The sequence below is a fragment of the Anaerovirgula multivorans genome, from assembly GCF_900188145.1.
Taxonomy (GTDB): domain Bacteria; phylum Bacillota; class Clostridia; order Peptostreptococcales; family Natronincolaceae; genus Anaerovirgula; species Anaerovirgula multivorans.
In genome coordinates, this window is sequence record NZ_FZOJ01000024.1 from 1 (window position 1) to 57,671 (window position 57,671).

58 protein-coding genes and 2 tRNA genes (1 of these 60 running past the window's edge) are annotated in these 57,671 nt (G+C 34.0%); 8 read left to right on the forward strand and 52 right to left on the reverse strand.

Annotated elements, in window-relative coordinates:
* Positions 1-130: 130 nt before the first annotated feature.
* The 15 genes from CHB72_RS18385 to CHB72_RS18450 form a co-directional block, all read right to left on the reverse strand.
* Positions 131-1,387, reverse strand: a complete 1,257-nt coding sequence (locus CHB72_RS18385; RefSeq protein ID WP_089284345.1) for a hypothetical protein — start codon at positions 1,385-1,387, stop codon at positions 131-133.
* Positions 1,388-1,776: 389 nt separating this feature from the next.
* Positions 1,777-2,205 (reverse strand): flavodoxin domain-containing protein, encoded by a 429-nt coding sequence (locus tag CHB72_RS18390; RefSeq protein ID WP_089284346.1) that lies wholly within the window; start codon positions 2,203-2,205, stop codon positions 1,777-1,779.
* A gap of 13 nt (positions 2,206-2,218) precedes the next feature.
* Positions 2,219-2,863, reverse strand: coding sequence for a flavodoxin domain-containing protein (locus CHB72_RS18395; RefSeq protein WP_089284347.1), 645 nt, complete (start codon positions 2,861-2,863; stop codon positions 2,219-2,221).
* Positions 2,864-2,866: 3 nt separating this feature from the next.
* A complete protein-coding gene (locus tag CHB72_RS18400; RefSeq protein WP_089284348.1) occupies positions 2,867-3,436 on the reverse strand; it encodes a TetR/AcrR family transcriptional regulator in 570 nt (189 codons plus the stop codon).
* 152 nt (positions 3,437-3,588) lie between these two features.
* The gene (locus CHB72_RS18405; protein ID WP_089284349.1) at positions 3,589-4,050 is read right to left on the reverse strand and encodes a CDP-alcohol phosphatidyltransferase family protein; all 462 of its coding nucleotides are present in this window, start codon (positions 4,048-4,050) and stop codon (positions 3,589-3,591) included.
* A gap of 299 nt (positions 4,051-4,349) precedes the next feature.
* The gene (locus CHB72_RS18410; RefSeq protein WP_089284350.1) at positions 4,350-4,802 is read right to left on the reverse strand and encodes a phage tail tape measure protein; all 453 of its coding nucleotides are present in this window, start codon (positions 4,800-4,802) and stop codon (positions 4,350-4,352) included.
* Complete coding sequence (locus CHB72_RS26735) at positions 4,802-4,963, reverse strand: hypothetical protein (protein ID WP_176431466.1); 162 nt, start codon at positions 4,961-4,963, stop codon at positions 4,802-4,804. The genes CHB72_RS18410 and CHB72_RS26735 overlap by 1 nt, the downstream gene beginning before the upstream one ends.
* A gap of 562 nt (positions 4,964-5,525) precedes the next feature.
* Positions 5,526-5,610, reverse strand: a tRNA-Leu gene (locus CHB72_RS18415).
* 434 nt (positions 5,611-6,044) lie between these two features.
* On the reverse strand, positions 6,045-7,670 hold the full coding sequence (locus tag CHB72_RS18420) for a peptide ABC transporter substrate-binding protein (RefSeq protein ID WP_089284351.1): 1,626 nt from the start codon (positions 7,668-7,670) through the stop codon (positions 6,045-6,047).
* A gap of 226 nt (positions 7,671-7,896) precedes the next feature.
* The gene (locus CHB72_RS18425) at positions 7,897-8,469 is read right to left on the reverse strand and encodes a lytic transglycosylase domain-containing protein (RefSeq protein WP_089284352.1); all 573 of its coding nucleotides are present in this window, start codon (positions 8,467-8,469) and stop codon (positions 7,897-7,899) included.
* Positions 8,470-8,486: 17 nt separating this feature from the next.
* Positions 8,487-9,086: a dephospho-CoA kinase gene (gene coaE / locus CHB72_RS18430; RefSeq protein WP_089284353.1), complete on the reverse strand. Its 600-nt coding sequence runs from the start codon at positions 9,084-9,086 to the stop codon at positions 8,487-8,489.
* 14 nt (positions 9,087-9,100) lie between these two features.
* A complete protein-coding gene (gene polA, locus CHB72_RS18435; RefSeq protein ID WP_089284354.1) occupies positions 9,101-11,779 on the reverse strand; it encodes a DNA polymerase I in 2,679 nt (892 codons plus the stop codon).
* A gap of 121 nt (positions 11,780-11,900) precedes the next feature.
* Positions 11,901-13,148, reverse strand: a complete 1,248-nt coding sequence (locus tag CHB72_RS18440) for a DUF4349 domain-containing protein (protein ID WP_089284355.1) — start codon at positions 13,146-13,148, stop codon at positions 11,901-11,903.
* A 13-nt stretch (positions 13,149-13,161) separates the two neighbouring features.
* Positions 13,162-13,746, reverse strand: a complete 585-nt coding sequence (locus CHB72_RS18445) for an RNA polymerase sigma factor (RefSeq protein ID WP_278277872.1) — start codon at positions 13,744-13,746, stop codon at positions 13,162-13,164.
* 236 nt (positions 13,747-13,982) lie between these two features.
* A complete protein-coding gene (locus tag CHB72_RS18450) occupies positions 13,983-14,942 on the reverse strand; it encodes a metal-dependent hydrolase (RefSeq protein WP_089284357.1) in 960 nt (319 codons plus the stop codon).
* Positions 14,943-15,095: 153 nt separating this feature from the next.
* On the opposite strand from CHB72_RS18450, the gene CHB72_RS18455 reads away from it, so the two are divergent.
* Positions 15,096-15,182, forward strand: a tRNA-Leu gene (locus tag CHB72_RS18455).
* A 360-nt stretch (positions 15,183-15,542) separates the two neighbouring features.
* On the opposite strand, the gene CHB72_RS18460 is transcribed toward CHB72_RS18455, so the two are convergent.
* The 6 genes from CHB72_RS18460 to CHB72_RS18490 all read right to left on the reverse strand — a co-directional run bounded on the left by CHB72_RS18460 (position 15,543) and on the right by CHB72_RS18490 (position 19,809).
* Positions 15,543-16,253, reverse strand: a complete 711-nt coding sequence (locus CHB72_RS18460; protein ID WP_089284358.1) for a hypothetical protein — start codon at positions 16,251-16,253, stop codon at positions 15,543-15,545.
* 785 nt (positions 16,254-17,038) lie between these two features.
* Positions 17,039-18,064 carry a DUF3829 domain-containing protein gene (locus CHB72_RS18470; RefSeq protein ID WP_089284360.1) on the reverse strand — a complete coding sequence of 342 codons (1,026 nt, stop codon included), beginning with the start codon at positions 18,062-18,064 and terminating at the stop codon, positions 17,039-17,041.
* Between the two features lie 74 nt (positions 18,065-18,138).
* Positions 18,139-18,249 (reverse strand): type II toxin-antitoxin system HicB family antitoxin, encoded by a 111-nt coding sequence (locus tag CHB72_RS28330; protein ID WP_408606581.1) that lies wholly within the window; start codon positions 18,247-18,249, stop codon positions 18,139-18,141.
* A gap of 54 nt (positions 18,250-18,303) precedes the next feature.
* Complete coding sequence (locus tag CHB72_RS18480; RefSeq protein ID WP_089284361.1) at positions 18,304-18,477, reverse strand: type II toxin-antitoxin system HicA family toxin; 174 nt, start codon at positions 18,475-18,477, stop codon at positions 18,304-18,306.
* Between the two features lie 238 nt (positions 18,478-18,715).
* Positions 18,716-19,207 carry a GNAT family N-acetyltransferase gene (locus CHB72_RS18485; protein ID WP_176431468.1) on the reverse strand — a complete coding sequence of 164 codons (492 nt, stop codon included), beginning with the start codon at positions 19,205-19,207 and terminating at the stop codon, positions 18,716-18,718.
* A 56-nt stretch (positions 19,208-19,263) separates the two neighbouring features.
* Entirely contained in the window at positions 19,264-19,809 is a 546-nt protein-coding gene (locus CHB72_RS18490; RefSeq protein ID WP_089284363.1) for a hypothetical protein, read from the reverse strand.
* Positions 19,810-20,335: 526 nt separating this feature from the next.
* On the opposite strand from CHB72_RS18490, the gene trmB reads away from it, so the two are divergent.
* Together trmB and CHB72_RS18500 are read left to right on the forward strand one after the other, a co-directional pair.
* Positions 20,336-20,977, forward strand: coding sequence for a tRNA (guanosine(46)-N7)-methyltransferase TrmB (trmB, locus tag CHB72_RS18495; RefSeq protein WP_089284364.1), 642 nt, complete (start codon positions 20,336-20,338; stop codon positions 20,975-20,977).
* 147 nt (positions 20,978-21,124) lie between these two features.
* Positions 21,125-21,826: a helix-turn-helix domain-containing protein gene (locus CHB72_RS18500; RefSeq protein ID WP_089284365.1), complete on the forward strand. Its 702-nt coding sequence runs from the start codon at positions 21,125-21,127 to the stop codon at positions 21,824-21,826.
* 153 nt (positions 21,827-21,979) lie between these two features.
* On the opposite strand, the gene CHB72_RS18505 is transcribed toward CHB72_RS18500, so the two are convergent.
* The 20 genes from CHB72_RS18505 to CHB72_RS18600 form a co-directional block, all read right to left on the reverse strand.
* Positions 21,980-22,639, reverse strand: coding sequence for a hypothetical protein (locus tag CHB72_RS18505; RefSeq protein ID WP_089284366.1), 660 nt, complete (start codon positions 22,637-22,639; stop codon positions 21,980-21,982).
* 109 nt (positions 22,640-22,748) lie between these two features.
* Positions 22,749-22,940, reverse strand: coding sequence for a hypothetical protein (locus tag CHB72_RS18510; protein WP_242975189.1), 192 nt, complete (start codon positions 22,938-22,940; stop codon positions 22,749-22,751).
* A 21-nt stretch (positions 22,941-22,961) separates the two neighbouring features.
* The gene (locus tag CHB72_RS18515) at positions 22,962-24,716 is read right to left on the reverse strand and encodes a M56 family metallopeptidase (protein WP_089284367.1); all 1,755 of its coding nucleotides are present in this window, start codon (positions 24,714-24,716) and stop codon (positions 22,962-22,964) included.
* 3 nt (positions 24,717-24,719) lie between these two features.
* Entirely contained in the window at positions 24,720-25,088 is a 369-nt protein-coding gene (locus CHB72_RS18520) for a BlaI/MecI/CopY family transcriptional regulator (protein ID WP_089284368.1), read from the reverse strand.
* Positions 25,089-25,506: 418 nt separating this feature from the next.
* A complete protein-coding gene (gudD, locus tag CHB72_RS18525; RefSeq protein ID WP_089284369.1) occupies positions 25,507-26,838 on the reverse strand; it encodes a glucarate dehydratase in 1,332 nt (443 codons plus the stop codon).
* Positions 26,839-26,875: 37 nt separating this feature from the next.
* Positions 26,876-27,778, reverse strand: coding sequence for a 2-hydroxy-3-oxopropionate reductase (gene garR, locus CHB72_RS18530; protein WP_278277873.1), 903 nt, complete (start codon positions 27,776-27,778; stop codon positions 26,876-26,878).
* 10 nt (positions 27,779-27,788) lie between these two features.
* A complete protein-coding gene (locus CHB72_RS18535) occupies positions 27,789-29,045 on the reverse strand; it encodes a glycerate kinase type-2 family protein (protein WP_089284371.1) in 1,257 nt (418 codons plus the stop codon).
* A gap of 32 nt (positions 29,046-29,077) precedes the next feature.
* Positions 29,078-29,977: a 4-hydroxy-tetrahydrodipicolinate synthase gene (gene dapA / locus CHB72_RS18540; protein ID WP_176431470.1), complete on the reverse strand. Its 900-nt coding sequence runs from the start codon at positions 29,975-29,977 to the stop codon at positions 29,078-29,080.
* Between the two features lie 137 nt (positions 29,978-30,114).
* Positions 30,115-31,644 (reverse strand): galactarate dehydratase, encoded by a 1,530-nt coding sequence (garD, locus tag CHB72_RS18545; protein WP_089284372.1) that lies wholly within the window; start codon positions 31,642-31,644, stop codon positions 30,115-30,117.
* A gap of 160 nt (positions 31,645-31,804) precedes the next feature.
* Entirely contained in the window at positions 31,805-32,815 is a 1,011-nt protein-coding gene (locus CHB72_RS18550) for a tripartite tricarboxylate transporter substrate binding protein (RefSeq protein ID WP_207652601.1), read from the reverse strand.
* A gap of 77 nt (positions 32,816-32,892) precedes the next feature.
* The gene (locus CHB72_RS18555; protein ID WP_089284373.1) at positions 32,893-34,233 is read right to left on the reverse strand and encodes an enolase C-terminal domain-like protein; all 1,341 of its coding nucleotides are present in this window, start codon (positions 34,231-34,233) and stop codon (positions 32,893-32,895) included.
* A gap of 64 nt (positions 34,234-34,297) precedes the next feature.
* Complete coding sequence (locus tag CHB72_RS18560; protein ID WP_089284374.1) at positions 34,298-35,815, reverse strand: tripartite tricarboxylate transporter permease; 1,518 nt, start codon at positions 35,813-35,815, stop codon at positions 34,298-34,300.
* A gap of 5 nt (positions 35,816-35,820) precedes the next feature.
* Positions 35,821-36,300 (reverse strand): tripartite tricarboxylate transporter TctB family protein, encoded by a 480-nt coding sequence (locus CHB72_RS18565; protein ID WP_089284375.1) that lies wholly within the window; start codon positions 36,298-36,300, stop codon positions 35,821-35,823.
* Between the two features lie 728 nt (positions 36,301-37,028).
* Positions 37,029-38,168 carry a CdaR family transcriptional regulator gene (locus CHB72_RS18570; protein ID WP_089284376.1) on the reverse strand — a complete coding sequence of 380 codons (1,140 nt, stop codon included), beginning with the start codon at positions 38,166-38,168 and terminating at the stop codon, positions 37,029-37,031.
* Between the two features lie 121 nt (positions 38,169-38,289).
* Positions 38,290-38,490: an FCD domain-containing protein gene (locus CHB72_RS18575; protein WP_089284412.1), complete on the reverse strand. Its 201-nt coding sequence runs from the start codon at positions 38,488-38,490 to the stop codon at positions 38,290-38,292.
* 5 nt (positions 38,491-38,495) lie between these two features.
* The gene (locus tag CHB72_RS18580) at positions 38,496-40,388 is read right to left on the reverse strand and encodes a YgiQ family radical SAM protein (protein ID WP_089284377.1); all 1,893 of its coding nucleotides are present in this window, start codon (positions 40,386-40,388) and stop codon (positions 38,496-38,498) included.
* A gap of 35 nt (positions 40,389-40,423) precedes the next feature.
* The gene (locus CHB72_RS18585; RefSeq protein ID WP_089284378.1) at positions 40,424-40,687 is read right to left on the reverse strand and encodes a hypothetical protein; all 264 of its coding nucleotides are present in this window, start codon (positions 40,685-40,687) and stop codon (positions 40,424-40,426) included.
* A 581-nt stretch (positions 40,688-41,268) separates the two neighbouring features.
* Complete coding sequence (locus tag CHB72_RS18590; RefSeq protein ID WP_089284379.1) at positions 41,269-42,474, reverse strand: NAD(P)/FAD-dependent oxidoreductase; 1,206 nt, start codon at positions 42,472-42,474, stop codon at positions 41,269-41,271.
* Positions 42,475-42,662: 188 nt separating this feature from the next.
* Positions 42,663-43,427 (reverse strand): MerR family transcriptional regulator, encoded by a 765-nt coding sequence (locus CHB72_RS18595; RefSeq protein WP_089284380.1) that lies wholly within the window; start codon positions 43,425-43,427, stop codon positions 42,663-42,665.
* Positions 43,428-43,500: 73 nt separating this feature from the next.
* On the reverse strand, positions 43,501-44,199 hold the full coding sequence (locus tag CHB72_RS18600) for a DUF1287 domain-containing protein (protein ID WP_089284381.1): 699 nt from the start codon (positions 44,197-44,199) through the stop codon (positions 43,501-43,503).
* A 314-nt stretch (positions 44,200-44,513) separates the two neighbouring features.
* Here CHB72_RS18600 and CHB72_RS18605 point away from each other — a divergent pair, with 314 nt between their 5' ends.
* A complete protein-coding gene (locus CHB72_RS18605; protein WP_089284382.1) occupies positions 44,514-45,824 on the forward strand; it encodes a LysM peptidoglycan-binding domain-containing protein in 1,311 nt (436 codons plus the stop codon).
* Between the two features lie 211 nt (positions 45,825-46,035).
* Positions 46,036-46,773 carry a tRNA pseudouridine(38-40) synthase TruA gene (truA, locus tag CHB72_RS18610; RefSeq protein ID WP_089284383.1) on the forward strand — a complete coding sequence of 246 codons (738 nt, stop codon included), beginning with the start codon at positions 46,036-46,038 and terminating at the stop codon, positions 46,771-46,773.
* 129 nt (positions 46,774-46,902) lie between these two features.
* Here the strand turns inward: truA and CHB72_RS18615 are convergent, their stop codons facing one another.
* The 4 genes from CHB72_RS18615 to CHB72_RS18630 all read right to left on the reverse strand — a co-directional run bounded on the left by CHB72_RS18615 (position 46,903) and on the right by CHB72_RS18630 (position 49,894).
* Positions 46,903-47,538, reverse strand: a complete 636-nt coding sequence (locus tag CHB72_RS18615; protein ID WP_089284384.1) for a flavodoxin family protein — start codon at positions 47,536-47,538, stop codon at positions 46,903-46,905.
* A gap of 237 nt (positions 47,539-47,775) precedes the next feature.
* Positions 47,776-47,979, reverse strand: coding sequence for a DUF3006 domain-containing protein (locus CHB72_RS18620; RefSeq protein ID WP_089284385.1), 204 nt, complete (start codon positions 47,977-47,979; stop codon positions 47,776-47,778).
* Positions 47,963-49,180, reverse strand: a complete 1,218-nt coding sequence (locus tag CHB72_RS18625; RefSeq protein ID WP_089284386.1) for an MBL fold metallo-hydrolase — start codon at positions 49,178-49,180, stop codon at positions 47,963-47,965. The genes CHB72_RS18620 and CHB72_RS18625 overlap by 17 nt, the downstream gene beginning before the upstream one ends.
* A gap of 264 nt (positions 49,181-49,444) precedes the next feature.
* Positions 49,445-49,894 carry a hypothetical protein gene (locus tag CHB72_RS18630; RefSeq protein WP_089284387.1) on the reverse strand — a complete coding sequence of 150 codons (450 nt, stop codon included), beginning with the start codon at positions 49,892-49,894 and terminating at the stop codon, positions 49,445-49,447.
* Positions 49,895-50,112: 218 nt separating this feature from the next.
* Here CHB72_RS18630 and CHB72_RS18635 point away from each other — a divergent pair, with 218 nt between their 5' ends.
* A complete protein-coding gene (locus CHB72_RS18635; RefSeq protein WP_089284388.1) occupies positions 50,113-51,042 on the forward strand; it encodes a cation diffusion facilitator family transporter in 930 nt (309 codons plus the stop codon).
* Positions 51,043-51,104: 62 nt separating this feature from the next.
* On the forward strand, positions 51,105-52,007 hold the full coding sequence (locus tag CHB72_RS18640; protein WP_089284389.1) for a selenium metabolism-associated LysR family transcriptional regulator: 903 nt from the start codon (positions 51,105-51,107) through the stop codon (positions 52,005-52,007).
* Between the two features lie 66 nt (positions 52,008-52,073).
* Here CHB72_RS18640 and CHB72_RS18645 read toward each other — a convergent pair whose 3' ends face one another.
* The 6 genes from CHB72_RS18645 to CHB72_RS18670 form a co-directional block, all read right to left on the reverse strand.
* Entirely contained in the window at positions 52,074-52,898 is an 825-nt protein-coding gene (locus tag CHB72_RS18645; protein ID WP_089284390.1) for a DegV family protein, read from the reverse strand.
* Between the two features lie 61 nt (positions 52,899-52,959).
* Complete coding sequence (locus CHB72_RS18650) at positions 52,960-53,604, reverse strand: response regulator (RefSeq protein WP_089284391.1); 645 nt, start codon at positions 53,602-53,604, stop codon at positions 52,960-52,962.
* A gap of 21 nt (positions 53,605-53,625) precedes the next feature.
* A complete protein-coding gene (locus CHB72_RS18655) occupies positions 53,626-54,780 on the reverse strand; it encodes a sensor histidine kinase (protein WP_089284392.1) in 1,155 nt (384 codons plus the stop codon).
* A gap of 234 nt (positions 54,781-55,014) precedes the next feature.
* Positions 55,015-55,488 carry a GIY-YIG nuclease family protein gene (locus tag CHB72_RS18660; RefSeq protein ID WP_089284393.1) on the reverse strand — a complete coding sequence of 158 codons (474 nt, stop codon included), beginning with the start codon at positions 55,486-55,488 and terminating at the stop codon, positions 55,015-55,017.
* Between the two features lie 295 nt (positions 55,489-55,783).
* The gene (locus tag CHB72_RS18665; protein WP_089284394.1) at positions 55,784-55,954 is read right to left on the reverse strand and encodes a DUF896 domain-containing protein; all 171 of its coding nucleotides are present in this window, start codon (positions 55,952-55,954) and stop codon (positions 55,784-55,786) included.
* Between the two features lie 68 nt (positions 55,955-56,022).
* On the reverse strand, positions 56,023-56,922 hold the full coding sequence (locus CHB72_RS18670; protein ID WP_089284395.1) for a hypothetical protein: 900 nt from the start codon (positions 56,920-56,922) through the stop codon (positions 56,023-56,025).
* 196 nt (positions 56,923-57,118) lie between these two features.
* Between CHB72_RS18670 and CHB72_RS18675 the strand changes: the two genes are divergently transcribed.
* A complete protein-coding gene (locus tag CHB72_RS18675; protein ID WP_089284396.1) occupies positions 57,119-57,403 on the forward strand; it encodes a hypothetical protein in 285 nt (94 codons plus the stop codon).
* A gap of 57 nt (positions 57,404-57,460) precedes the next feature.
* On the opposite strand, the gene hutH is transcribed toward CHB72_RS18675, so the two are convergent.
* A protein-coding gene (hutH, locus tag CHB72_RS18680) for a histidine ammonia-lyase (RefSeq protein WP_089284397.1) crosses the window boundary here: on the reverse strand, positions 57,461-57,671 show its 3' portion. It continues 1,313 nt past the right edge of the window; only the last 211 of its 1,524 coding nucleotides appear in the window; its start codon lies off the right edge, out of view; it ends in the stop codon at positions 57,461-57,463.

Consider the following 57,671-nt stretch of genomic DNA (forward strand, 5'->3'; position numbering starts at 1 on the left):
TATCGAGGTCTAGAGTTATTATAAACTCTAAATTCGATAGGCTTGATTATTTTTTGAGGATTTCAACTGAAATTTTCAATTTCCCGATATCCCCTTACTGTATCATTTGCTCAATTTAGATGCAGGAGAATTACATGTGCATATGCTCCCATTCGCTGAGTACAAGTTTTACAAGACGATCTGCAGTATCTTTTTGAAATGGCATGACATGTCCATGAAATTGATAATATTGCAGATAGCTATATAATGTTTCGTAGCCGCCTTTTACCCATTCTTGACTATGGGGAAGGTATCCCGTGCAGCCATTGGTGTATCCGTTCAGAAAAAGGTAAGGTGCATGTGCCTGTTTCGATGCTTCGAGAGAGATTTCACAGAAAATTTCATCTGGAATCCCGCAGAAACAGCCGCCATTCAAATTAAAGAACTGAATTTTTCCTTCTTGAACTTGTTTCGTAACACCGGAGTTCCTTAGCCTTTCACATTCCCTGAGCCATTCTGAACCATCAATGCCACATGACTTTTTTGCATCATCCGCAATTTGTTTTGATTCTTCTTCAGAAGGAACATCGGAGTAGTAGTCAAACTTTTTTGAATACATATGCAGGTTGTCTACCTCAGTCATATTAAAATGTAATTGTTTCGCTGAGTTTAGAAGAATATCGGATATCCGATCCAGGTCGGGTATGTTTCCGCCAAGGATTTTTTCCACTCCCGCCGGTTTAATATTACCTGCTGCCCCTTGAATAAGAATTACCGGACAAAGAAAACAGTCCTGTAACTTTTCGCGAGCAACACCAAAGTAATCGCTAGAAATCTTGTTGTTACAGCTCATTAATATATTTGCATGTGCCGTAATCCGCAAAACAACGACTAATGGACAACCAGTGGCAGAATCAGCTATTTTTAATGCTCCAATCCGATTATCAACCATAGTGCAGCCTTCCCTGCGATTTTCTCCGATTTCAGTATCGGTCATAGCCCAACCGGTTTTGCAAGGCTTAAGTCTTTTCTTTGCTTCAATCACACATTTTTGAATTCGGTCACACATTAAATGAAAATATCTTTCACCATTAACCGGTGATAAAGGTGTGGGTGCGGAATGTGTGTGCGAAAAACAAAGCATGACACAGGAAATGTCGGTTTTCAATTGCTTTGAAACAATAGATCGCAGTTCATCGGAAAGCGTTGTCGTCAGACCAAGACTGTCAATTGCAATCAGGCAATAATTCCTACCGCCAAATTCCAATATAAGTACCTGTGCATACAGTGAATGCAAAACGCCTTGCGATTTACTATCCTCCCTGTAACATCCGATTAGTTCGACCTGAAAGTCAGGCGTAATATCAGCTTGTGCAAAAGCAGCTTTAAAATTATATATATTATTCATTTAGCTTTCTCCTTTAAAGTATTTATATTATGGACAAAGCCTAAATTCAGGGCATTAAATTACTTCATTTATCCTTAGCCCTGTTAGGCTTTACATGAAGTTATTACAATCATAAGTTTCATACCATCACCTCGGATTGACAAATATATTTTAAAACACCTTTTAGCATTTACAATTGTCAGAATAAATTATACATCATTCCAAGCGCTAATTCAAATCCAGCAATTACAGGAAAGAAGCGGGCAAAAGCGAGCTTTCGCCCACCGCAATAAGCGCCATATAACAAAGACACTCAGCTATTAGCTGAGTGCCACAAAATGAGTTTCACCCTGGTCAGACTGTAGGTTTTCGGGCAGTTTGTGGTTGAGGTGACAGGACTTAAAAGCTCTTTATTCTTTTATTTGTGTCGCCACTTCATTGATTTTTTCAACATTAAGCCCCATTAAGGGATTTTCTTTGGGTGGTGAGAAAGGCGCGTAACCACCAAAGGACTCTATACAAATTGCTGAGTCAATAAGCTCAGGCACAAAGCTGGTTTTGATTGTTTTTTGAAGTGTATCTGGATAGGCATTGCATAGAAAATATATCGTCTTCTTTTTCAGTAACACCGATTGATTCTTCCGAATAAAGTTTCTTACAGGTTTGTACAGCTTACCCATTCGAACCCCAGAACCAATTATAATCACATCGTAATCATCTAACGATGGAATTTCATGATTAAGATCGATCAGTGTACTTCCGAAAAGTCCCTTTTGTAAAAGTAAGGAACACTCCTTGGCCGCACCGGACTTTGTAGCATAAGTAATTAAAATATTCATTATAGTATCCTCCTTATTTCATGGTGGCACCGGTAATCACGTCTAATTTGGATTCACTGGCATCATGAATGACAATATAACCGGCATCTTTATGTTCTTCCCAGTTCTGACGGCTTTGTTCAAGAAACCATTTCATGAGTGCGGGGTCTGCTTTCCCAACCTTGAGAGTATCTATTTGATTACTATTGTCAAACCAGTCTGCCATTTGCTTTAATTCTTCCTGTTGATCCAAATTCATGCCCGTCGCAAACAACAAGATTGATTTATTTTCAATGGATTGATTTGAGATATAGCTTTTAAGCTGAGAAGAAATTTTGCCCATATACACAGGTGTACCAAAAGCAATCAAATCAAAGCGGTCTAAATCATAGGTAAGTTCTTTTGACGGGTAATTAATTATTACACGATATTCCTGAGCCTCTAATTGCTGTGCCAATTCCATTATCACATTCGTTGTTGTTTTATTATTAGAAGGCTGGTAAATGATAAGCGCCTGCTTTTTACCCTCTCCCAAGACTATTTCCTCTGTCGTGTGTTCTTGGTTCAATCCGCCCATGACGGAAAAAAGCCATCCTCCAACTGATATTACCGTAATACCCAGAATAATTAAAAATATCATTAAAATCTTAAACCCAAGGCTATGTTTCTTTTTGTCCATATTTCATCCCTCTTTCATACCGAAAATATTGTCTACAAGCTGGTCAATCACAGTATCCCACGTTTTACAATCACTGAAATCACAGCCGAAATAAGTTGTAAATTGCTCCTTGTTCAGGAAAAATATTTGTAGCGGAAATAACAGTTGGAAAGTCAATAGCTTTAATTCCATATCACTTTTCGTTTCTCCAAAGTGTTCTCGAAAGATTGGCAGCAACATTTGACTTATATAAACACTCCCTTGTTTCAGTTCAGATGATATCTTAATTTCTGCCAATGAGGCATTTTGAGAGCAGAATTTATAAAAAATTTTAAGCATTTCTTTAATTCCTTCAGAAGGAATAGCGGAATCTTTCTGACAGATCAGAGTAGCTCCGATGTCAGACATACACTTATCTACAGCCAATCGTATCAAGTTTTCTTTCGATTGGTAGTAATAGTTAATTAATGCGCTGTTGACACCAGCAAGTAACGCTATTTCACGATTTGTCACTTTCGTAAGGTCTTTATTGTCTATTAAAAGTTGCTCAACAACCTCCAGAATTTTTTCTTTTGCTCTTGTTTTTTCATCCATTTTTCGATTCTCCTTTTTTGTTATTTAAACATTGCCTTGATAATTTAAATAAGCTGAATATATTTGGATCGTAATAATCTATTTTTAATAAAATAAGTGTTTCCTCCAGAGCAGATAAAATTGGGATAATAATAATAATGGGTAGCGGCATATTACCCATCACGATTCCCATGGACATGCAAAAAAATCATAACTCCGGTCAATTTATTGCCAACTGTATGGAGCATACCGAATTGATTGAATTTACCCTTTGTAATGAAAAAGTTCAGCAATCTAATAACCGCTACAGTAAGTCCACCTATAAGTATAGTGTCAGGTATTATCAACCCGTATGAACGTATCATACAGGTTAATGAGGTAATTAAAAAGATAAAGTCAGCCAGACTGTCTAATTTGGCTCCAAGAGCAGTTTTAAGTTGGTACCGTCTGGCAATATAGCCATCTAACACATCGCTTAATCCGCAAATAAGATACATTGTTAAAAAAAGAAACCAACTATTATGTATTAACAATAATGCTGAAGATAGTACAATGCGAAGAAGTGAAAAGAAGTTTGGCAGTTTTTTAAATTTATTGTTTTTTTTATACTCGCTTTTTAATTGTGATTTAATCATGATTAAATACTATTATATTTTTTCTTTTATGTCAATACCATATCCGCTCTTCACTCAATACTTTCTTAAATAATCATGTGTTCTAAATTAGTGATTAGTTTTATTTTTCTAAAAGAAAAAGCCTGAAATTATTGAATTCCAAGCTTTTAATGGTACGGATGGGGAGATTTGAACCCCCACGAGTATTTTCCCGCTACCCCATCAAGATAGTGTTTGTTCATTGTAAGTAAGAGGAATTTTCCACTCAATCTTTATATCAAGTGATTCATCAGCTTTTTCATGAATGTATATTTTATTGACTAAAGTACACATCTGGTTATTAGGATCTCTGGCATATATTGCATAACCCAATCTAAGAATTTGGAAATTATAGGCATTAAACCAACACCTACTTGAGTCGCCACACTACCCAACATCCTTTTTACTTGATCCGTTTGGCCTGTAAAAACAACACCTGCATCAATAGCTTCATCAGATAAAACTAATCCTAATTCATGGGCTTGTTTTTTCATTTCTTCAACACTACCCGCAGCCCCATTGAGTAACGGCATAAGTTCACTACCTTGCTTTCCAAATAATTCAGTTGCAAGTCTAGCCTTTTCTGTACCATCTTCCATATTTTGAAGGGCAATTACAGTTTCCTCAAACATTTGCTCTTGTGATTTCAACGCACCTGTTGAATCAGTTGCAGATAAACCAAGTTTTGCAAATGCTTCTGCCCCTTTACCGCTTCCTCTAATAGTTTCATCCATTACTGTAAGTTCTTTATTGCCCAAATCATCATATTTTTTTGAAGAGTTGACACAAATTCAGTTGATGGACTACCATGAATCACATATATTTCTCCGTCAGGAGATCCTTGTATTGTTAGTGGTTCTCTAACTAATACCGATAAATCTAAAATATTACTCATTCTTCATTCCTCCAATTTTTCTTTTTAATTACAGTCGACTTTAATCAAAAACATAAAAGGATAGATTTCTCTATTCTTTACTACTCTACAAATGTTTCAACTATTTCTACCAAGTTTCCATTTTTATCAGATAAAGCAGAAAACTCATAGTTTATATTTCAAATACTAGAAGTGTACTATCAAATATTGATGATGATACAACTTTAAATCAAGGTGATAATAATCTAGTCATATCTATAGAACGAGTTAATGAGAACACTATTAATGTTAATATTCTAGCAGCTATGACGAATGATTGTATTATATCTACAGACGATCTTTATTCGTTTGATGACGATGAAGATGATGTGTATTGAAAATAAATCTAGTACTCTATCTACTAATTTTTTATGATTAATAAAAACAGGACTAAATTTATTTTATATTTTATGTCCTAAATCAGGACTTTCAAAAATTGAATAATAGACCTATATGCCATAGGCTTTAAAAATGTCTTAGAAGTCAATTGTGGACTTGTAGATATGCAATAAAAAACTACCTATTTTTAGGTAGTTGATTTTTTTGGTGCGGTAGAAGGGACTTGAACCCTTACGTCTATTGACATAGCCCCCTCAAGACTACGTGTCTGCCGATTCCACCACTACCGCATTTTAAAGTTGTCTATAAACTTAACAAATGAAACTAACAATAAAGTAACATCATCACAAGATAGTGCGTCTGCTGGTTCCACCACATCTGCATGTTGTTATTGATTTAGTACTATAACATTATAATATGGTTAGGTTGCTATGTCAACTTTTTATAATTACTAATGCGGCGAAACTTAATTCATAAGTGACCAACACGAAAGTTAGATTTGTAACTTTCGTGTTGGTCACTTAGTTTGTTTATCTAGGAGGGGTTTTTACTCCTCTGAATTATAGCTGAGTTTATTTCGAGAATGTAGTGTCTGCTCTCTCACTTAGTTTGTTTATCTATAAGCGGCAGTCTTAGCAATACACCGAAGAATAAATTAGTGTACAACGAATGTTAGTATTCTATCGGCACTGTATCTATATAAAGCTCCTACAAGAACATATTATCACTTAGTATTGATGAACCAATCCTCTATGCCGTTAAATAGATTGTAGTTGTTAGGCTTTATTTCCCCTTTTACTTTATCTCTAACTACGATTGATCCATTTTTAAAGAATAAACTAAAGTAAGGTAGCTCTTCAGCTATATGTTTTTGTAATTGGCTATAGCTCTTTTCTTTTTCAGTTCTACTCGGTGCTCTAAAAGCTTCTTCTAATAACTCATCGATTGTCTCATCATAATAGGAAATAAAATTACTTCCTCCCATTTGTGTGGAATGAAATGCAAAGGATAAATCCGGAATATAGGATAGATCCCATCCTCCTAATATCATGTCAAAACTGCCTTTAGATACGCGATCATTGAATTCTTCCCATTCTAATAATTCAACATCTATTTGGATGCCTATCCGTTCTAACTCCTCTTGAATAAAGAAGGCTGCCTTCTCCCTTAAAACATTATCTTTGTTGGCAATTAAATTAAAGTTCAAGGATGTACCCTCCTCATTTACTCTGGTGGCATGATCTCCTTCAGATAAATATCCACTTTTCTCTAATAGCTCAACAGCTTCATCTACATTGTAGCCATATTGCAAACTATCTTCCTCATAGATTGATGTTAGGGGATATACAGGAACATCTACAACTGTTCCGTGGCCTAAATAAATGTTATTGATCAGCTTATGACGATCTACCCCATAGGCTATGGCTTTTCTTACATTTTTATCTTTAAGGATTGAATTTTTGAAGTTGAACCCAACAAATTCATAATTGCGAGAAACGTACTCATATACCTTGACGTTTTTGTTTTTAGCATATTTTGCCCAATCAATAGAAGTTGGCTGCGCTAGATCAATATCTCCATTTTCAAATACAGATAATTGCGACTCTACATCTGGAACGATAACAGCATCTACTTCTTTAATATAAGGCTTTTGGCCCCAATAATTTTCATTTCTTCCTAACTTAATATTTCTCATAGTTTCATAATCACTTAATTGAAAGGCCCCTGTCCCTATCATAGGAAAATCCATATCTGTTAATCTGCTGACGTTATTACCTTCAAATAAATGTTTTGGTAATATTGGAAAGGTCATCACCTCTAGACCGTTACTAAAGGGTCTAGAAAAGGTTATATTGATCACCCCTTCTTCTACTTCCCTTATATCAGATATCTGTTGTAGGCTTGTCCTAAAAACAGAATTACTACTTACATTTTTAATATTTCCTTTAATCAAATTAGTAGTAAAAATAACATCTTCAGCTGTGAAAGGTTCTCCATCATGCCAGGTAACCCCTTTACGTAAATGAAATTGAATACTTTGACCATCTGCTGCTACATTCCACTTTTCTGCTAGTAAAGGCTGTATATCCATATTTGTATCAAAGGTTACTAATCCTTCATATATCAAGTGATGTAATTGAAACAAGCTATAATTGTTGTTAAATAGAGGGTTTAAAGTATTGAATCTCGTTACCGATACCTTCAAGGTTCCTCCATCAGCTGGTTCATAGTTTTCTATAATGTCTTCAACTTCTTCTTCGTTGTTAGTTGCTTCCTGTGGACTACAAGCAGTCATTAGGATTGCTATAATCACAACCAATGATAGAATAAAATATTTTTTGTTTTTCACAATGTCCCCTCCCTTTTTTGAAACTGACTGTAGTAATCTATATAATTCCAATAATATCTATTATAATATATTTATAGATTCCTTGAAACCTTAAGAATCTTCCATTTAAAAAAGATAATAAATATAGGCCTAAGTGTATTAAAATTTATAAGCCTATATCTATTTATGTTAACCTCACAGAAAAATAAGGCTTTGACACCTTATTTTTCTAACTAAATAGTATTCCTCAGTTGCTATAGAGCCATCTATATACTTTATAATCCCTCAGTACCTTCTGTAGATAGATTTTAGTTTCTTTAAAGGGAATCTCATCTAGTGTTTCTCCATCTCTACTATATTCAGGATTTTCCAACCACCCACTTACATTACCATTCCCTGCATTATAGGCGGCAATGATTAGCTCTAGGTTGTTATCAAATTCCTTATGAAGTATATTAAGATACCAGCAGCCAATTCTAATATTCAAATCAGGTCCATATAACATCTCTTCTCGATAGTTTTCTATAGGCAGCCTTTCTGCAGCCCAGCTGCCGGTTATTGGAGCAATTTGCATCAGCCCCTTCGCTTCTCTACGAGATAGAGCATTAGGATTAAATTTACTTTCATTGCGCATAATGGCTGCCACAAGATAAGGATCTACATTATATTCCTCAGCATATACTTCAATAATATCTCTATAATGGATAGGATAAATAACTTTTAGCAACCATTTTCCATTTTGAAGGGCAACCACCACTGCTGCAACAATAAGAATAGCTGCAATAATACGAAAGAGTTTTTTAGTTAAAATAATCAGCAACAATCATCCCTCCAAAGCTATTCCCTCATAATCATCCCCCATATTTTTTTCACTTGTTTTATTAATTCCTCTAAGTCTCCAGAATTATTGATTAATCTATCGGCAAAAGGAATTTTTTTTTCAGTAGGCATTTGAGATTTTATCCTTTGATTAGCTTCCTCGAAGGATAAACCATCTCGTTCCATTAAACGTTGTATTTGTAAAATTTTCGGCACTACAACAATCCAAACTTCATCTACCTTATTCTTAAGATCTGTTTCAATCAACAATGCAGCATCTAATATTATAACACGATTAGATTGATTTTGTTTATAATAATTTATTTTTTTATCTATAGCTTTAAATATCCTAGGATGGGTGAATTGATTCAATTTTTCTAAATGGCATGGATTACTAAATACAATACTACCCAGTTTTTTCCTATCAAGTTGATCATTTTTTAGAAGTATTTCCTCACCAAAATAGGATACTATATCTACATAGGCTGGTTTTCCCTTTTCCACGACTTCTCTAGCAATTTTATCAGCATCTATGATAACTGCTCCTAGTTCTCGCAGGGTGTTAGAGACTGTAGTTTTTCCACTGGCAATACCTCCAGTTAATCCTATGGTTTTCATTCTATAACGACTCCTTACTTTGTATCATACCATGTATCTCCACTAGCCAAGTCCACTTTTAGCGGTACCTTTAAACCCATAGCCTCCTCCATAGAATCTTTTACAAGGGCAGCTACCTTCTCCACTTCATGATCTGGACATTCTACAATGAGTTCATCATGAACCTGCAAAATCAACTGGGCAGTATAGCCACCAGCTTTAAGGTTTTCATAAACCTTTACCATCGCTATCTTTATAATATCAGCTGCACTTCCTTGGATAGGGGTATTCATAGCTATTCTTTCACCAAAGGAACGTATATTGAAATTTCTTGAGGCAATCTCAGGTAAATATCTCCTACGGTTTAATAAAGTTACAACATAGCCTTTTTCTTTAGCTGTTATTACAATTTCCTCCATATATTTTTGAACAGAAGCATACTTTTCTAAGTAGCTTTCAATATATTTCTTTGCTTGATACCTAGAAATATTTAAATTTTCTGCTAAACCAAAATCACTAATTCCATAGACAATTCCAAAGTTCACTGCCTTAGCACTACTCCTCATGGCAGAGGTCACTTCCTCAATAGGCACGTCAAAGATTTCTGATGCAGTTCTTGTATGGACATCTTGATCATTAAGAAAGGATTCCAGTAGATTTTTATCCTCTGATATATGAGCTAAAACTCTTAACTCAATTTGAGAATAGTCAGCATCTATAAATTTATTGTTTTCATCAGCTCTAAATACCTTCCTCAATTGCCTGCCTATCTCTAATTTAATAGGGATATTTTGCAGATTTGGCTCAGTACTAGATATTCGTCCAGTGGTAGTCACCGTTTGATTGAAATTAGAGTGTATTCTTTCTGTTATAGGATTAATAATATTCAGTAGACCATCTATGTAAGTGGTTTTAATCTTTGTAACTTGTCTATAGTCTAAAATTTTAGGTATAATCTCATGTTGATCATACAGTTTTTCTAGCACTTCTACATTAGTAGAGTACCCGGTTTTAGTTTTTTTAATAGGAGGCAGCTGTAATTTGTCAAATAGTATTTCTCCTAGTTGCTTAGGAGAATTAATATTAAATGTATCTCCTGCTAGTTTATAGATTTCCTCCGTTAATCCATCAATCTTATCTTTAAATTCTATTTTAAAATTCTCCAACATATGCTTATCTACTTTAATTCCTTTAAATTCCATAGAGGCTAACACTTCTGTTAGCGGTAGCTCTACTTCATAGTAGAGTTTAGTTAGCTGTAGCTCTTCTAATCTTGCTTTTATTGTTTCCACTAATTGAGCTACTGCCCTCACCTGTTGATACAAATAGGTCTGAAGTTTTTCAGCAGACACTTGATTTACTTCAATTTTACTTTTGCCTTTTCCCCTTAGTTCCTCTTCATCCATAAGGTTTTCTCCAAAATATTGGGCTGCTAAATCCTTTAGGCTATAGCTGCTTTTGGCCGGGTCAATTAAATATTCTCCTATCATGGTGTCAAAGCTAATATTTCTTATCGTTATACCATATGGATAAAAATGTAGTATTTCTTTTTTCATATCATGGCTGATTTTTTCAATTGCTTCTTCCTCTAGGATCTCCTTAATTTCATCTATGACTTGCTTAGCTTCTTGAAATTCTCGTAAATCTATGTAATATTGTTTTATCGTATCACTAGCTATAGCTATGGCAATAACTTCATCTTGGAGGATATTTTTTTCAGTTGTTATCGATTTAAAAATGATTTTCTTTTTCTCTTTGATCAGTTTAAGGATTTCCTGTAAAGCATTCATTTCTTTAATAACTTCTAGGGATAATTTGTTTTCTTCTACGCTTTCACTTTCTGAAAAAGTCGCCATCACCCTATTAATTAAACTATTGAATTCATACTTTTTAAATATCTCCAAAATTTTATTTTTGTCAAATTCTTCTACCCTTAAACTTTCTACACTCATTTCTACTGGCACATTGGTTACAATAGTAGCTAGTCTTTTGCTTAAAATAGCCTGTTGCACGTTATCTTGTATTTTTTCTCTTAATTTGTCAGCAAAAATTTGATGGCTGTTTTTTACTAGGTTTTCAATAGAACCGAATTCTTTAATAAGTTTAATCGCTGTCTTTTCACCAACCCCTGGTATACCAGGAATGTTATCAGACTTGTCCCCCATTAAGCCCTTCAAATCTATAAATTGTAATGGGGTGACTTCAAAGTCCTCAAATACCTTTTTATCATCATAAATTTCTAAATTGGATATTCCTTTTTTAGTAATGAGGATTTTCGTTCTATTCGATGCCAGTTGGAGGGCATCCTTATCTCCTGTCACGATGAGGCTTTCAAAATCCCTTCCTTCACAATACTTGGCTAGTGTACCAATCAAGTCATCTGCCTCGAAGCCTTCAATCTCTATACGATAGATATTGAGAGCATCTAATACCTCCTTTAGAGGTTCCATTTGCTCCGCCAGTTCAGGAGGCATTTTTTTTCTTCCTGCCTTATAGGCATCATACTCCTTATGTCGGAAGGTGGGGGCCTTTTTGTCAAAGGCTACGCCTATATATTGAGGATGATATTCCTCCATTACCTTAAAAAGCATTGTCATAAAACCATATATAGCATTTGTATGCTGTCCCTCTTTAGTTGTAAGAGGGGGTAAAGCATAAAAAGCTCTATTAATCAAACTATTGCCGTCTATAATAACGATGCGCTTATGTTCCATCTTTTTTCTTCCCTTCTTCCAGTATTTATCAATATTTTAACACGTATTCTTAGGATAGTAAAATTATAATTACCTTTATCTATAGTATTGACCAAAAAGAAAAAATGAGCTCTTATTGAACTCATCTTTTTCTCTTCCATTTTTTATAGCCAAAGTAACCTATCGGTCCTCCTATTACTGCCAGTATCATTAAAGGAGGTAACATCCCGAATAATCCAACAAACCCGTTTTCCAACATTTTCATTATATTATTGATAGAATGAATAAAATTGTTTTTTGCTCTACTCCACAGATCGTCATTGAGAGACAGCAGAGATAGACCTTCATCCTTTACTTGCCTTATATTAAGATCGATGGTAGCCATAGATACTAAACCATCATAGCCTCTCAGGGTGGTGGTTAAATAATTAATCTGTGTTCTTATTCTATTTAGTTCATTTTCAATCTGTAATAGATCCTCCACTCGATCCGCCTTCTGTAAAATATCTCTTAGTCTTTCCTCTTGAATCTTTAGATTTTTCACTTGATTATCGATATCCATATAGCTTTCGGTAATGTCTTCTCCTGAAGTATTTTCCTCCATAACAACACCTAAAGCTTTTATTGATTCAAAAATTCTAGTAAAATCATTGCTTGGTACCCTTAACTCCATATTAGCATTTTTAAGGGATTCCTCTGGTTTTTCACGATTTTGGAAATAATAATAGATTTCACTATGCTGGACAAATCCATTTGAAGCTTCCACCAAATTTAATACCTCTTGATGCATGTCATCAAAATTCTCAACTTCAACCGTAATTCGTCCTCTTTGAATAATCTTACGAGAGGTTTGCATCGTGGTGTCCTCTGTCAATGTTGGCTCTGCTGGAGAAAATTCAGCTTCCTGATCTTCCATAGCAAAGTTCATTGCTTCTTCTTTCGCCTGTCGCATGCCGTCATTGCCTATGTCAAGGGCTGTTGCCATTTCATTGTTGACTATTCCCCCATAGGAGTCCATTGCCGCATCTGCTGCCCTAGGAGCCTCAGTTGACTTCATATTAAAGGAAAGATTAGAGAGCATTGCCCCTGATATCACAGTGATTAGCAGTCCTGCCGCAATACAGCCTACTAGTTTCCATCTAAAAGAAGCAAATTTCTTTTTAAGTGGAGCTTCTTGTCGCAGCTTTTTGCCTAATTCCATACTGAAATCCTTTGGTAAAGGTATTTCTTCTATCTCATTAACGGAGTTGATCATCAACTTGAAGTTTTCATACTCCAATTTACAATTTGGGCATTCGTCTAAATGCTGTTCAAAAACCTGTTTTTCTTCTGGTGTAAGATAGTCATCTATATAGGATGATGCATATATATCAAAGCTTTTACAATCCACAGTATCCCTCCTTTCATGAAGTCACTTTGTAATTTTCACTAATTATTTCTTTAAGATTGCTTCGTGCACGACTAATTCGGGACTTAACGGTCCCTACTGATACATTAATCATTTCAGCTATCTCTTGATAGCTAAACCCCTGAATATCTCTTAATATAATAATATTTCTTTGCTCATAATTTAATTGGTTGATGGCATCATGTACCATCCTTTTTATTTCATTTTTTTCAAATAAACACTCCGGAGTATTTATTTCATCAGGTATTTCTCTTTGATAGCTTTCCCCATCCTGCTGTTTGTCTATATACAGGAGCTTGGCTTTCTTGTTTTTACGTATAAAATCAATACATACATTGTTTACAATAGAATACAGCCATGTTGAGAAACTACTGTTGCCTTTAAAATTGTGAATAGATCTGTAGACCTTTACTAATGCTTCTTGAGTTATATCATTGGCATCTTCAAGGTTTCCCAACATACGATAAGCTATGTTGAAGGCTCTTTTTTGGTAGCTAGCTATTAACAATTCAAAGCTTTCAACATCCCCTGTTTTGGCCTTCTCTATTAGAACAGCCTCTTGATGTTGCAACAAACTCACTCCCTTCCCTCTAATTTATTAGACGAAATACTATTTATTTTGTTCCAATAAAATCTACTTCTATTTTATCATAAGTAGATAGCTAAAAGTAGATAGCTAAAATCTACGATTTTATGTCAGTCACTCATCCTGAGGGTAATCTTTGATTTTGTGATAATCACTTAGTTAGCATTCTTCAACGTATTTCATTGACTTTATCTGCTTAAATACGTTAAGGATAAGCTAATAATTAAAAATCAGTGGATATCCACTGATTTTTGACAATATATTTCAATGTTGTTTTTTTGACTAAAAGGATGAAAAACACTTCGGACTAAACGTTCCTCTTGATTATAATAAAAACTAGCATGATGTTTAAACTCATTTTTTATACGGTATCTTAAGTCCGTCATCCTAACAATCAACTTTTCTTTTTCCTCAATTAAATCAGTGTGAAAAAATGGTGTGAAATTTTCAAAGTAGATTCCTAATTGATGCTTAAGGGATTTTTCTATTATAGGTGATGCCACTTTTTTAAGCTTCTTAACGATATTCATGGCATTAGTTACGCTGTTGATTTCTCCTACTATATAATGACTATCGCTATCCACAATATAATCCCATTTAAACAAATTGAAATCCGAAGGCATTACAATAATGGATCTAACAGAATCTCCATAAATGCCAGCAAGCTTTCTTTTTATCCTGCTTTTATCCAACCATCTGTATAATAAATAAGAGCTGACGATAACTGCCATTCCAGTATAAGCTAGTACGCCTCTTGGTTTGAAGATGATACTAAATAACGACAAAAGCATGAAAACTGGATCATAGATCATTAAAAGATTTGAAGAATATTTTTTCCTATTAAAGGGATATAATAATGCTACTCCGTAGGAATTGAAATAGTCAAATAGGGTATGAGATAATCCACCTAAAAATGTCCATAAAAAAACCTCATAAAAAGAGAAGTTATTATAAATAAGGGATAAGATGATCGTTGTTAATCCTGATATTAAAGCAAAACCCGGTATGGAATGGGATTCAACACGATGATGGTTCAAATACACATAATCTCCTTTAACTCTTGTAATAATATCAAAGTCAGGGGAAATACTACCAATAACAGCTCCCAAACAAGCAGCACTACTTAATGCAGGTGTATGACCTAGGCTATAAAGAGCCAAACCAATAACCCCATGTGATATCGGATCCATTCTTTTCCCCCTTTTCTAGTTGTAGCTTACATAAGCTTTAGTTACTTCATTATAACAAAATCTGTTAGCTATTTATAGTTGTATTATTTTCTATTGTTTTTTCTGTTGACATCGTCTTTCTTTTATGGTATCATAACTTTTGTAGCTTAATAAGCCGTGGTGGCGGAACTGGCAGACGCAGCAGACTCAAAATCTGCCGCTCGCAAGGGCGTGGGGGTTCGATTCCCTTCCACGGCACCAAACGTGCACACACAAAGAGTGTATATAGATAAAAAATAGACCATACCGGTCTATTTTTTTATTTATATTAACTTTATTTCAAAACCGCACTACTATGTTTTAAGCATTGTGCTTAGAATGCAAAAATCTTTTTATTATCTCATATAACGCGAGTATTCTTGAAGTGATGTATCATTTGCATACCTGTGGTCGTGTTGTCCTTCAAACGTTGTTTGACCTCTCATATAATGGACTGGAGATTTACTTGGAACGCCTTAGCTGTTATCTTATCAACACCAGCTGAAGCTTTCTTATTTATTTTCTTCCAGAACTTCATCAGTGCATCTTCATTTTGATAAGTAGTGTTATATAGGCATTTCATTACTTATTATAGTAAACAATTCCCCAAAATTTAAAAGTTTTTTCCTTTGATTCACACCATTCCGGAAATGATAATTCACGTTGTTTCTTTTTGTATTCTTTCCATGAATCAATAAGCTTTTTATAATAATTATACCCTTCAAACATATTATCTTTTAATTGTCCTGGTTTAAGTTTATCAATAAGTTTAGACACTCTTTCTAAACAATTTCTAGCATCATCGATCTCACCTATAAACCTAGTTTCACATAAATGATGTGTTTGAAAATCAATATAATTTAATTCAGCTTTCGCTAACTCAACAATTGAAATCTCATCTGTTGGATTAATTTCAAGTGCTTTTTCATAACTAATCAAATCTCTGCACATATAACCAAGCCACCGATAAGGAACTACGTCAGTAACTTTAGTTTCAGCCCAATCCTTTAGTACTTTTATTAGAAACTGATGAAGTGGATGAGCTAAAAGTTGGTGTATATCTGTATTATAATAACTAAGAGAAACAAGTTCCCTAGCAATTTCCCTCTGTTCATCTATACTTTTGTTTTTTGTTAATAATATAAATTCTTCAATAGCTTTTAAAGCTTGCTTTTTTATTCCCTTCTCTTTTAAAAGACAATATTTTGCGAAGGATTCATACCCACTTATATTACTATATTTTTCTCCAATATCTTTTAATCCTTGAAAATTATCTTTATTCCAATAATACAAAGATTCCACTCCAATCAATTAAAAATTTCTCACAAAGCCTTTCCCTAGCAATCCGTCGTATTGTATATAAGTCCTCGCATTTGGTCGAGTAAGCATAGACCTTTCCTAAACCCTGAGTCCTAGGATTGAGTCCACACTCCTTACAGATCCATACAGGTGGAATTAACGCATAAGGCTCTTCATATCATCTTACCAAAAAAATTCCTAGTTCACTATCCTTTTTATCAAAAAATTTATCTGATTCTATAGGATGTTCAAACGGCTCATACTCTTTTAGATTAACTCTATAAAAAATATCTGCAAACCCCCATTCACCGCCCCATGGTTTTCATCCTTTGACATTTCAATCCAAATCATTATTCTACACCCCTTTAATTCAAATTTGCCTAACGGCACCGTTTGCCCGACGGCCCCTGAGCTGGACCCGCAAAGCCTTTCTTCTTGGCAGTTCTTGCGCCCGGTAAAAGGGTGTGCCGCACACGCTCCAGAGACTTTTCCCTCCGCGGCTTTATGGGCAAACATTATTATAAGATTTAGAGCGCCCCATTATTCAGAGGGCGGCAGGACGCCGCCCCCTCAATTAGCCTTCTCTTCTGAAAGTAAATATCAATTTATTTTTTGCCAAAAGCGATTGGACATTTTATGCGACATGATTAATAATAAATAGGCGAATGAACTTTTAGTCATCCACCACCATTTTTATATTTTTAGATATCTCCAGTAGGGGATCAATTGCTCTTAAAGATTATCACCCACTGAAATACCTGCTTTGTTTCTATGAGGATTTAATCAATGCTCTGATTATATTGACTAATAAGCATATCTGAACGAGCATTGAAACGACTAATTGGATTGTTTACTCCACCAGTAGTTACTTTCCCCGTAAGCTCATTATCAATCTCGGTTGTCCCTGCTTTAATCATATTCAGTGCATCCGTTGCCGATGTTTGCATCATTTCAGCAGTAGTGGCAAATTGATTAAGGAATGCTATGTTTATTTGTCCATAATCCTCTTGCTTCAATCGTGCTTCATCTTTATAAATTAACTTGAAGGCTTCGACATCATCATTAAAGGCATCAAACAATTCCTTATATTGGACTAAATCAGCCTCCAGGAAGGTTTTTCCTTCTCTTTCCAGGTTTTCAAACATATTGCTTATTTTCTTTGCATTCAGCAACAAACTAAGTGCATAGTAGTGAATGTCGTACCCATTAGCTTTCAGATAAGGCAATTCTGCTGCTTCATTTTCTAACATCTTAGAAGAAAATGCCATTAGAAAATTATTTGCAACGTCTATCAGTTCACTATAATCTGTAATCATTTTTTTATGAAACTGTCGTCCTTTTTCAAAATTGTCCTTTTCATATTCTTTGTTTTTATAGTATTCATTTACATCTCTAAAATAAAACGTCAAAAATGCCTCGAATTTGTCACACAAAATCGGCATTATATCGTCAGCTTCTCCATAATCGGGTTTAGCCTTTAAATATTGGAGAGGTTTTTCTGTATGAAAGCCATGATGAATTCCATAAATAGTCTGACCCTCAACAGGATCAAGTGTAAAACCTTTAAAATCGGCTTTTATAGTTAACTCCTCTTCTATACCAAATGTACTGAAATATGTTTCCACGACGGCGTCAAACCACCCATTTTGAAAATTTAGAAATTCAATATAAGAATTATACTTCTCAATATCCGCTTCTTTTTCAATCATAGTATTGCTGTCTAATTGCGTGAAAATGGTGGAGCAAGAGGCTAAAATCATACTGACACAGATACAAATACAAATTAAAACAACTCCTTTTTTCATGAGAAACTCCTTTCAATGCCTTTCTAGTCAAGCATATAAAATTTTTATATTTTACCTGTAATTACTTTTGTTCTTCAATGCCTAAATATTGTTTTAAAGCATCTTGGAATATCTGGGAACTCTACAGAAATTCCATCATTATCATATGTAAAAATAGCTGGGTAAATATAACGATCTTTTTTCATAAAATTATTCTCCTTTCCAATTAACCATCTATACATTTAGGGAGGCACAGGAATTTATTTAATTTGAATTCCTGCTTGTTTGAATATGCTTTTTACAGTTTTAACTGGTATATTTTTCTTTGGGTGTGGAACTGTTACGGTTCCTTTGTTACTAGTATGTTTAAATCGATGGTGATCACCCTTTACTCTTGCTATGTACTCTGCTTTTTCTTTTGTTTTCGGAGCCAATTACATTCACCTCCCTCCTTGGAAGGATGAATTTATGATAACATTTAATATGACAAAATAGGAAATACTAATGTTATCCTCAACAGTATTTTATAAGTCAATCTAAAAAGATGTTATCAACTATCTATTTCTATTTTTCTTAATGACAGCAAAATATAAAGGCAAGCGCTTGTAAAAGCTGCAAACACTGCAATATACTTACTATTCATATAATTTCACCTCAGTTAATTTCATTGAGTTACTCCATGCAATCTATCTGCTTCATAAAAAACATTATTTCTTCTTCATTGAATCCTAACTTTCTATATAAATTGTGTGCCCTCTCATTGTTTAATTCTGCATGTAATTGCACCCTTCTATATCCCTTTTTTTCAGCAAAGCCAATTAAGTACTCCATCATTTTTTCTCCATAGCCACTTCTTCTATAAGATGAAGTTATATATAAATCATCAATCGTCAAGGTTTTACCCCCAGACCATATACTATAAACCGTCCATGTATTTGCATATCCCACTACTTTACTATCAACTTCGCCAACAAAAATCTGTATATGTTCAGACATGCTCAATGCTTCTCTAAAAATACCCTTCATTTCCTCTTCAGTTGGCATTTTCAAAGATGTCCAGTAAGGATTCTCAGCCATTACCTCTTGCATAAAAGCTATATTAAGCTCAATAAATGCTTTTTCATCCTTTGCATCACATTTCCTGATAAAAAAATTATCTAACATAATTCTACTCTCCCCTTTACACCCCATCAAAAACGATGATTAATTTTTACTACAACCTATTTTAAAAAATTTTGCACTACAACGATAACGACTATTCCGAATAACACATGGCCAATTCCTATAAAAGGGAATAGGCGCTTATCAATTTCCTTGATTTTATTTATTAATCCTTGTTTTATCTCCTCATAAAAGGGTAAATTTTTTATATGCTTCAGATCGATTTCTACTGTATTTAAGGATTGGTTATAGGATATAGATTTGTTATCATTATCCTCTAGGACGAAAGAGTCGTCTATTTTTTTATAGGCTATATTTTTTTCTTTAAGAATACTAGTTAAAGCAGCTGACACCATTTCTTTATTCACATTATATAAAGTATATTTACCTCTAAATGTGACCCAGAAGAATATTATCATACCTATACTGATAATATAGTGATAATAAGACATAGAATCTATCGCTCTAAATCTTATACCACTAATCCATATGAGGGTGATCAATGATGCATCATACATTTTGCTCACCATGAATTTTTTTCTGGTTAACAGAATGAGCCCAATTAAAATAAAAATAGCTCCTACTAACATATAACTAAAAAGCATTTTTATCCTCCCTTGTTCTTCAAATTTATACAGATATTGCAAATGCAATGATATGAACCCCTATTGTCTCTCTCCATTTTCCAACACCTCCTAATTATCCTATTTAATGTCTCCAATTTCATTTATCTGCATTGCAGACGGATGGACAGGCCGTATTGTTAGAGCCATATTGCTAACTGAAGTTAGATGAAGAAAATCTTACTCAACCATACTTTGGTGGCAACATTTGACTAAAATAACTAATTCTTATATTAATTAGCACTAGTGTTCATTTACCTTAATTATATTCTTAAAACTATAAAAGTGTAAAATTATTTTACAATTATCTTTTCTAAAGATGTGCAAACCGGTATATGATTGGCTGCAACCATGGTATAATAAAAATGTCTTAATCTAAAAATTTAATTGATTAACTTTTTTTAAACCTAATAACGCAAATTATAACTATCTATCATTACACAATGTTCATAATGTCCTATTGGATATAAAGAATATCAAATATATATAAGGGAGTTTAACAGAAAAAATGAGAAGAAGAAAAAAACCTGGATCAAAGGAAAAATTACTGAGTCATCAACTTTATTTATGTGAAGAACCAGAAAAATATAAAGGTCATTGGAATAATTGCTTTGATGAAAAAAAACCAATTCATGTAGAACTGGGGATAGGCAGAGGACAATTTATTACCACGCTAGCGGAGTTAAATCCAGATATTCATTACATAGGCATTGAGATTAAAGAAGAAATACTGCTAAAAGCTGTTGAGAAAGCAGAAACAAAAAAATTGAAAAACATCAAATTTCTTTGGTATGATGTAAATAAAATCAATGATATTTTTAATCAAGGTGAATTAAGTAGAATCTATATTAATTTTTGTGATCCTTGGCCTAAGAAACGGTGGGAAAAACGCAGACTTACCCATAGAAGCTTTTTAGAGAAATATAAATACATTTTGACGGAAAATGGAGAGATCCATTTTAAAACAGACAACGAAAAGCTCTTTGAGTTTTCTTTAAATGAGTTTTCTTACGCAGGCCTCCGTCTAAACAACATTACCTTTGACCTACATCATGGTGAAACAAAGGACCCTGTTACTACAGAGTACGAAGATAAATTTTCTGCTATGGGGATGAAAATCTATCGATGTGAGGGATTCAAAGAAAATTGACAATTTTAGATAGCTAAAGAGGTGGACAGAGTCGTCCACCCTACGCAGAAAAATAGATTCTACTTTACAAGCATATATATAGCCGTAGATTACCAACTACTTCTATAACATAGTAGAAAATCTTTGCAAAGGGGATGAACTCAAAATATGAGTCGAGTAGGACAAAGAATTAAAGAAGAGAGAACAAAGAAAGGAATGACTCCAAAGCAGCTTGGGAAAAAATGTGGTGTAGCAGAATCCTTTATTATGGATATTGAAAGTGGTAGAAAAATATTAAACGAAAAGCTTTTGGCTCAAATTTCTAAGGTATTAGGTGTAAACTTAGAAGAAACGATGATTCTAGAAGCATCTGCTGAAGAAAAAAAAGTACAGGAATCATTTGAAGAAAAGCCACAAAAGTTTATGGAAACATCCTCTGTCAAGAGAAGGGAGGTAGAACCCTTAGCTCAATGGGAAGAAGCATTGTCCAATATCATCAAACAGGTCCCTATCTATGATATGGAAATGAACAATATCAAGGGTTATAAAAGCTTTCCGATTATTGACAAAAAGGTGGAGGGCTTTAATCCAGATAAGTTGGTTTATATCCATCTATCGGATGACAGCCTCTATCAATATAGAATGAAAAAGGGAGATCGCTGCCTTATCTATTTGAACCACGAACCTATTAATGGTACTTTTCAGCTGGTGGAATATGATAATAAGAAATATTTAAGAAAGGTAAAAAAAATAGAAGGCAATAAGATTCAATTGATTGAAGGAACCCAAGATGGTAAAGCGATTATTAAAGACTTGAAGGGAATCAAAATATTAGGAAAGCTAATTCGAGTAGAAATAGATTTTATATAGAAAAATATATGGAAAAACATTCCTTTTTACAATCAGATTGGTATACCTTTGAGCATTTATCTGAAAAGTAAAAACATATAGTCCAGTTTTTAACCATAAAAACCAGAGGAGAAAATCTTGTATAAAGCTTTTCTCCTCTGGTTTATTTAATCATTACGATTGTTTATCCAACAAAAGACCTGAAACATCCGGCAGTGCTATATTTGTGTATTCCTTTGCTATTCCTTCCTTTATAGGGAGTCTAATATTTTTAAAAGCCTTGTACAATTGGATAATCATACCCTTCATAGGTTCAAATAGAAATGTAACAGGATCTCTGGAAAGTTCTATCTTTTCTATGAATTTTTCTTTTTCCATAGATATCACATATTCTTCGTTGACAGTAATACCTATATTATTTAACAATTTTCTAAATATATCTACTATATCCTCTACTTCTTTTCTATGATTCGTATTCAGTATTTTATCTAGGCCCCTTAATGATCCTATAGCATCATTATATTTTTCAATAAGTTCTTGCATATGCTCCACTAGCTTTTCATCATTACCTTCTAGATTTTTAATGGCTTCCTCTAGTTTTCTATGATCATGATAAAAACGTTTGTATTCTTTCTTTAATGCTTTCAAATTTTCATAAAAATAGTCGGAAGCAATCAAATAATTGGCAGAACCATAAGAAGTTTGGTTTTTCACCTTATCTATTGCCTCAACCTCTTCAATTGTTGCAGCTCTACTAACCGTCTTAACCCTATCTACATAGCTGTTATGTATTCTACTACTAGCTACTGATGAGACCCTTGTTCTACCAGTCATAATATCTCCCTCCTTTTTTAATATATACCTATTTAAAAGGAGCTGTAAACTTTATTTATCTTAATTTCCGTTTATTATATAGCTGATATCTTATGATTAAGGAAGATTTTTATAGTCCTAAAACTCCTGATATTTCTTTCATGACATTTAAAGAAAGTTCAGCAAACTCTGAAAATGGAATTTCTAATTTTTCAATTGAAGCCATGGCTTCTCTGTCTGCTCCTGCTGCAAATTTCAATTCCTTCATTCTCTTTGATATTGATTTTACTTTTACACTGCTTAACTTTTTATCTGGATACACAAGGGGAATTGCTTAAATAATTTATTCTGCTGTTCTCATTATACCAGCTGTATAAGGATTTAGCTTTTCATACCACTCCTCTGGAGAATTGTATGTTCCAACTGCTACATTATTTCTATCTCCTAAAATATCAATACAAAGTGCCATCATAATGTGGGATTTAAGTCCCCTTGCTTCCCCTACTTGAAACTGTGCTAACATATAGTGAAGTGCTTCTTCCCCCATCTCAAGTATCATTTGATATTCTTGCTGATGAGCGTCAATATAATCCTGGGGGTTTGAGGAAGCAGGTAGTGGTATAACAGTAGTTTGTTGTTCTGCATTAACATTCTCTTGTGAATTTGATACAGTGTTAGGAAATGACATAATGATAGTCAAATACTCTTCAACTCTTTTTCCTATATCTCCATTCCCAACAGGATAACTTAAAGCATAATCGTGAAGGTTAGTATAAACTCCCCTTGGAATAGTGTAATATCTAAAATCTTCATCATAAAGGATCATTGCCAATGGCTCACTGGAATAAAACTTAATTGTCAGTTTTTCATTCACCTCAAACTCCATTTCAGAGACAAGTTCCAATGGTGATTTCAGCTTTTTCTCCTTCCATTTATTACTTTCAAAAAACTTTATGAAACTAGCGTGGGACGGTATTGCATGTTCTTTTCCCTCTATTTTAGCTATGATTGAATTTTGTTGTGCAAGTAAAGATAATGCATTATCTTTATTTAGGAAACTGAGGTCTTGTTTTGGATTCGCTATTGTTACAAAGCTAACTGCAGCTATTAAAATGACAGCAATCATACTAATCCAAAAGGTGGGTTTCTTATAGCTTATGATTCCTTTAACTCTTGTTATAATATTTTTTTCTCCAAAAGCTAATAATCCACCATTAAAAAGATTATTTTGTTTTACTGAAAAATTTAATAATGCCGTGGCGTACTCACTTCTAATATCTTTATTAGACGCAGATAACACCCTCTCATCACAGGAAAGCTCCATGTCTTTATAGGCTAATATATAGCTTAGCCACATGAGAGGATTAAACCAATGGATATACAGCAAGATAAGCGAAAATGGTTTAATAATGTAATCATATCTTTTGATGTGAATAAGCTCATGGGTAATGATATACTCTAGTTCTATAGAATTATTATTTGCTATTGATAAGGGTAAAATAATTCTTGGCCTTATGAAGCCACATACAACTGGAGTACTGATTCTATCCGACATATATACACCAACATCTTTTCTTAGGTTAATTTTTTCACTACACTTATCAATCAGATTATTGTTATGATAAAGAGTTGCCGTTTTCAGTCTATTGACTGTTATTAAGTAGATAATGCTGCTAAAAAGAAACATTCCCAAACCTATCATTATCCAAATTGCTGATAGTATAAACATAATAATTTGCATAGGATTAGCTGAATTATAGGGGGTAGCGGGAGGTAGAAAGCTATTTATTTGTTGATTAATCACACCACCTCCAATATCAATAGCTGGTGTATGCATCATTCCTATGTCCAAGGGTACGTATTGGATGATATTGGTTGTATTGTTTATACTGGGTGTTAGCATCACATTAAATAAGCTAAACATCGATGAAAAAGAGAAAGGTATAAGAAGTCTAATAAGCACAATTGCCCAAAGCCCATAAGTAAATGTTTTAGGAAGTTTGTTTTTAAATATACGTCTTAATATCATTATAATAATGGCTACTACTGATGCAGTAATACTCATATTTAGCACACTAATAAAAAAGTTTTCAAGCATGAACTACTCCTCCTTTTTCGTATTTTCATCAATAATCTTTTTAAGCTCTAAAGCCTGTGATTCACTTAGCTTTTCTTTGTTTAAAAAACTTGTAAGGAATAGCTTCAAAGAACCGTCATAGACTTTATCAATAAATTCCTCACTTTCACTTTGTTGTACCTCTTCACGTTCTACCAAATAAGTAACAGTTGCATTTTCATTTTTAAGTACTCCTCTTTTCCCAAGTTTTCGTAGAACAGTATAGGTTGTGGACTTCTTCCATCCAAGCTCCTCATTAGCTAGTTTAGCCAGTGAAGTTGAGTTAATAGGAGCATTATTCCAAATTATATTCATAAATTTCATTTCTGCATCAAACAACTTGATTTCATCCATTATATCATCTCCTATATCAATTGGGTTTATCTAAATAAACCTTTAACTTGAGTTTACTCCGATAAACCTATTTTGTCAATAGCTATAAACAATATTAAAGCATATTTCCCATTAGAGGTGACCTAGCCCTGCAAGATAAAAAAGAAGCCCCATAAATAAACTTTACTAGTTGTCATAAAAATTCGACTACAATTCTAAAGGGAGTTTTTACTCTCTCTCAAATTGTAGCCGAATTTATTTCGAGGAGGCAGTGCTTGATCTTCCACTTATCGAAGCAAGAGTCTTAACAATACACTGCAGGATAAATCTACTTCTAATTTTTAAAAGGAGATTAAGAACACAAGTCACCTAGTGTATAAATCCAGGTGACTTGTGCTTTCATCATATTTATATTATATATTAAGAGGGCGATTAATAATTATCTAACTAAGCAAGGTCTTTTATTATCAAATTTCCAACCTGGAATTAAGTATTGCATTGCCACTGCATCATCCCGGGCACCTAGACCTTCTTTTAGATATAACTGATGTGCTTTATTAACCTGATCCATATCTATTTCAATACCTAGACCTGGTTTGTTTGGTATTTGAATATGTCCATCTCTAATTAACATAGGTTCCTTTGTTAATCTGTCTGTTCCTTCTTGCCATATCCAATGGGTATCAATCGCTGTAATATCCCCTGGCACAGCTGCTGCTACATGGGTAAACATAGCTAATGATATGTCAAAGTGGTTATTTGAGTGAGACCCCCAAGTTAACCCAAATTCATTACACATTTGTCCTACTCTAACTGATCCTGACATAGTCCAGAAGTGTGGATCTGCTAATGGAATGTCCACCGATTGTAATGCTACTGAATGCTGCATTTGCCTCCAATCAGTTGCTATCATATTTGTTGCAGTAGGCAGGCCCGTAGCTTTTCTAAATTCAGCTAACACCTCACGACCTGAGAATCCGCCTTCAGCACCACATGGATCTTCACAATAGGTTAGAATTCCATGCATATCCTTACATAATTCAATCGCATCCTTTAACAACCATCCACCATTAGGGTCCAGGGTGATTCTTGCCTCAGGGAATCTTTTCTTCAAAGCTTTAATTGCCTTTATTTCTTCAGAACCAGCCAAAACACCGCCCTTAAGCTTAAAGTCCTTAAATCCGTACAATTCCTTAGATGCTTCTGCTAATTTTACGATAGCTTCTGGTGTCATTGCTTCCTCATGACGAATCTTGTACCATTCATTTTCAGCATTTGGATTCCTATAATAAGGAAGTTCTGTTTTATCTGGATTACCAATGTAGAATAAATATCCCAACACTTTTACTGCATCTCTTTGCTGTCCGTCTCCCAATAAAGCAGCTACTGGAACCTCTAAGTATTTACCCAATAAGTCTAATAGAGCAGCTTCAATAGCCGTTACTACATGAATCGTTGTTCGTAAATCGAAGGTTTGTAGACCACGACCTTCAGCGTCCCTATCACTGAAGGTTTTACGAACTACATTCATGACATTTTTATAATTTCCAATGGATTGCCCTATCACATATTTTTTGGCGTCTTCTAGGGTTTGACGGATTTTCTCTCCTCCCGGAACTTCTCCAACACCTTTATTCCCACTGCTATCTGTCATAATTACTATATTTCTTGTAAAATATGGTGCATGTGCTCCACTTAAATTTAACAGCATACTGTCTCGGCCTGCTACAGGTATAACTTGCATTTCAACTATTTTAGGTGTAATTCCCATCTGCATAATCTCCTTACCTTATATTAGTGAAATTATATTATCTAGTTACTTCAATATTGGCTAATTTTTCATAATACTTTACAAGACTTGAATGATCTTCTACGCCACAACCATCTAATTTAATTGCTTGCATCATTTCCATCACTTGAGCTGTTAGTGGCAGCGGAACACCTACACCATGGGAAGTTTCTAGAACATTGTTTAAGTCCTTGATGTGTAGATCAATTCTAAACCCTGGATTAAAGTTTCTATCCATCATCATAGGTGCTTTTGCATCCATAACGGTGCTTCCTGCAAGGCCACCTCTTATTGCTTGATATACTAAATCTGGATCAACCCCTGCTTTTTTAGCAAGTATTAAAGCCTCTGAAACTGCTGAGATGTTAAGAGCCACTACTACTTGATTGCAAAGCTTTGCAACATTTCCAGCACCGCTTTCTCCAACATATACTACTGAAGCAGCCATGGTTTTCATAATATCGTAATATTTATCAAAGACTTCTTTCTTACCACCTACCATAACTGCTAATGTACCATCTATAGCCTTTGGTTCTCCTCCACTTACTGGTGCATCTAATAAATCTACTCCCTTTTCTGCTAACGCTGCATAAATTTCACGACTAGCTAAAGGTGCAATAGAGCTCATATCTATAACAACTGTTCCTGGTTTTGCTCCTTCTATCACCCCATTTTCTCCTAAAACAACTTCTTTAACTTGTGGTGAGTTTGGAAGCATTGTAATGATTACTTCACATCTGCTTGCTAATTCCGAGCTGGATGATGCTGTCTCAGCCCCCATTGCTTTTAATTCTTCTACTGATGCTTTATTTAAATCCAATACCGCTAACTGATACCCCGCCTTAACTAAGTTTTTTGCCATTGGTTTTCCCATTATTCCAAGTCCTATAAATCCTATTTTCATTCTAATTCTCTCCTTTATATATAATTTATTATTTGCATAGCAAAACTACTATGTCATTTACATTTGTTCCTGTTGATCCTGTCATTATCAGATCTCCACTTGCCTTCAATGCATGATAGGAATCATTATTATCTAAATATACTTCTGGTAATATATTGACAGATCTCATTCGTTCTACCGTTGACCCATCTACAATTCCTCCAGCTGCATCTGTTGGTCCATCTGTTCCATCTGAGCCTACAGAAAATATAATAACATCTTCTAGTCCTTCAATACCTGTAGCGGCTGCTAATGCAAGTTCCTGATTTCTGCCACCTTTTCCATTTCCCATTATCCGAACTACAGTTTCTCCTCCAGCAATGATTGCACATGGAGGTTCTAAGAAGGCTTTATTTTTGTTGCCTTCCTTAATTTCTCTCGCTATTGCCGCCATAAATCTACCGGCCTCTTTTGCCTCACAATCTAATGTGGATGATAAAACCACTGGTTTATATCCCAATTTTTCTGCACTGATTGCTGCTGCTTCACATAAAGCACTAACACTTCCTGTAATAATCGTTTCACAATTATCAACAGATTTTGGGGTTTCTATATTTAATATTTCTATTAAATTATCTTCTACCTGCAATTTGTATTTGTTTACTATGTTTAAAGCTTCTTGGGAAGTAGAACTATCTGGATATGCCGGGCCAGAAGCAATAGAGTCTAAACGGTCTCCAATAACATCAGACAAAACAATGGCATATATATTCGCTTTTCCACATTGGGATGCAAACTTGCCTCCCTTTAATGCAGAAAGACGTTTTCTTATTGTGTTGATTTCAACAATATCTGCTCCGCAACCTAAAAGTTGATTGGTAATATCCATAATATCTTCAAGGTCTACTCCATCCATCGGCTTTTCAAATATAGCTGAACCGCCTCCAGATATTAAAAATATTACATGATCCTTTTCAGTTAAGTTTCTAACCAACTCTAAAGCTTTATTTGCACCTCTGATAGAATTTTTATCTGGTATTGGATGTCCCGCCTCTATAATTTCAAAGCCTTCTATAGGTCCCTTTGAATGCTCATATTTTGTAATGATAACACCCTTTAAAGCCTTATCTCCTAGTGCGGTTTTTGTTGCCTTAGCCATATTCCATGCTGCCTTTCCTATAGCTACAACTACTGTATCTCCATCAAATTCCTTTTTTTCTAATGCTTTTATTACGGCTGCTTCTGGCAATACGGCTTTTATAGATTCTTCAATAATGATCAAAGCATCGTCTCTAACAATATTCATATGTGTGCACCTACCTTGTTTAAATGCTACAGCTATTTTATTAAACCCAACTCACTAAGAACTTTTTTAAGTGCTTCAAGTTTTTCTTCGCTACAATGATCAATTGGTTTAACTGGATGGCCAACATTTACACCGATTAAATTCAAGCAGTCCTTCATTACAACTGGAAAACTTCCATAGTTATAGGTGTTTCTTAATGGAACTAATCGATATTGTGCCTCCATCGCTGCTACATAGTCTCCTGCCATATATTTCTCATAAATGTCTGCTACTAATCTTGGGGCTACGTTTGCCGTCCCTGCCACGCAGCCTACTCCCCCATATGCCAATGTTGCATAGATAAAATAATCTGAACCACTAAGCACCTTAAAATTCGGGTTATCTTTTGTTACCCGTATATATTCGATGGTCTGGGCAAAGTCTAAGGAAGTGTTTTTGATTCCTACAATATTTTCTATTTTAGCTAGCTTTTCTAATAATGCAACCGAAATATTATTTGTTGTTTTACCAGGATTATTATATAAAAGTACTGGTAGATTGGTAGCTTTAGCAATCGCTTCAAAATGATGATACATTTCCTCTTCATTCGGCTGAATAAACATTGGCGTTAGTACTGTTAATGCATCAGCGCCTACTTCTTCTGCCATCTTAGCCAGTTTGATGCATTCCTTTGTTGTAATAGCACTGGCCCCTGCATATACTGGCACTCTTCCATTTACGTGCTTTACAGTTATCTCCACAGCCTTTTTTTGATTTTCAAAGTCGAAGGCATAAAATTCACCATTGCTTCCAAGTACAAAAACACCGTGAACCCCTCCCTCAAGAACATAATCTATAACATTTTTAAGGCCTTGTTCATCAACATTTTCTTCTGCATCAACTGGTGTAACTATGGGAGGAATAACTCCTTTTAAATCCTTAATATTTAACATCTCAAACCTCCATCGTAAATAAATGATAGCTATCCATTTAATTTGTTATACTACTTATATTTTAAAATACCCACACTGCCTTTACCATGTTTCATTTGTATTAAATCACTGGATTTTATTGTACATAGCATACAACTCTATGTGACTGGTGCTGGATTGAATAGGCATAATGCATTTTCAATGCCCCAATAATCAGCCCAAGCTTTTTTATTTCCACTTGCAATGTCAAGTATTAGTTGAAATATTTCCTGTCCAACGTCTTCTATCGTTGCTTCTCCTGTAGCAATTTTGCCTGCATCAACATCAATTAAATCCTTCCATTTATGTGCCAACGCTGTACGACTTGAGACTTTAATAACTGGCGCCATCGCTAACCCATAAGTGGTTCCTCTTCCAGTTGTAAATACTTGTAGTGTAATACCTGATGCTAATTGGCAGGTTCCACATACAAAATCACTTGCTGGCGTAGCTGCATATATCAAACCTTTTTTCCTTGCCTTTTCACCAGGGGATAAAACATCTACAATAGCACTGCTCCCTGATTTTGCAATAGAGCCTAGGGATTTTTCAACAATATTTGCTAGCCCACCTTGTTTATTTCCAGGAGTTGGGTTTGCATCTCTATCCACACTTCCTAAATCTAAGTAATGATCATACCAAGCCATCTCGTGTTTTAATTTTTCCCCTACTTGCTCATCTACGGTTCTTGGGGTTAAAAGATGAACTCCATCTCTAACTTCTGAAACCTCTGAAAATAAAACGGTAGCCCCAGCTCTAACCAATAAATCCGCTGCATACCCCACTGCTGGATTTGCGGTAACACCTGAAAGTGCATCACTGCCTCCACATTGAAGACCTATTACAAGATCAGATGCAGAACATCTCTCTCTGACTCTTTTGTTTAAACGCTCTAAGCGCTCCTGTGCACTTTCTACTATCTTCTCGATCATCGTTTCAAACCCGAATTCATCCTGAAGTATTACAACATTTTCTTCCTTTATACTTGGAAAAAGCCTATTAGGCAAAAGCTTTTCACAACCTAAGCTTACTATTAACAGCTCTCCGCCAAAATTTGGGTGCACAGCAAGATTTTGTAGGGTTCTAATAGGTATGATTGCCTCTGGGGCATTAATAGCTACACCACATCCATAACTATGATTAATTGGTACAACACCATCAACATTTGGATAATTAGGCAATAATTCTTTTCTAATTTTATCTACAGCAATATTCAATACACCTTCCACGCATTGCACACTTGTGGTTATTCCTAATATATTTTTTGTTCCAACGCTTCCATCGTCGTTGCGGTACCCTAAAAAAGTATATCCTTGTAATGGCGGCATTGGTGCTGGAACTTTTGTAGCTACAGGAAGATCCTCTAGCACTGGAGCCCCAGGTAATTTTACTTTATGCTCATCTATCCAACTTCCTTTGGGGATATTTTCCTTTGCATAGCCTATCACTTCCCCATACCGAATTATTTCATCCCCTGCTTTGAAGTCTATCAAAGCAATTTTATGGCTTTGGGGAATATGTTCAACAGCTGTAAGATCATCTGATATAACTGTCCCTGCAGCTACTCCTTCAGCACTAACAACTATTTCTACATTGTCTTTAGAATTTACTTTTATCAATAATGGTTTTTGTGAGTTTTCATTTTTCATATTATACTCCTTATCTATGCCCACGAACTTTTTTATAAAAATACTGGCTACATAATATATTTAACCTAATCCATTAGAGTTTATATTATAAATAGCCAGTATTATGGACTTGATAGTATACTAATATTTCCTAAAGCTATTTCTTAAAATACAGTCAATCTTATCGTAATAAATCTGCATAGTTCATATAATCATCACGTAATTCTTTTAAAAGAGCAGTTGCATCTTCGCTGTTGAAGAAAGTTATAGGTTGTTTATAAGTGTTTTCCAATTCTTGAGCATATGATTTATTGTTTGATGTGATGTCTTCCATAACCTTAACTATTTGAGCAATTAATTGAGCATCTGTTCCTTTAGGATATGCAGCAATATACGGTTTGTCCATTGCAAAATCATAACCTTGCTCTACAATTGTAGGAATATCTCCTAGTAATTCATTACGTGTTGCACTAACCTGTCCAATAATCACCATATCTCCAGTTGTAACATAGTCTTGAACTGCTCCATAAGCGATGGACATAAGATCTATTCTTCCACCTAAAAGATTGGTGATTTTTTCAGCTGCAGGCCCAACATCAACCACATTTAAATCTGTTCCAGTTAAATCACCATAAATAAGTCCTTGAAGATGTGTGTATCCACCTAGTTCTGAACCATAAACTATAGGTTTGCTTTTTGATGCTTCAGCAAGATCAGCTACTGAAGTTATTCCTGAGTCAGCACTAACAACGAAAACTGTACTTTTGTCAACAGCTGGAACAGCAACTATATCAAAATCCTCTACTCCATAATCCGCAAGGCCAGCTACTTCATTTACAAGTAATTGTCCAGTATGTCCAAAGAACATAACGCTTCCATCAGGTCTTGATTCTTTAACGTGGGATGTTGCTATGGTACCACCACCACCAGTCATATTGGTAACTATCATTGTTACACCTGTAGCTTCTTCAAAATATTTTGCCATGGTACGAGCATTAAAGTCTGTATCTCCACCAGCACTAGCAGGTACAATTAATTCGATTGTTTTAACTGGCCACTTATAACCTGCATCTCCATTTGTTGCTTCTAATGGTTCTTCGCTTGATGTATCCTCTGTTTTACTTGGTGCACATGCTGCTAATGATGCTATTAACAAAACAAATACTAGCATTAATGCTAATTTCTTCTTCATAGCTATCTCTCCTTTAATTTTAGATTTTTTTATTTAAGTATTCTTTTTTGAGAATACATTAAATCTTTTTTCATAATTTACCTAACTAAACAAGGTTTTTTGCTATCGAATTTCCAATTAGAAATTAGATGTTGCATTGCTATTGCATCATTTCTATCTCCTGAATCTAGCTTCTTGTATAATTCATGAGCTTCCATTACTTTATCCATATCAATCTCAAGACCTAAGCCTGTTTTTTTGGGCATCGTTATATAACCATCTTTAATCTCCATAGGATTTTTCGTTAGGTATTGACCGTCCTGCCAGATCCAATGTGTATCCATTGCTGTAATTTCTCCCGGTGCAGCTGCTGCACAGTGGGCAAATATCGCTAAAGAAATATCAAAATGATTATTTGAATGGGAACCCCATGTCATTCCCCAATCATTACAAACTTGAGCTACTCTTACGGAACCACTCATTGTCCAAAAGTGTGGATCAGCCAAAGGTATATCTACAGCTTTTGAAATGATACAATGATGGAATTGCCTCCAGTCAGTTGCTATCATATTTGTTGCTGTTTGTAATCCAGTTGCCATTTTAAATTCAGACATAATTTCTCTACCTGAGTAACCTTTTTCTGGACCGCATGGATCTTCTGCATAAGATAATACGCCTTTTAAGCCTTTGCACAGATGAATCGCTTCCTTTAATGACCAAGCTCCATTAGGATCTATGTTAATACGGGCATCAGGAAAAGCTTTTGACAATGCTATAATGGCATCGATTTCTTTTTCTCCTTCTAAAACACCTCCTTTTAATTTAAAATCCTTAAAGCCATATCGCTCTTTTGCAGCATGTGCTTGCTCAACAATAGCTTCTTTTGTTAGAGCACCATTTCTTCTATTTCTAAACCATCTGTCCGAACGATTACTTTCATCCAAATAAGGTAAATTGATTTTATTTTTATCTGCAATATAGAATAAATAACCTAGTATCAATATTTTATCTCTTTGTACACCGTCTCCTAGTAGTGCTGCAACTGGTAAGTTCATAAACTTTCCTAATAAGTCCAACAAAGCACATTCCACTGCTGTTTCAGCATGTACAACAAATTTTAAGTTTTTTAGGTCCAAGCCTTGCAATCCTTCACTATTATCATCACCATGCTTACCGTTCCTTAAGGTATTAATGATGCTTTTATAATCACCAATTTCTTTTCCTATAACAAATGGCTTATAATTTTCTAATGCTTTAGTAATATCATCTCCTCCATGAACTTCTCCTAAGCCCACATTACCGGAGTTGTCTGTTAATATCACAATATTTCGGGTGAAGAAAGGTCCGTGACACCCACTCAAGGTTAATAAGGCACTGTCATAACCAGCCACTGGTATCACTTTCATATCGGTAATAATTGGTGTTCCCTGATTCTTCATAATCCGCCCCCTCATGTTTCCTAATTTATACTATTTCTTTTTTGCCTTCTTTGTCGTAGGACAGTTAACTTAAGTTACTAACACAAATCTGCTTTTTTTTCTCACGATAACTACCGAAGACTGTCCATAAAATAGATCCAACCGCCAATAAGAGGAATAGTCCTGATATCGGATTTGCGATAAATCCACGAAATTCACCATTTGAAAGCATAAGCCCTCTTCTAAAATTTGTTTCGGCCATTGGCCCAAGAATAAAGCCCATAATGAACGGAGCGTTTGGTACATCAAATCTATAAAACATATAGCCCAACAGACCAAATAGTACGATTGTCCATACATCAAATACACGACTATTAATTCCAAAAGCACCTACAACACATAAGACAAATATTATTGGTAGTAACAAATGTTTTGGTACATTCAACAATCTTGTAAATATTCTTAAACCATAGAATTCAAGAACAAGCATTGCAATAGCTGCAACAAACATAGCAATAAAAATTGTATATACTAATACTGAATTGTTGATAAAAAGTAATGGACCTGGCTGAATACCATGAATCATGAAACCACCTAATAATATGGCTGTAACAGCATCTCCAGGTATACCTAAGGTCATAAGTGGAATTAATGCTCCTCCTATACCTGCATTGTTAGATGTTTCCGAAGCAACGATACCGTCAATAATACCTGTTCCATATAATTCTCCGCGTTTTGATCTTTTCTTTGATACTGTATAAGCAACAATATTGGAGGTTCCTGAACCAATACCAGGAAGAATCCCTATTGCTATACCTACTATAGCTGATAAAATTCCATTGGGTACCTGGTCCTTGAATTCCTTTAAGGAAAATCCAAAGCCCTTAATTTTCTTCATACTAACTTGAGCAACCTTCATTTCATTTTTTTGTTTAGCTTTTTCAGCTGTCTTTATAACTTCTGATATTGCAAATAAACCTATTAAAACTGTCAGTGTTGTAAATCCGGCTTTAAGCTGAGTTGTTCCAAATGTATATCTAATGGTAGCATCAACAGGCGCTATCCCTACCGTTGCAAATGCAAACCCTAACACTCCTGCAAAAATTCCTTTTACCATTGATTTACAAGATAATGTAGCAATTAATGTTAAAGAAAATACAGCTATAGCAAAGTATTCATGAGGTCCGAATTTAATTGCTATACTGGCTAACTTCGGTGCTATTAACATTAATGCTAAAACACTTACGATTGTACCTAAAAATGAAAATACAATGCCAACGCCTAAAGCCTTTGGTCCTTCACCTTTATCCAACATCGGATGCCCATCAAAACATGTTGCAACAGAACTAGGTGTTCCTGGAATTTTCAACAAAATTGCTGAAATAAGTCCCCCTGAAGTTGCGCCTATATAAAGTGCCATGAGAATTGAAATTCCCACTCCAGGATCCATTCCATAGGTAACTGGCAAAAACAAAGCTACCGCCATAACCGCTGTAAGACCTGGTACTGCTCCAAATACGATACCTACAGCAACTCCAATTATTATGAAAATTAAAGTTTGTAGTGCAAATACCGCCTGCGCCGCTTGCAAAATATCTGCCATGTTGTCTACCTCCCTAATCTCAGTATGCCTTCTGGTAACATGAGGTGTAATCCATTTCTAAAGGAAAAATAAATTAACACTGTAGCTACAACAGAAATAGTTATATACTGTACATAGTTTATTTTTGTTCCAACTGGTGTTAATAGAATGAATCCTAAAACTAAAAACACTGCTGTACAGATTAGAAAACCTATGGGTTGTAAAAAAGCAATATATATAACTATAAGTGCAATAATCTTTATTACTGTCAAGTGGTCTAAATTTTCTGCTACATATTCTTCTTCTTTAAACTTCTTGCTTGCTTTTATGCCTGCACTCAATTGTAATATTCCTAGCACCCCCATGAATGCTGATAATATATATGGAATAAATGTTGCATCGATTGTATCTTTACGTGGTAATTGTATTGTTAGTATAAAATAAAATATTCCAAAGGCTAAAATTAAGAGGCCAAATATTAGCTCTGAATATTTTTTTAGTTTCATAATCTTACCCCCTCAATTGATATTTTTCTAATGATGATGCTACTACACTATCCTCCTTCTTGCTGTATAATTTATAATATTCTAAAGTCTTAATCAATTCATTTAATCTGCTATACTAGCAAATCTTCAGCTCATTATGTTAACCTCTCCTAAAAACTGGAAAGTACTTATATCCAGAAGGATAACGTATTCCTAAATTCGTTATCCAATATATTATCAAAGAAATCAATAATTATAAAGATTTTATTGTTGTATCCTATACCCTAACTCAGTATATTTACTAGAAATATGCTTTAATATATACCAACAATCTAGAGATATCAACGTTTTCATCTTCAACGATACTGAAATAATTACCATGGACATCGTTTTCAGCCAGCTACAAGTTGAAGTTATGTACTTGCCTACTAAGATTATAATCTGTCTACTGTTCCACCATTTGTCTTATTAAAATGCTATAATCGCTTAATACAATTGTAAGGTCTTTATCAATTTTTTAACATGTTCTTAATATATTAAAAAAAACAAAATAGTTGTACTTTTTGTACAACTATTTTGTTTGAAAATATATTTACTCTAAAAATACTTTTTAAGTTTATAACGATTCTTTATTCTTCTGAATGATATAAGCTGTTGCCTCATATATAGATATATGATTAGAATTTTTAATACACTAAGGGCTACATCTATACTCCTTGGATGTGCCTCATCCTTTACATCCTTCTGATTTATTTACGATTAAAATAATAGGCTAATTCATTAAGAAACTCTCTATCTGCTGCATTTGCTATTGGATCAATATTCAATACATCCTTTATCTTATTCAGCCGAAAAAGCAATGTATTTCTATGAATATATAAAACTTTAGCACTACTTACTATGTTGTAATTGTTTTTTCTTAAGACTTCTACAGTTTCGGAAATTTGGTTTTTATCTTCTTCACTAAACAGAGTATCATATACACTGAAAATATTATCATATACTTTTATAGTGGCAAGTTTCCTATAATACTCCAAAATGTAATCATTAAAAAAATAAATTCCATTTTTTTCTTTTATTTGCAATCCTAATTGTTGCGCATGAATATATGATCCTCTATATTTACTGATATTCTCTTGTAACGTTCCTATGAAAAAACTAAATTTATTAGCATCATATTCATCTGGAAGCTTTTTTATAAAATCATTTAAATATTCCTCTATTATATATCTATAATCTTTAATAGCCTCTGCAAGCTTAATATTCATATTTTTAAACATAATAATATCATCATTTCTTGCTATTGTTATAATATCCTCATAGGAATACCCATCGACATCTGTCAAGGCTTGTACAAATTTTTTAGGATCATGATCGAGATCATACTTGATAATAATGCAAACCCTTAATGAATCTTTGCTAATACCAAGATCCTCCGCCATACTATTTGCTACAGACATATCTACATTTTCCTCAAATAGCAAGTAATATAAAAACTGTTCTGTTTTATTCCTTCTTCGACGTTCTCCCTCCATATGAATTTCATACTCTAACATTGCCTCCATGAAAGTTTTAAGCATATCAGCAAATATCTGAACGGTATCAGGATTTCCCGATATACCTATAACACCAACATGCTTATTTTTATAATCAACAAACAAATTAACTCCAAGCTTTGTACCTAAATATTTTTGATTTTCTTTTACAATTCCAGTATCAAGTGTTCCATTTAACATATTGTAGGCAACCTCATGAAAATCTCCCACTCTTGAAGCATCTTTACTGGCAATAATGATACCTTTATCATTCATAATATTTATGTTATATTCAAAATATGCTGCAGTCTTATCAATGAATTTTTGTGCTAACGCGGGCTCTAAAATTGACATAGGACACCTTCCCCTCAACAAAACATTTATTCTCTACATTTTATAAAGAATCTATTTTTTTGTCAAACCAAGAGAAAGGTGCATAGCTTTTTAATGAAATTATATATTGAGGGATTGTACTTCAAATTTTTTCCTTTTCATCACACAATCTTCCTAACCTTTCTATGTCATCCGGCTTTGCGTTTTGCGCAGCAAGAGATGCGATTTGGGGTTCTAGCATCAAACGTATCTGCATCAAATCTGATGCCAGTTTATGCTTGTCCTTTACTAGTGAGAATCCTAAAGGATCCTCCACCACCCCCATCTTTTCTATGTTAGACATGTTTTTCACCTACTTCTCCTGCTGCTATTTTTTGTTTTCCTATTTTTTTGTGTTCCTTTACTACTGTTTTTTACTTTATTAGATTTATATGAATTTGCCTCTTGTCTAGGTCTTATCAGACAATTTTTACCAAAACCAATCAAATCGGTTCTACCGGCTTTAACAAGAGCTTCATAAACTAAATGATAGTTTTTGGGGTTGCGATATTGAATCAAGGCTCTTTGCATAGCCTTTTCATGAGATGATTTAGGCACATATACCTTCTTCATCGTCCTTGGGTCTAGCTCTGTATAATACATACATGTAGATAATGTACCTGGTGTTGGATAAAAGTCCTGAACCTGCTCAGGCATATGTCCTAAATCTCTAAGATATTCTGCAAGCTCAATAGCTTCCTTTAAAGTTGATCCCGGATGGCTTGACATAAGATAGGGAATAAGAAATTGCTTCAACCCTAGGTCTTCATTTATTTTATGATATTTTTTTACAAATCTATCGTATACTTCTTTTTGTGGTTTCCCCATTTTCTCTAGCACCTCAGAAGATATATGTTCTGGAGCTACCTTAAGCTGTCCACTGATATGATGTTCGCATAATTCTTTAAAAAATCCATCATCCTTATCATGAATAAGATAATCATATCTTAATCCTGACCGGATAAATACTTTTTTAACATTTGGAAGTTTCCTTAACTTTCTCAAGAGTTTTAGATAATCCTTATGATCTATCTTAAGTTGACTACATGGATTTGGAAATAAGCATTGTTTATTCGTGCAAACTCCATACTTTTCTTGCTTTTCACAAGCCCTGTTACGGAAATTTGCAGTAGGTCCACCCACATCATGGATATATCCCTTAAAATCAGGTTCTGTCACAAACTTTTCTGCCTCAGATAAGATAGACTCATGACTTCTTGACTGTACTACCCTTCCTTGGTGAAAGGTAATCGCACAGAAGTTACAGTTCCCAAAGCAGCCTCTATTGCTTATTAAGCTAAACTTTACTTCCTTTATAGCTGGTATGCCTCCCTTTTCCTCATATATAGGATGATAGGTCCTCCTATAGGGAAGCGCATATATGTTGTCTAATTCAGATGGAATCATGGGCTCGTGAGGAGGATTTTGCACTACATAATAGCTACCATAGGGTTCCACCAAAGGCTTTCCTACAATAGCATCCATGTTGTTATATTGGATCATAAAACTCTCTGCAAACTTTTCCTTGGACTCAAGTATTTCGTCATAATAAGGTAAAAACAAAGGCTTATATGGCCTTTCTCTATCTTTAGTTTTATATACAGTGCCTTTGATAAATGTTATTTCCTCTATTGGTAACCCACTTTCTAAAGCCTCTGCTATTTCTATGATCTGACGTTCTCCCATGCCATAGACGATTAAGTCAGCTTTGGCATCTAAAAGTATCGACTTTCTTACTTTGTTAGACCAATAGTCATAGTGGGCAAATCTCCTTAGGCTTGCCTCTATTCCACCTAAAATGATAGGAACATTTTTATAGACCTCTTTAATTCTATTGGAATATACTATAGAAGCTCTATCAGGTCTGTATCCCGCTTTCCCACCTGGTGAATAAAGATCGTCATTTCTCTTCTTTTTCGCTACAGTATAATGATTTACCATAGAATCTATATTGCCAGCAGTAACTAAAAAGCCAAGCCTAGGTTTTCCAAGAAGTTTAAAATCCTCAGCATGCTGCCATGATGGCTGAGGCATAATACCCACCTTATACCCTCTGTTTTCTAGTACTCTCCCTATGACTGCTGTTCCAAAGGAAGGGTGATCCACATAGGCATCCCCAGAAACAAGGACAAAGTCCAGCTTTTCCCAGCCTCTTTCCTTCATATCATTTTTATTTATAGGCAAAAACTTTGTCACGTCCATCATTCCTTCAATATTATCTATTTTTAATGTTTTTATTACCCATGTAACTTTTTAATTTGTTTTTTTATATATTCTATATCATAAGAAATAAAATCCTTTTTCCCATTTACGATTACAGCTTGAAGATCAACTCTATGTTTAATCGTTAGATACTTTTTTTCTTCTTCATCGTTCACATTATCGCTATAACTATCATAATTTTCATATTTCCATTGTCTTCCCTCTTGATAAATAACAAAGTTTAAAATACCTTTTTCCAAATCCTCTTGTAATTCCTCAGCTAATTCTTGCAACCTCATTTAACATCCTCCTTATCATTGATAACAACCTATCTATCTAGTTCTATTTAGCTAATAAATATTGTAGCGCAATGAAATTTTTAACCTTGAAACTTTTAACTTCTCATCTAATTTTCCCTATATAGAGATATACGTTTATAAATTTTCATACACTAAGGGCTACATTTGCAGTCCTTGGCTAGGTTTTTTAGCCAAGGGCGAAACCGTAGACCGTGTGTATGAAAATTTAGATATACAGGCGTATATGTATATTATCATTCGCCAGCAAAATTTTTTTTCCTTCTCCTGCTTTACCATCTTCAACTATACTCTATCTTTTTATTCTTCTCAATATTATATAGCATATTCTCATTACAATCTTTTCACTTGCTATACTTGATGCTTCTCTAGTTGGAATTCATCAGAATTTTTATATGATGTACCAATACATATAAGTACTTCGCTTGGTTTTTAGTAACTACATCTCTTTTTATAACACCAAAATGCCTGTATCCGAAAATACAGGCATTTTTAATGTAGTCTATTATGGTATTTCATATTTGGGTTCATCTTAATTAGTACTATTCTTTTATCTCTCTCGGTTATACTCTCTCTATTATTTCCTTTGCACCTAAACCCTGCTCTATCTGTTGTCCTAAATCCTTATTACTATTCACAAGCTTCTTCACTTTGACAACCTTCGACATATCTCCCATCACCACAGCCCCAGTTAATTGCCCCTGTGTTATGTATAGTTTATAATGGGCTTTCTTTTCTTCATCTGTAGTTTCTAATATATTATCAAAATCCTTAATATTACCTATTGAAAAAACCGAAAACCCTCCAATATTTAGAAGTGTATTAGGTTCGATTGCCTCATAGGTTAAGTTTCCACCAGCCATATTTTCTCCCGCAATCTTCCCTTGATCGTTAGCTACTCCCCACAAACCCATAACTGAACTCTTAAATTCCGTTACATCTCCAGCAGCATAGATGTTTTCTATATTAGTTTTCATAGATGTATCTATTCTAATACCTTTATCAAAATCAATCGTTGTGTCCTGAACTAAATCTAAATTTGGTCTTATTCCTGCTGAAAAGAGAACAGCATCTGTTTTTACTACGCTTCCGTCCTGCAATTGAACCCCATTCACTTTACCCTCTCCCAAAATCTTTTGTGTTCCTACTCCTAAATAGAAATTTAGGCCTTTCTTTTCCAATTCATTTGTAAATACATGGGCTGTTTGTTCATCTAGCTGCCGTGGCAAAAGATACGGAAAAAACTCTATGACATTCACTGTTTTCCCTAGCTCTTTGACAGCCCAAGCCGCTTCAAGACCTAAAAGTCCCCCACCAATTACTGTGATCGTCTCGCACCCTTTTAAAAACGATTGTAGATGTTTTAAATCCTTCAAGGTTCTTAAGGCAAAGACCCCATCCGTGTTATTTCCTTGTATTGGTGGAATAAAAGGATGGCTTCCTGTTGCCAGCAATAGTTTATCATAGGCAATACTACTTCCATCATCTAATTTGATGGTGTTCGAAAGAATTTCTAGCTTTTTAACATTTTTATCCAACAGTACATTTATTCTTCGCTCTTCATACCAAGCTGCATTATGAATCAGCAACTCCTGTTCCGTAAAAGTTTTACTAATGTAGTGGGAAAGCTTCACTCTGTAATAAGGTAAATAGTCTTCGGCACCGACAATAGTAATTTCACCTAAAGCATCTTTTTTTCTAATAGCTTCTGCAGCAGATAATCCCGCGATCCCACTACCAATAATCACATAATGATTTTTTTCTTTCATTTTTAATGTCACTCCCTTTTCTAATGAAATTTACTAATTAATATACTAACAATATCATACCCATCTATTGGAAATTCAATCTTTAAAATATAGTTATCTGTACACATTGTATAATACGAAAAATATTCTATTATAGAAAAAGCGATTGATTTTAATCAATCGCTCTGCACTTAAATCTATTAGATAGATTATTCTTTTGTTCCTGTATAAATGAAAATTGCATCTCTTAAGAAGGCCGCTGTACCCTTCTGCTTTTCATCATAGTAAGCTGTAAATCTTTCATCATCAACATACATTTGTGCAAGCCCAGCATGGGCCTCCTTATTGTAATGACCCCAGCACATGGTTATCCATTGTTTATGCAAATCAGCCGATTTTTGAGCTAACTCACTGGCTGGATCACCATTTTTCAAAGCCTCCTCTAAAGTTAGCTTTATTTGTTTTTCAAGCTCGATCATTTTATCGTACTCTTCCTTAGACATATTCTTTAATGCTTGATTTGACCTATCAACAGCCTCATTGCCATATTTTTTTCTAACTTCTTGTCCATATTTACTTTCATTATCTTCTATCATCTTTTGTTTAAAGCCTTCAAATTTTTCTTTATCAGTCATATTAATTCTCCCTTCCGTTAAAGCTATTGTCTTATCCACATTAGCTATTAACACATCTAATTGTGCTCTCTTTTCAAGGAGCTTTACGCGATGTTCTCTCAGTGCATTCTCTCTGTCAAAAGAAGGTGCTGTTACTATATCCTTTATGCTGTCCAAACTTAACCCTAGTTCTCTATAGAATAGTATTTGCTGCAGCCTATCAACTTCCCCTTTACCATAGATCCGATATCCTGACGAATTAATTCTTGCCGGCTTAAGAATTCCTATTTCGTCATAATACCTAAGAGTTCTCGTACTAATACCTGCTAAATTACCTAGCTTTTGCACTGTATACTCCATCCCTTCACCTCCTTATAAAGATATTCTATACCTTTACGTAGCGTTAATGTCAACAAACTTTTTAAAATATCTGTTAGTATATCCATCTATAGTGTCCAGCAATAGGAGCATCAATGGATCTCAGCTTAACTTCTACAGCAAAGGGCGGATTATTATGAATGATATAAGGTGTACCATCTTTTGCACGTTTGTCTGAAATAATTGCTACATGATGAAAACCTTCCAAAAACACGACAATATCTCCAGGTTGCCATTGTCTCAAGTTTTCAACATCTCCAGGAATTAGCTCAGTTGTTAATGCATGAGTAAATCTCTCAAAGTAAATATATTGGTTTGGAACTCTTCGAAAATCAATGTTTGGTTCCGGTTTCCCATTTACTCTAGGATAAAGTTCAAGGTTTTCTTTAATATCTTCATCTATAAGGTTCTTTAAGTTTATATTTGCACCTAATAATCCTCGCCAAATAACATCTGTACAAACACCTTCATCATCTGGTGGGTAACCTCCCTCATAATAAGCACTCTTGTATTTTGTCCGTTTTTTAACCTCTTTACGTGCAGTATTAACAATATCAATAGGGTCAGGAATCCCATTGTTATTGCTATCAGTTTTTACATAATCCTCTGGTACGTTAATTCTTTTAGCAAAGGGATTTTCTATATGAATGCCTATGGAATTAAGAAGCAATCCACTTTTAAAGAAAAAAGTGAAGATAAATCCTCCTATAAGAATCACTGAAAAAAAGATTAACATGCTCTTTTTTACCTTCATTATAACACCTCAACGTATCTTTTCTATTTTGTTATATAAGTATAGTAATTTTTAAAGTGAATGGCGTCCTCTAATCTTCTATATAATTATGACATATCCTCTATGTTTTTGCCAAAAAGTTTATACTTTCATGCAATAATCCTTATACACTACATGTGAGCAACATGTTATAGTTATCATCTTGCTAGAATGGTTTATATTTTCTACCCCAATTGCTTAACCAATGAATTAATCCCTTATATTAAACAATCAACAAATGCAACGTGCAGCATATTATATTATTAAAGGCAATACAGTATTTTGGAGGTGATTTAATGATAATCTATCGTGTCCAACCTGGTGATACCTTACAACAAGTAGCACAAAGATTTGGAGTGCCCCCACAGTCCATTGCTGATGTAAATGGACTAGAGGTTTCTGAACAGCTGGTGACAGGAATGGAACTGGTCATTCCCATAGATGATGTATCACAGACAATCGCTAAATATAGGGTCATACCGGGAGATACTCTTTGGTCCATCGCGACTAAATATAATATTCCTATATCTCAATTGGTCATGTTAAATAATCTAATCTATCCTTATTTCCTCTATCCTAGCCAAGTATTAACCACTAGTTTCAAAACCACTGTTTTCTCTCAACAACAGCCTACCATAGAAACATTAGGATATTATGATCCTGCTGCGGACCCCAACAAACCCGCTCTCATTGATGAACTTGGAGATTATCTCACTTATATTGGAGTTTTTGAGTTCCCTATAACTGAAACAGGTGATATTATTGGTACGCTAGACCAGGAGGTGTTAAATGCAGCTGAAAGGAATGAAGTTGCTGTTCTTCCTGTCCTTACTAATTTACGGGAGGGGAATTTTGACCCTGATCTTGCCAGAACTGTGCTCTCTGATACCACTACCCTTAATAATCTATTAAATAATATCATTTCTTTACTAGAACAGCATAATTTGCTTGGTATCATTATTGACTTTGAAAATCTCTTCCCTGAAGATAGGGCACTATTTACAAATTTTATCGGTTTACTATCCGAAAGATTGCATAATATAGATAAAATACTGGTTTTGAATTTAGCAGCAAAGTGGGCAGAATGGCCAGAAAAGCAATGGGTTGGTTTTTTTGATTATAATGCCTTAGGCCCACTGATAGATATAGCCGCTATAATGACCTACGAATGGGGTTATCGTGAAGGTCCCCCTCAACCAACAGCACCAATACCTTTTGTGAGAGCGACATTAGATTATGCTATAGCAAATAATATTCCTGCGGATAAAATTCTCATGGGAATGACCCTTTACGGTTACGATTGGGAACTACCTCACACTCCTGAAAGGTTAGCCAATACTGTTACACTCCCACGAGTATGGGATCTAGCCAGAAGGTATAATGCCACCATCATATTCGATGATGAGGTACAGCAGCCATTTATGATATATATAAATGATGAAGGCATTAATCGTGAAGTATGGTTTGAAAATGCACGGAGTCATTACAGTAAGTATCAGCTTGTAATAGAATATGGTCTAAGAGGCGTGTTCTATTGGATTATTCATCTGCCTTTTCCATCAACCTGGTACATGGTATCCAATCTCTTTAGCATAAGAAAACTGTAGTATCTAGTAAAATATTTTAACATATCACAAAAAATAATGCATGGAATGCCAAACCATGCATTACCATACTAAATCGTTTATTATAAAGAAGGCATAGGTTTTGTGCCTTTTTTGCATTCAAATAACAAATAAAGTGTATATAATAGTGTATATAATAGTGTATATATTATCCTTAGAGTGTTATGATATATAAATACGAAAGGGTGATTTGATGAGAAATATTAAATTAACAATAGAATATGACGGTAGCAGGTATAGTGGTTGGCAAAGACTAAAAAATTCCGATGAAACCATTCAAGGAAAATTAGAAAGTGTTATCAGTGAGATGGTAGCCTCCCCCATAGAGATTATTGGGTCGGGACGAACTGATGCAGGTGTTCACGCTAAAGGACAAGTAGCTAATTTTCATACTAAATCTAAAATACCAATTAGAGAAATCCATAAATACATTAATTATTATTTGCCACAGGATATTATAGTGAAAGAAGTAACAGAGGTGCCGGAAAGATTTCATAGCCGATATAATGTCAAAAGTAAGAAATATGTTTATTATATTTGGAATCATTGGATACCATCAGCTTTTGATCGGAAATATAGTTATCACCTTGTTGAAAAGCTAGACATTGAATTCATGAAAGAAGCATCCAAAAAGTTGGTGGGAACCCATGATTTTATTGGCTTTTCTTCAGTTAAAAAAACTAATAAATCCACGATCCGAACTATTAATGAAACAACTATTGCTAAGGAAGGCAATATGGTGAAATTTATTTTTATTGGGAATGGCTTTCTATATAACATGGTTCGCATCATAATGGGTAGTTTAGTAGAAGTTGGTCTAAAACAAAAGGAAATTTCCTATATTGATGATATACTAGAAAGTAAAAATAGATCAGTTGCTGGTAGGACACTTCCTCCTCAAGGTTTATTTTTAGAGGAGGTCTATTACTAAAACAAATAATTGACCATTTACATTGGACAGATACAAATGAATATTTAGTTAGTTAACTAAAAAAATATGCCCCCCATCAAATGAACATATAATTAATGGGGGGTTCTGCTACCCTTAAAATTTATGAATTTATCTAATAAAATTCGTATATGTCTTTCTTTCTCTTTCAGGTGCTTCGACAGATCCTTTTCCGTTTTCAACTAATTTCATAAGCCATGCCATATTTTTACCTAATACCCTCATGATTTGTACACCTTCTCCATCCTGTAACGCTTCCCCTGGTTTTGTGCCGTAAATAACATTCCAATAATTTGATGTTGGCATTAGCATTTCTGAATAATTAATATAGTTGTTTAGCTGGTCAAAGGTTGGAAGTCCTCCGGAACGTCTTACAGCGACAACAGATGCTCCTATCTTATGTCTTAATAATCCTCCATTCATCCCTGCAACATAAAAAGCTCTATCTAAAAATGATTTCATGGTTCCTCCAATTGCTGAATAATGCACAGGAGACCCTAAAATGATCCCCTCTGCCCCTTTCATTTTTTGAATCCATTCATTGACTCCATCTTCTGGAAGAGCGCATTTTTCGTTTCTGTTTTTAACACATTGATTACATGCAGTACATCCTCTAATTGATTTATTCCCCACATGAATAATTTCAGTTTCTATGCCTTCTTTTTCCAATTCATCAACTACTACTTTTATAGCATGGTACGTATTCCCCTCTTTATTAGGACTTCCATTAAAAGCTACTACTTTCATTATTTTTCCTCCTTTTTATATTGATTATATTTAATTTTACTTTAATCCTATGCATCAATCAAGTTAATGTAGCCCTTAGTATATCAAAATTTCACCTTGTATAAGCGACTGACATGAAATCATAGATTTCAGTCATCTGCTTAAGTTCTGTAGTTGGTTACCCATATATGGTGAAAACAAGAAAGCTTTCGCTAGTTTTTTATTATTAACCATAAAAAATAGACCCACTGTTCAGGTCTATTCATCTTCCCATAAATCATTCATAAGTTTTTCAACTCTTTTTTTTCTTGATTCAGTTTCTTGAGTATCAATTCTAATCTCTATAATATCTCCCTCTTTTGCTTCTTTAGGTAGCAATAGCTTTGGCATATCTACGGTGCTTTTATCTTGCATTTCTACCACTGCATAATTACCTTCAAACCTATCAATAACTACCTTCATTTTCTTCCTCCTTAACAAAAGCTTTACCTTCATCAATAATATCTCTTAGCCTTGCATCTCCAATCCCGTTTACTTTCGTTAACTCATCAATTGATTTAAAAGGTCTTAAGTCAATAATTTGATCTGCATATTCAGCTCCAATATGTATAATATCTTGCAGTTCTTCTAGACTAGCTGAGTTAATATCAATTTTCTCCGTTGGTATAGAAGCAGGATCTGCAATTGGTGTTGAATCTGCATTTGAAATAGATGATGGGTTTGGATTCGGATTTGGTGAACCTTTTTTGTTAACATTGATATCATAAAATTGTCCATTCGTTGTTATAACTATAAGACCCTGAGTATCTGTTCTATAAATATCTATAGCAGCATTGCTTAACCTTGCTAAAATCTCATCATGAGGATGTCCATATTTATTATGAGCACCTACTGATATGATTGCATATTTAGGGTCTACTGCATTCAAAAACTGTTGTGTCGTTGATGACCTGCTACCGTGATGACTTACTCTTAAAACATCGGCTTTAACGTCGTATCCCTTGGACAACATCTCTTTTTCTGAGGTTTCTTCGGCATCACCAGTAATTATAAAAGAACTATTACCATATACAATTTTTAATACTACAGAATAATCGTTGAAATTTTCATATTTTCCACTGTTGGGTGCTATCATTAGCACCTCAATAGATGGATCAATATCAAAGACAACTCCCGCTTTTGCTGTTTTAACCTTTAGACCCTTTTTTTGAATAGTTACTAATAAATCTTCAAAAGTTTTAGAAGTATGAGAAACCTTTGGCATGTAAATTTGCTCAACATTTAGACTATCGATTACATCAGCCATTCCCCCTATGTGGTCAGCATGAGGATGGGTAGCTATTACGACATCAATGGTATTTATTCCTTGGCTTTCGATATAGTCAGCGACTTTACTTCCCCATTCTCTGTCTCCTGCATCTATTAATATTGTTTTGTTATTCGGTGTTTGAACCAGCGTTGCATCTCCTTGTCCTACATCAATGAAATGCACCTTCATTTCTCCTTCAGAAGAGAATGAAGGACTAGTTTGCTGGTCTTTTTGACTTTGCAACTCAATGTGTTGTGGATTTTCTCCAATATCAGTTGAAGAACATCCCATAAATAAAGCTGTAATTAGTATAATAACTATAACAAAAAATAAAAGTTTCTTTTGATTGCCCATTTGATTACCCCCTAAGCTGTATTATATAATTAGTCTTTTTGGCAACCTTGTAATTATACCATAAATTTCTTCCTGTTGTTACATATCCTTTATAATTAGGAAATTAGTCTCTATTACTAACCTGCACGATTACCCCATTTTAGAAATATTATAAATATGCTTTTCCATAACATTCTTCTTTCTAAAATATCAATTGAGGAGATAAAGGGCGCACCTATAAAAAGACCTCTAGTTATTTGCTAGAAGTCTTTTTCTGCAGTCATACTAGACTAAATAAATATTCTCTGGTATGATTTCTAGAAGTCTTTTTTGTCCTTCATCGATGATACAAGCAATTTCCTTTTCCACCATAAACTTATAGGAATGATTCAAATAATTTTTTTCAAAGGTTTCGAGGATTTTTATTAGGGTATTTTTAAACATATATTTGTTTTCTTCATTTTCTATTATTAGACTATCTGGAAAATAGTCGCCTACATCACTATTTCTTATAAAACTTGTCACAATAAAAGTTATAATAGGTAATCTAAAATAATTGACATTAACTGGATTTAAGTTGTATTGATTACATACATCGATAAAAGATTCATCAAAATCAATTAAGATATTATCCAAACTATAATCTAAGCTTTCATTTAAAAATTGATATATATTAATTACTAATTGTCGTTGTTTCGTAGCTTTATAATCGTTTAGATTGATAACCTGTGCCATTGGTTTGCCTCCTACAAATTCTTCCATGTAACCTATCAAAGAATTATTAACTGGTTATATTAAAAATAATTAGGAAAATTGCTGTTGAAATATCGTCCATTCAAGATTGATATTCACAATTTTCTATTAGGTATAATAAAAGTATTTGCATATACTTTTAATTGTATTCAGATAATATGTAGTGAATTATTTGCATGAACCTTAAAGGAAGGTGTTTTATGGAAGATCAATTACGCTATCAAGAAGCAAAAAAAGTATCCATTATCAGCCTCATAACAAACATTTTATTAACAGTAGTTAAGGCTATTATTGGTATTTTAGCTGGAAGTACTGCATTATTGGCAGATGCCTTTCATTCTGCCTCTGATTTATTTGGAACGGTTATTCTATTGCAGGGTTTAAGGATTGCTCATAAACCCCCTGATGCATCCCATCCCTATGGCCATCATAGAGCTGAAACCATTACATCGAAAATATTGGCTATTATTTTAATTGTCACCGCCCTTGGAATTGGTCTGGAATCCTATAATGTGTTACGTCAGCCTGTAATTGAACCACCTGAGTTTAAGGCGATCTATATCGCTTTTCTATCTATCGTTTCCAAGGAATGGCTATATCGTTATACTGTGAAAATAGGAAATAAAATTAAAAGTTCTGCTGTTATAGCCGATGCTTGGCATCATCGTACTGATGCTTTTTCTTCTATTGCTGCATTGATAGGCATTGGTGGTGCTGTGTATGGATACCCTATCATGGATCCTTTAGCGGGATTATTTGTATCGATTCTTATTTTAAAAACAGGCATATCAATTTATAAACAAGCAATCCTTGCTTTAATGGATACAGCTCCTTCTAAAGAAGTATTAGAGGATATCAGAGAAGCTGCTTTTCATGCTAAGGGAATTAGAGAAGTACAGGATGTAAAGGTAAGGCAATATGGCTCAAAGTTCGTAGTGGATATGAAGGTATGTGTCGATCCTCACATCACAGTAAAAGAAGGTCATGGAGCAGCTGCTAGAGCGAAGGAAAACATTATGAAATCTGACCACGATATCCAAGATGTCCTTGTCCACGTTAACCCCTGTAGAAAATCTGAAGAATATGCAACTACCACATGTGAAGATTGTGAATATAAATACAAGAGATAGGATTGAATTTTCTCCTTAAGCATGTTACGATGAGTCTATGTAAATGATAGGGAGGTTTTATAATGGATTTAAAGCAGTTAGAATCCTTTGTTGCAATTGCTAAATTCAAAAGTTTTTCTAAGGCGGCAGACTATCTCTTTCTTACCCAGCCTACTATTAGTAGCCATATCATTAATTTAGAGAAGAATTTAAATACTACTCTTATAAATCGAACAAATAAAAAAATCTCTCTTACAAAAGCAGGAGAGATCCTTTATGACTACGCAGTAAATATTATTAATTTGAAAGAGAATGCTAAATTTAAGCTTGGTGAATTCAAAGGAAAAATTATCGGTAATATTGAAATAGCCAGTAGTACCATACCAGAACAATATATTATTCCTGATATAATAAGTGAGTTTCATAAAATATATCCTGACGTTACCTTTAATATGATGCATTACGATTCAAAACAGGTGGTTGAAGGAATAATTTCTGGAGATGTTGATTTCGGTATAGTAGGTGCAAAAATACCCCATAGTCAATTAAAGTATATTGAGCTTGTTAATGATGAAATTGTCTTAGTAACACCCTGTGATGAGCCATATACATCCTTCGCACCTGTTATTAGCTTGAAAACCATTCTACAGGAAAATTTTATCTTTAGAGAAAAAGGTTCAGGAACCCGTACATTATTAGAATCTAGGTTAAAAAAAGATTTTGATATCGATATAGGAGATCTGAAAATTGTTGCCTATATCGAAAATACCGAAGCAATAAAACAATGTATTCTAAAAGGGTTAGGGATTTCATTTTTATCAAAACGAGCTGTTGCAAGGGAAGTTCAATTAAATCTAGTGAAAACCTTTAAAGTTGAAAAGTTAGAATTGAAACGAAGCTTTTATTTAGTAAGCCATAAATACAGGTCGCCTTCTCCTTTAGAAATTGCCTTTCGAAAACTTGTCCATCAATATTTTTCTTTGTAGTTTAAGGTTCAATCAATAGAAAAAAGGTGCTCCCAATGTACACTGATACTGGTGGCACCTTCTTTATTAGAAACAAATTAATAGTCCTCCTATGCCTGCATGTGTACCAATAACCGGACCCATAGTGGTAACCATCACCTCAGCAGGATTAAACTTCTTAATAATTTCTTCTTTTAGTTGTATTGCATCCTCTAGACAATCACAGTGGGTAATGCCTACAATACGGCCTTTATAACTGATGTTTTTTTCCTCCATCATTGATAACAATGTCTTGATTGCCTTTTTCTTTCCTCTAACTGTTTTTAGCATTTTTACATAGCCCTCTTCTACATGAACGATCGGCTTAAGATTTAATAGATTAGCAACTATTTCCTTAGTCTTCGTTACTCTACCGCCCTTAACTGCATTTTCTAAGGTCTCTAAATAAACCACTACTTTTAAATCATTTCTATATTCCTTCAATTTTTCTATAATACTATCAATTTTCAGACCCTCTCTTGCTAATTGAGCAGCCTTAAGAACCTGTAATCCAACACCCAATGATCCATTTAAGGTATCAAAAATCTGGATGTTGCCTCCAACAATATTTTTCGCAATCATAGCGCAATCTTGAGTACCACTTAATTTTGACGAAAGATGAATACTAAGAATTTCTCCATATTTATGTAATCCTTCTTTGAAGGCATCTATAAAGCTCTGGGGAGAAGGCTGAGAAGTTTTTGGTATCTCCTGAGAAGTAGACATCTTTTGGTAAAAGGATTGATGTGTTAATTCAATGCCATCTACATAATTGTTTCCATCAATCTCAATATTTAATGGTACTACTAAGATATCATATTCCTCAATCAATTCCTTTGGTATATCGCAAGAACTATCAGTTATAATTTGCATTTAGTTACCCTCCCATCATATATCAACTATACTATATAATGTTACCCACTTAATAGCTTTTTTAAATCTTTTTAATATTATGTTTATAGGCATAAATAGCAGCTTGCGTTCTATCATTGACGTTAATCTTCTTAAAAATATTAGAAACATGATTTTTTACAGTTTTTTCACTTATATATAAACTACAAGCTATTTCTTTATTATTTAATCCCTCAGCAATTAGAGTTAATACTTCGTACTCTCTCTTAGTTAAGCGCATATCCTCGTCATCTTTAATGCCTCTATTATTAAATTCCTTCACAAGATCTGTGGCTATACTGGGATGAATATAAGAATTGCCATTGAAAACATCTCTTATTGCTTTAATTAAGCTATCACTTTCAGCATCCTTCAAAACATAGCCATTTGCTCCCAGATTAATGGTTTCAAAAAGGTATTCTTTATCTTCATGAAATGTCAACATAATCACTCTAATTGTACTATCCATGTCCTTTAACCTTCTTAAAGTATGTATGCCGTTTAATTTGGGCATATTGATATCTAGTAACACAATATCAGGTTTTAAAGCTTGTACCTTAGAAATCGCTTCTTCTCCGTCACCTGCTTGTCCTATTACTTCTATATCCTTTTCTAATTCCAGTATTTGCTTTAATCCTTGCCTTACTAGGGAATGATCATCCACCACAAGTATTCTTATTTTATTCATCTTAACTACCTCCCACAATGTTTATTCATCTTCCTTTGGAATGCTAACCAGCACCGTCGTTCCGATATTTTCCTCACTTTTTATTTCAATGTTGCCATTTAACAGCTCTACTCTCTCTCTCATATTAACTAATCCAAACCCTCCGTCTTCTTTATCTTGAAGCTTTGTATCTTCAACATTAAAACCTACTCCGTTATCCATAATGCTTATAGCGATATCGTTACTATTCATTTCGATTCTAACTTCTACAAAAGTTGCATGAGCATGTTTTCTAGTATTATTTAAAACCTCTTGTATAATGCGAAAGATTGATACGCTTTTGATAGAATCTTCTAAAGCCACTTGAGATAAAATGATGAAATCTACAGTAATATTTGTATCACTTTGAAACCTTTCAATGTATCTTTGCAATGCCGGGACAAAGCCTAGGTCATCAATAGACATAGGTCGTAGATTATAAATAATTTTACGAATGTCCTTAATACTTTCTCTAGTACACTTTCTAAGTTCTCGTAGTTCTTCTTTACTCTTTTCTATATCTACATCCAAAAGCTTTTCACAAACTTCTGCCTTAATAATTAAGTTTGCTAAGGACTGAGCAGGTCCATCATGTATATCCCTTGCAACTCTTTTTCTCTCTTCTTCTTGGGCGGAAATAATTTTCCTTCCTATAATGTGTTTTTGTTTGATACCCTCTAGTGTATTGGCAATATCTTGCATATTTCCTCCTAAGAAATCTTGTACAACGCCTAATTTTGATGTAAGCTGTTCTGCTTTCTCTAATGTTTTCTCAGAGTTTTTTAATCGCATTTCCACTTCTGTTCTTCTTTTAATTAGCTCGTGCTCCTGTTGTTTTTTTAAAATAAGATGTATTTGTAGTGCGTTAGCTTTTTCATAGGCCATTCGAATGTCTATCTCTTTATATTTTACAAAATCTCTACTAACTTCCAGCAGCTCTCTTCTACTGTTTTTTTCTGTTTTTCCTAATTCATCAACTTCTTTGATAATTTTTGAGACGTTTTCTTTTATAGTTTCTAATTGCGTTTGTAATTCGTTGCATTCCTTAGAAATATTCTCAGCAATATCAAATATTTCAGTTTTACTTTCTTCTATAGCGCTCAAAATCTTTTTAAAAACTTCATTCATTTTTGTAACACTCATAATATCACTACTCATTCTTGAACTTCACCTCAAATTTAAATCTTCAATTAATTCTTTATTTCTACAAATGATGACAAATTTCCTTTGTTTTTCTAAATATTATTTTAAATATTATCTAGGAAAATAACACTAATTAATACATTGTTTCAAAAAAAATGAGGAGTATACTCTCCTCACAATTTCTATCCTTCGATTCTCCCACTAACCCATGCGGTAGGTCAAGCACTACATCCTCGAAATAAATTCAGCTTATCTGTTTAGCTGGTAATCACTTAATAGCCACTTGTTCTTATCCTTTTTCATTATAACAATGTATTGAACTTCTTCATATACTAGTTCTTCATAGGTCTCTAACACCCAAAGTATTTCTACAGAAAAGGTACTTTCTTTTCCATGAACCTTTATTGCTTCACAATTTTGTATATGTACTTCTTTTATTACTTCATAAGAGGTCGGGTTTTCCACTATTTCTTGAAAGATTGCAAAATCAACCTCTATTAATGGTTCTGTTGTATATTCTTTCAATTGTATTTTTGTATCCTCTAAGGTGGCGCCCTCTGTTATAAATGTGTTCCATATGTTTACTCTATTGCTAAAGACCTCCTGAAGATGAAGTTTCATTTCTTCATTTAATGCTTCTTCATTTTTATAAGAGGCAAAAATGATATTTTCATGACCTATTATCAAAATTGCTATGAAAAATAATACTACTATTTTCTTCAAATGATAACCCCCTTCTTTAGTTTGATTTGTCCTTCGATATATTGCTTTTAACCTGCCGCTTATCCAAGCGGCAAATCAAGCACTACATTCTCGAAGTAAATTCGGCTACAATTCAGGAGGAGTAGAAACTCTCCCTAAATTAAGTCTCATTTATCATCATTATAAAGAAAGGGGTTTGAAAATTTTAGTTTATTTTGTTTAAATACTCAAGAATCGTTCAACATATAGTGTCATATTTTTTGTTTCTCTATAAAAACCACAATATATTGTAGCTTGCTGTTGAAGAAGAAATTGCCTAATCAACAATTTCGATAGCATCTAATTGTTTGCTAAAAGATTTTCTAAAAACCGCTATATACTCTTTCCTAAGAGATTCTTGCTCTTTTTTTTCATCTACCGAAAGCTCTCTTGTCTTAGCTAGTCTAGCTAATGCATTAATTCTCTCAATTTTTTCTTTGGATAACATCTAAACACTCCTTAATATACTTTTGTTCTCATATTAATATAGCATAAATTTCTTAGATTATAAAGCCTTTATGTATTCCCCTCTTTATTATTATCTATAAAAATATTTTTATTTATTCGATTGTTGTCCTGTGCCAGATCTTCTGAGTTTATTTTTTTCTCCAAATCATTAGAATTAGGGGCTTGTTCTTTGTCTACTTCATTTTTTGGTGCCTGTTGCTTTTCTTCATTATTATTCATCGTACTGCTAACAGCTTTGGCAATCTGCACCATTTTCATTAGAGAGTCTCTTTGTTGAGGTTCTATATAAGGAGAAATAACTTCTATAAGATCATTTTCATCTAAGGAACCCTTTTCATCTATTGATTTCATTAATTTAAGAGCACTAGTTATTTTTTTAATATCCTTGGTTTTACTCTTCATTTCTCCTTCTAATAGAGGTTCTGCTAATTCTATAAGTTTTTCAACATTCTGAAGGGTTATTCCATCTTTAGCCAAATTGTTTAATTCTCTTATCTTTTTTTCTATTGTCCTAGCCTTTATATCTAAATCGATAGCTGTATGAATAATATCTCTGTGTTCTCCCTCCATATGCTTGCTAAGATCTAATAACATATTTCGTTTTCTATCCTCTAAACTTAAGGAATGATATTGTACTTCTGCACTATGTAATTCAGGCCCTTCGATTAGTGATTTCATTTTTCCTAAAATCTCTAAAATGACTTCAGCTCTATGTACAGTATGCTGTTCTTCTGCCTTCATATATCCTTTAATTCTATTAAGTAGTCTGCACTTTCTCTCCAGTTCAACATCATCTATCTCCCTCAAATTAAATTTACCTAAGTTAAACTTACTTGGAGACTTTTTATTTGAAGTTAGTAAAAAAAATAAAAACATGATACCTACAAGTTTTATGTGGTTCTCATTAAGCGTAATATTAATATTATTTTTTTCTCTATTGTTTTCCATTATTTACCCCCTTCGATATATAACTTCTCTTACTAAATATATTCATCCGTCATGAAATTATTAAAGGTTTAAACCTTTTAAAGAAATTCTATATTTTTGTGGCAAAAGTGTTACAGTCTGCATAATTTATATAGATAGAGTAATTCCATAAATAAATTCTATTTTATCTAGTAATTTATAATCAGGAGGGAGAATAATGGATCAAAAGAAATTGGATGAACTTCTAGAGGCAGCTAAAAAAGGGGATGTCTCCAAACTTGAAGAAGTTAAAGATATGATATCAGAAGAAGATTATCAAAAAGCTCTTAGTATTTTCAATCAGTATAGTCAAAAATCAGAAGAAGAAATCTTAAAGGAGCTAGGTCGTCTTAAGAAAATAGTTCCAAATCAAGAGGAAATCATTCAACAAATGATGCCTTTTCTAGATGAAGAGCAAAAAGCAAAACTTGATAGAATATTAGAAATGTTAGATGGTTATTAAAAAATAAAAGTGGGAGGATTCCTCTCACTTTTATTTTTCCCATAACTGTTACTTATCTTAAATTATATTTACTAGTTTTTCTACAGCTTTTACAATTTCATGGGATGCAATTAATGCTGTACTCTTATTAATGTCATGATACATCACTCTATCTTCCTGTAGAGTCGGGATATGATTTCTTATAATCTTGTAGGCTTCACTTGTTCCCTTACCTAGCTCATAATCCTTATAAAAATCTATCGCTTGAGCTGCCGCCATTAATTCAATA

Excerpts from the sequence above, each read along its gene's own strand:
- CHB72_RS18515 (WP_089284367.1), bottom strand. The coding sequence starts at position 24,716 with ATGCTTGAAAACTTTTTTATTAGTGTGCTAAATATGAGTATTACTGCA.
- CHB72_RS18520 (WP_089284368.1), bottom strand. The coding sequence starts at position 25,088 with ATGGATGAAATCAAGTTGTTTGATGCAGAAATGAAATTTATGAATATA.
- garD (WP_089284372.1), bottom strand. The coding sequence starts at position 31,644 with ATGAAAAATGAAAACTCACAAAAACCATTATTGATAAAAGTAAATTCT.
- CHB72_RS28330 (WP_408606581.1), bottom strand. The coding sequence starts at position 18,249 with ATGAAAAAAGATCGTTATATTTACCCAGCTATTTTTACATATGATAAT.
- CHB72_RS18670 (WP_089284395.1), bottom strand. The coding sequence starts at position 56,922 with ATGGAAAACAATAGAGAAAAAAATAATATTAATATTACGCTTAATGAG.
- CHB72_RS18675 (WP_089284396.1), top strand. The coding sequence starts at position 57,119 with ATGGATCAAAAGAAATTGGATGAACTTCTAGAGGCAGCTAAAAAAGGG.
- CHB72_RS18490 (WP_089284363.1), bottom strand. The coding sequence starts at position 19,809 with ATGCTTTTTAGTTATATGTTAGTAGGAGCTATTTTTATTTTAATTGGG.
- CHB72_RS18395 (WP_089284347.1), bottom strand. The coding sequence starts at position 2,863 with ATGGACAAAAAGAAACATAGCCTTGGGTTTAAGATTTTAATGATATTT.
- dapA (WP_176431470.1), bottom strand. The coding sequence starts at position 29,977 with ATGTTAAATATTAAGGATTTAAAAGGAGTTATTCCTCCCATAGTTACA.
- CHB72_RS18590 (WP_089284379.1), bottom strand. The coding sequence starts at position 42,474 with ATGAAAGAAAAAAATCATTATGTGATTATTGGTAGTGGGATCGCGGGA.
- CHB72_RS18575 (WP_089284412.1), bottom strand. The coding sequence starts at position 38,490 with ATGTCTAACATAGAAAAGATGGGGGTGGTGGAGGATCCTTTAGGATTC.
- CHB72_RS18565 (WP_089284375.1), bottom strand. The coding sequence starts at position 36,300 with ATGAAACTAAAAAAATATTCAGAGCTAATATTTGGCCTCTTAATTTTA.
- CHB72_RS18410 (WP_089284350.1), bottom strand. The coding sequence starts at position 4,802 with ATGGATGAAACTATTAGAGGAAGCGGTAAAGGGGCAGAAGCATTTGCA.
- CHB72_RS18450 (WP_089284357.1), bottom strand. The coding sequence starts at position 14,942 with ATGGATCCGATATCACATGGGGTTATTGGTTTGGCTCTTTATAGCCTA.
- CHB72_RS18470 (WP_089284360.1), bottom strand. The coding sequence starts at position 18,064 with ATGAAAAAAGGAGTTGTTTTAATTTGTATTTGTATCTGTGTCAGTATG.
- coaE (WP_089284353.1), bottom strand. The coding sequence starts at position 9,086 with ATGAAAACCATAGGATTAACTGGAGGTATTGCCAGTGGAAAAACTACA.
- CHB72_RS18620 (WP_089284385.1), bottom strand. The coding sequence starts at position 47,979 with ATGAAGGTAGTTATTGATAGGTTTGAAGGTAATTATGCAGTGGTAGAA.
- CHB72_RS18650 (WP_089284391.1), bottom strand. The coding sequence starts at position 53,604 with ATGAATAAAATAAGAATACTTGTGGTGGATGATCATTCCCTAGTAAGG.
- CHB72_RS18645 (WP_089284390.1), bottom strand. The coding sequence starts at position 52,898 with ATGCAAATTATAACTGATAGTTCTTGCGATATACCAAAGGAATTGATT.
- CHB72_RS26735 (WP_176431466.1), bottom strand. The coding sequence starts at position 4,963 with ATGAGTAATATTTTAGATTTATCGGTATTAGTTAGAGAACCACTAACA.
- CHB72_RS18560 (WP_089284374.1), bottom strand. The coding sequence starts at position 35,815 with ATGGCAGATATTTTGCAAGCGGCGCAGGCGGTATTTGCACTACAAACT.
- CHB72_RS18630 (WP_089284387.1), bottom strand. The coding sequence starts at position 49,894 with ATGGCACAGGTTATCAATCTAAACGATTATAAAGCTACGAAACAACGA.
- CHB72_RS18555 (WP_089284373.1), bottom strand. The coding sequence starts at position 34,233 with ATGAAGAATCAGGGAACACCAATTATTACCGATATGAAAGTGATACCA.
- CHB72_RS18585 (WP_089284378.1), bottom strand. The coding sequence starts at position 40,687 with ATGAGGTTGCAAGAATTAGCTGAGGAATTACAAGAGGATTTGGAAAAA.
- CHB72_RS18580 (WP_089284377.1), bottom strand. The coding sequence starts at position 40,388 with ATGGACGTGACAAAGTTTTTGCCTATAAATAAAAATGATATGAAGGAA.
- CHB72_RS18595 (WP_089284380.1), bottom strand. The coding sequence starts at position 43,427 with ATGGAGTATACAGTGCAAAAGCTAGGTAATTTAGCAGGTATTAGTACG.
- CHB72_RS18500 (WP_089284365.1), top strand. The coding sequence starts at position 21,125 with ATGAGTCGAGTAGGACAAAGAATTAAAGAAGAGAGAACAAAGAAAGGA.
- CHB72_RS18550 (WP_207652601.1), bottom strand. The coding sequence starts at position 32,815 with ATGAAGAAGAAATTAGCATTAATGCTAGTATTTGTTTTGTTAATAGCA.
- CHB72_RS18605 (WP_089284382.1), top strand. The coding sequence starts at position 44,514 with ATGATAATCTATCGTGTCCAACCTGGTGATACCTTACAACAAGTAGCA.
- polA (WP_089284354.1), bottom strand. The coding sequence starts at position 11,779 with ATGGAACATAAGCGCATCGTTATTATAGACGGCAATAGTTTGATTAAT.
- CHB72_RS18635 (WP_089284388.1), top strand. The coding sequence starts at position 50,113 with ATGGAAGATCAATTACGCTATCAAGAAGCAAAAAAAGTATCCATTATC.
- CHB72_RS18485 (WP_176431468.1), bottom strand. The coding sequence starts at position 19,207 with ATGTTAGATAATTTTTTTATCAGGAAATGTGATGCAAAGGATGAAAAA.
- CHB72_RS18570 (WP_089284376.1), bottom strand. The coding sequence starts at position 38,168 with ATGTCAATTTTAGAGCCCGCGTTAGCACAAAAATTCATTGATAAGACT.
- CHB72_RS18655 (WP_089284392.1), bottom strand. The coding sequence starts at position 54,780 with ATGAGTAGTGATATTATGAGTGTTACAAAAATGAATGAAGTTTTTAAA.
- gudD (WP_089284369.1), bottom strand. The coding sequence starts at position 26,838 with ATGGGAATTACACCTAAAATAGTTGAAATGCAAGTTATACCTGTAGCA.
- CHB72_RS18400 (WP_089284348.1), bottom strand. The coding sequence starts at position 3,436 with ATGGATGAAAAAACAAGAGCAAAAGAAAAAATTCTGGAGGTTGTTGAG.
- truA (WP_089284383.1), top strand. The coding sequence starts at position 46,036 with ATGAGAAATATTAAATTAACAATAGAATATGACGGTAGCAGGTATAGT.
- CHB72_RS18405 (WP_089284349.1), bottom strand. The coding sequence starts at position 4,050 with ATGATTAAATCACAATTAAAAAGCGAGTATAAAAAAAACAATAAATTT.
- CHB72_RS18505 (WP_089284366.1), bottom strand. The coding sequence starts at position 22,639 with ATGACTGGTAGAACAAGGGTCTCATCAGTAGCTAGTAGTAGAATACAT.
- CHB72_RS18640 (WP_089284389.1), top strand. The coding sequence starts at position 51,105 with ATGGATTTAAAGCAGTTAGAATCCTTTGTTGCAATTGCTAAATTCAAA.
- CHB72_RS18625 (WP_089284386.1), bottom strand. The coding sequence starts at position 49,180 with ATGGGCAATCAAAAGAAACTTTTATTTTTTGTTATAGTTATTATACTA.
- CHB72_RS18390 (WP_089284346.1), bottom strand. The coding sequence starts at position 2,205 with ATGAATATTTTAATTACTTATGCTACAAAGTCCGGTGCGGCCAAGGAG.
- CHB72_RS18535 (WP_089284371.1), bottom strand. The coding sequence starts at position 29,045 with ATGAATATTGTTAGAGACGATGCTTTGATCATTATTGAAGAATCTATA.
- trmB (WP_089284364.1), top strand. The coding sequence starts at position 20,336 with ATGAGAAGAAGAAAAAAACCTGGATCAAAGGAAAAATTACTGAGTCAT.
- CHB72_RS18615 (WP_089284384.1), bottom strand. The coding sequence starts at position 47,538 with ATGAAAGTAGTAGCTTTTAATGGAAGTCCTAATAAAGAGGGGAATACG.
- CHB72_RS18600 (WP_089284381.1), bottom strand. The coding sequence starts at position 44,199 with ATGAAGGTAAAAAAGAGCATGTTAATCTTTTTTTCAGTGATTCTTATA.
- CHB72_RS18385 (WP_089284345.1), bottom strand. The coding sequence starts at position 1,387 with ATGAATAATATATATAATTTTAAAGCTGCTTTTGCACAAGCTGATATT.
- CHB72_RS18665 (WP_089284394.1), bottom strand. The coding sequence starts at position 55,954 with ATGTTATCCAAAGAAAAAATTGAGAGAATTAATGCATTAGCTAGACTA.